This is a genomic window from Clostridium sp. AM49-4BH, assembly GCF_003478335.1.
In the GTDB taxonomy this organism is placed as follows: Bacteria; Bacillota; Clostridia; order Lachnospirales; family Lachnospiraceae; genus Butyribacter.
The window spans coordinates 57,672-112,371 of sequence record NZ_QUFB01000004.1; the positions used below are offsets into that span (position 1 = coordinate 57,672).

General features: G+C 43.7%; 53 protein-coding genes and 2 pseudogenes (1 of these 55 running past the window's edge). 47 read left to right on the forward strand and 8 right to left on the reverse strand.

Features of this window, described 5'->3' with window-relative positions:
* A protein-coding gene (gene cyaB, locus DW981_RS02100) for a class IV adenylate cyclase (protein ID WP_118506607.1) crosses the window boundary here: on the forward strand, window positions 1–421 show its 3' portion. Its footprint begins 227 nt before the window's first position; the window shows 421 of its 648 coding nt (coding positions 228–648); its start codon lies beyond the left edge, outside the window; the stop codon is at window positions 419–421.
* Window positions 414–1,190 (forward strand): GNAT family N-acetyltransferase, encoded by a 777-nt coding sequence (locus DW981_RS02105; protein ID WP_118506608.1) that lies wholly within the window; start codon window positions 414–416, stop codon window positions 1,188–1,190. The genes cyaB and DW981_RS02105 overlap by 8 nt, the downstream gene beginning before the upstream one ends.
* Here the strand turns inward: DW981_RS02105 and DW981_RS02110 are convergent.
* Entirely contained in the window at window positions 1,150–1,824 is a 675-nt protein-coding gene (locus DW981_RS02110; RefSeq protein WP_118506609.1) for a DNA alkylation repair protein, read from the reverse strand. The genes DW981_RS02105 and DW981_RS02110 overlap by 41 nt on opposite strands.
* 215 nt (window positions 1,825–2,039) lie before the next feature.
* Here DW981_RS02110 and DW981_RS02115 point away from each other — a divergent pair, with 215 nt between their 5' ends.
* From DW981_RS02115 to DW981_RS02130, 4 genes are read left to right on the forward strand one after another with little or no spacing between them, the layout of a single operon-like run.
* Window positions 2,040–2,369 carry a PadR family transcriptional regulator gene (locus tag DW981_RS02115; protein WP_118506610.1) on the forward strand — a complete coding sequence of 110 codons (330 nt, stop codon included), beginning with the start codon at window positions 2,040–2,042 and terminating at the stop codon, window positions 2,367–2,369.
* 8 nt (window positions 2,370–2,377) lie between these two features.
* The gene (locus DW981_RS02120; RefSeq protein WP_118506611.1) at window positions 2,378–3,628 is read left to right on the forward strand and encodes a permease prefix domain 1-containing protein; all 1,251 of its coding nucleotides are present in this window, start codon (window positions 2,378–2,380) and stop codon (window positions 3,626–3,628) included.
* Complete coding sequence (locus tag DW981_RS02125; protein WP_243034638.1) at window positions 3,625–4,071, forward strand: DUF4097 family beta strand repeat-containing protein; 447 nt, start codon at window positions 3,625–3,627, stop codon at window positions 4,069–4,071. Before DW981_RS02120 ends, DW981_RS02125 begins: the two co-directional genes overlap by 4 nt.
* A 14-nt stretch (window positions 4,072–4,085) precedes the next feature.
* Window positions 4,086–4,886: a hypothetical protein gene (locus DW981_RS02130; protein ID WP_118506613.1), complete on the forward strand. Its 801-nt coding sequence runs from the start codon at window positions 4,086–4,088 to the stop codon at window positions 4,884–4,886.
* On the opposite strand, the gene DW981_RS02135 is transcribed toward DW981_RS02130, so the two are convergent.
* Both DW981_RS02135 and DW981_RS02140 read right to left on the reverse strand, forming a co-directional pair.
* Window positions 4,855–6,186, reverse strand: a complete 1,332-nt coding sequence (locus tag DW981_RS02135) for an MATE family efflux transporter (RefSeq protein WP_118506614.1) — start codon at window positions 6,184–6,186, stop codon at window positions 4,855–4,857. The genes DW981_RS02130 and DW981_RS02135 overlap by 32 nt on opposite strands.
* Entirely contained in the window at window positions 6,183–7,127 is a 945-nt protein-coding gene (locus DW981_RS02140) for a GTP-binding protein (protein WP_118506615.1), read from the reverse strand. The genes DW981_RS02135 and DW981_RS02140 overlap by 4 nt, the downstream gene beginning before the upstream one ends.
* A 99-nt stretch (window positions 7,128–7,226) precedes the next feature.
* On the opposite strand from DW981_RS02140, the gene DW981_RS02145 reads away from it, so the two are divergent.
* The 6 genes from DW981_RS02145 (at window position 7,227) to DW981_RS02165 (ending at window position 13,322) form a co-directional block, all read left to right on the forward strand.
* Window positions 7,227–8,237 (forward strand): hypothetical protein, encoded by a 1,011-nt coding sequence (locus DW981_RS02145; protein ID WP_022025735.1) that lies wholly within the window; start codon window positions 7,227–7,229, stop codon window positions 8,235–8,237.
* 126 nt (window positions 8,238–8,363) lie between these two features.
* The gene (locus tag DW981_RS02150; protein WP_182434092.1) at window positions 8,364–8,900 is read left to right on the forward strand and encodes a TetR/AcrR family transcriptional regulator; all 537 of its coding nucleotides are present in this window, start codon (window positions 8,364–8,366) and stop codon (window positions 8,898–8,900) included.
* A complete protein-coding gene (locus DW981_RS14970; protein WP_022025737.1) occupies window positions 8,873–9,013 on the forward strand; it encodes a hypothetical protein in 141 nt (46 codons plus the stop codon). Before DW981_RS02150 ends, DW981_RS14970 begins: the two co-directional genes overlap by 28 nt.
* 149 nt (window positions 9,014–9,162) lie before the next feature.
* Window positions 9,163–9,864, forward strand: coding sequence for an ABC transporter ATP-binding protein (locus tag DW981_RS02155; protein WP_022025738.1), 702 nt, complete (start codon window positions 9,163–9,165; stop codon window positions 9,862–9,864).
* A gap of 29 nt (window positions 9,865–9,893) precedes the next feature.
* Window positions 9,894–12,623: an FtsX-like permease family protein gene (locus tag DW981_RS02160; RefSeq protein ID WP_118506617.1), complete on the forward strand. Its 2,730-nt coding sequence runs from the start codon at window positions 9,894–9,896 to the stop codon at window positions 12,621–12,623.
* Window positions 12,624–12,719: 96 nt separating this feature from the next.
* Window positions 12,720–13,322, forward strand: a complete 603-nt coding sequence (locus tag DW981_RS02165; protein ID WP_118506618.1) for an HD domain-containing protein — start codon at window positions 12,720–12,722, stop codon at window positions 13,320–13,322.
* Between the two features lie 80 nt (window positions 13,323–13,402).
* Here the strand turns inward: DW981_RS02165 and DW981_RS02170 are convergent, their stop codons facing one another.
* Window positions 13,403–14,785, reverse strand: coding sequence for a polysaccharide biosynthesis protein (locus DW981_RS02170; protein WP_118506619.1), 1,383 nt, complete (start codon window positions 14,783–14,785; stop codon window positions 13,403–13,405).
* A 118-nt stretch (window positions 14,786–14,903) separates the two neighbouring features.
* Here DW981_RS02170 and DW981_RS02175 point away from each other — a divergent pair, with 118 nt between their 5' ends.
* Window positions 14,904–16,034, forward strand: a complete 1,131-nt coding sequence (locus tag DW981_RS02175) for an aminotransferase class V-fold PLP-dependent enzyme (protein WP_118506620.1) — start codon at window positions 14,904–14,906, stop codon at window positions 16,032–16,034.
* A 7-nt stretch (window positions 16,035–16,041) separates the two neighbouring features.
* Here DW981_RS02175 and DW981_RS02180 read toward each other — a convergent pair whose 3' ends face one another.
* Both DW981_RS02180 and DW981_RS02185 read right to left on the reverse strand, forming a co-directional pair.
* Window positions 16,042–16,887 carry a histidinol-phosphatase HisJ family protein gene (locus DW981_RS02180; protein ID WP_118506621.1) on the reverse strand — a complete coding sequence of 282 codons (846 nt, stop codon included), beginning with the start codon at window positions 16,885–16,887 and terminating at the stop codon, window positions 16,042–16,044.
* 20 nt (window positions 16,888–16,907) lie between these two features.
* Window positions 16,908–18,686, reverse strand: a complete 1,779-nt coding sequence (locus DW981_RS02185) for an NFACT RNA binding domain-containing protein (protein ID WP_118506650.1) — start codon at window positions 18,684–18,686, stop codon at window positions 16,908–16,910.
* A gap of 156 nt (window positions 18,687–18,842) precedes the next feature.
* On the opposite strand from DW981_RS02185, the gene DW981_RS02190 reads away from it, so the two are divergent.
* The gene (locus tag DW981_RS02190; protein WP_243034639.1) at window positions 18,843–19,595 is read left to right on the forward strand and encodes a lysophospholipid acyltransferase family protein; all 753 of its coding nucleotides are present in this window, start codon (window positions 18,843–18,845) and stop codon (window positions 19,593–19,595) included.
* Here DW981_RS02190 and DW981_RS02195 read toward each other — a convergent pair.
* Window positions 19,568–20,317: a D-alanyl-D-alanine carboxypeptidase gene (locus DW981_RS02195; protein ID WP_118506622.1), complete on the reverse strand. Its 750-nt coding sequence runs from the start codon at window positions 20,315–20,317 to the stop codon at window positions 19,568–19,570. The two genes, DW981_RS02190 and DW981_RS02195, sit on opposite strands and share 28 nt — an antisense overlap.
* Window positions 20,314–20,847, reverse strand: coding sequence for a serine hydrolase (locus DW981_RS02200; protein ID WP_118506623.1), 534 nt, complete (start codon window positions 20,845–20,847; stop codon window positions 20,314–20,316). The genes DW981_RS02195 and DW981_RS02200 overlap by 4 nt, the downstream gene beginning before the upstream one ends.
* 179 nt (window positions 20,848–21,026) lie before the next feature.
* Between DW981_RS02200 and DW981_RS02205 the strand changes: the two genes are divergently transcribed.
* The 33 genes and pseudogenes from DW981_RS02205 to DW981_RS02360 all read left to right on the forward strand — a co-directional run bounded on the left by DW981_RS02205 (window position 21,027) and on the right by DW981_RS02360 (window position 54,491).
* Window positions 21,027–22,460 carry a carboxyl transferase domain-containing protein gene (locus DW981_RS02205; protein ID WP_118506624.1) on the forward strand — a complete coding sequence of 478 codons (1,434 nt, stop codon included), beginning with the start codon at window positions 21,027–21,029 and terminating at the stop codon, window positions 22,458–22,460.
* 15 nt (window positions 22,461–22,475) lie between these two features.
* Window positions 22,476–23,267 (forward strand): OadG family protein, encoded by a 792-nt coding sequence (locus DW981_RS02210; RefSeq protein WP_022025748.1) that lies wholly within the window; start codon window positions 22,476–22,478, stop codon window positions 23,265–23,267.
* Between the two features lie 26 nt (window positions 23,268–23,293).
* Window positions 23,294–23,656 carry a biotin/lipoyl-containing protein gene (locus tag DW981_RS02215; RefSeq protein WP_022025749.1) on the forward strand — a complete coding sequence of 121 codons (363 nt, stop codon included), beginning with the start codon at window positions 23,294–23,296 and terminating at the stop codon, window positions 23,654–23,656.
* A gap of 13 nt (window positions 23,657–23,669) precedes the next feature.
* On the forward strand, window positions 23,670–24,818 hold the full coding sequence (locus tag DW981_RS02220; RefSeq protein ID WP_118506625.1) for a sodium ion-translocating decarboxylase subunit beta: 1,149 nt from the start codon (window positions 23,670–23,672) through the stop codon (window positions 24,816–24,818).
* Window positions 24,819–24,907: 89 nt separating this feature from the next.
* Window positions 24,908–26,314, forward strand: coding sequence for an oxaloacetate decarboxylase subunit alpha (locus DW981_RS02225; RefSeq protein WP_022025751.1), 1,407 nt, complete (start codon window positions 24,908–24,910; stop codon window positions 26,312–26,314).
* A gap of 159 nt (window positions 26,315–26,473) precedes the next feature.
* Window positions 26,474–26,830 carry a YlxM family DNA-binding protein gene (gene ylxM / locus DW981_RS02230; RefSeq protein WP_022025752.1) on the forward strand — a complete coding sequence of 119 codons (357 nt, stop codon included), beginning with the start codon at window positions 26,474–26,476 and terminating at the stop codon, window positions 26,828–26,830.
* A gap of 219 nt (window positions 26,831–27,049) precedes the next feature.
* Entirely contained in the window at window positions 27,050–28,084 is a 1,035-nt protein-coding gene (locus DW981_RS02235; RefSeq protein ID WP_118506626.1) for an Ig-like domain-containing protein, read from the forward strand.
* A gap of 131 nt (window positions 28,085–28,215) precedes the next feature.
* Window positions 28,216–29,561, forward strand: a pseudogene (gene ffh / locus DW981_RS02240) (signal recognition particle protein).
* 33 nt (window positions 29,562–29,594) lie between these two features.
* Window positions 29,595–29,840, forward strand: coding sequence for a 30S ribosomal protein S16 (rpsP, locus tag DW981_RS02245; protein WP_022025755.1), 246 nt, complete (start codon window positions 29,595–29,597; stop codon window positions 29,838–29,840).
* A gap of 26 nt (window positions 29,841–29,866) precedes the next feature.
* Window positions 29,867–30,097, forward strand: a complete 231-nt coding sequence (locus tag DW981_RS02250; RefSeq protein ID WP_022025756.1) for a KH domain-containing protein — start codon at window positions 29,867–29,869, stop codon at window positions 30,095–30,097.
* Between the two features lie 147 nt (window positions 30,098–30,244).
* Window positions 30,245–30,748, forward strand: a complete 504-nt coding sequence (rimM, locus tag DW981_RS02255) for a ribosome maturation factor RimM (RefSeq protein ID WP_118506627.1) — start codon at window positions 30,245–30,247, stop codon at window positions 30,746–30,748.
* 9 nt (window positions 30,749–30,757) lie between these two features.
* Window positions 30,758–31,507, forward strand: coding sequence for a tRNA (guanosine(37)-N1)-methyltransferase TrmD (trmD, locus tag DW981_RS02260; protein ID WP_022025758.1), 750 nt, complete (start codon window positions 30,758–30,760; stop codon window positions 31,505–31,507).
* Entirely contained in the window at window positions 31,491–32,684 is a 1,194-nt protein-coding gene (locus tag DW981_RS02265) for an FAD:protein FMN transferase (RefSeq protein ID WP_118506628.1), read from the forward strand. The genes trmD and DW981_RS02265 overlap by 17 nt, the downstream gene beginning before the upstream one ends.
* A 17-nt stretch (window positions 32,685–32,701) precedes the next feature.
* Window positions 32,702–33,058 carry a DUF4190 domain-containing protein gene (locus DW981_RS02270; RefSeq protein WP_118506629.1) on the forward strand — a complete coding sequence of 119 codons (357 nt, stop codon included), beginning with the start codon at window positions 32,702–32,704 and terminating at the stop codon, window positions 33,056–33,058.
* A gap of 194 nt (window positions 33,059–33,252) precedes the next feature.
* Window positions 33,253–34,730, forward strand: a pseudogene (gene spoIVA / locus DW981_RS02275) (stage IV sporulation protein A).
* Between the two features lie 164 nt (window positions 34,731–34,894).
* Window positions 34,895–36,253, forward strand: a complete 1,359-nt coding sequence (locus tag DW981_RS02280; protein WP_182434093.1) for an SH3 domain-containing C40 family peptidase — start codon at window positions 34,895–34,897, stop codon at window positions 36,251–36,253.
* A gap of 136 nt (window positions 36,254–36,389) precedes the next feature.
* Window positions 36,390–38,099 carry a hypothetical protein gene (locus DW981_RS02285; RefSeq protein WP_118506631.1) on the forward strand — a complete coding sequence of 570 codons (1,710 nt, stop codon included), beginning with the start codon at window positions 36,390–36,392 and terminating at the stop codon, window positions 38,097–38,099.
* A 198-nt stretch (window positions 38,100–38,297) separates the two neighbouring features.
* Complete coding sequence (locus DW981_RS02290) at window positions 38,298–38,963, forward strand: BofC C-terminal domain-containing protein (RefSeq protein WP_182434094.1); 666 nt, start codon at window positions 38,298–38,300, stop codon at window positions 38,961–38,963.
* 32 nt (window positions 38,964–38,995) lie between these two features.
* Entirely contained in the window at window positions 38,996–40,276 is a 1,281-nt protein-coding gene (locus DW981_RS02295) for an aminoacetone oxidase family FAD-binding enzyme (protein ID WP_182434095.1), read from the forward strand.
* Window positions 40,273–41,193 (forward strand): FAD-binding protein, encoded by a 921-nt coding sequence (locus tag DW981_RS16045; RefSeq protein ID WP_347474485.1) that lies wholly within the window; start codon window positions 40,273–40,275, stop codon window positions 41,191–41,193. The genes DW981_RS02295 and DW981_RS16045 overlap by 4 nt, the downstream gene beginning before the upstream one ends.
* Before the next feature lie 8 nt (window positions 41,194–41,201).
* Complete coding sequence (locus DW981_RS16050; protein WP_347474486.1) at window positions 41,202–41,924, forward strand: FAD-dependent protein; 723 nt, start codon at window positions 41,202–41,204, stop codon at window positions 41,922–41,924.
* A gap of 90 nt (window positions 41,925–42,014) precedes the next feature.
* Window positions 42,015–42,245: a DUF896 domain-containing protein gene (locus DW981_RS02305; RefSeq protein ID WP_022025813.1), complete on the forward strand. Its 231-nt coding sequence runs from the start codon at window positions 42,015–42,017 to the stop codon at window positions 42,243–42,245.
* Window positions 42,246–42,824 (forward strand): 5-formyltetrahydrofolate cyclo-ligase, encoded by a 579-nt coding sequence (locus tag DW981_RS02310; protein WP_118506634.1) that lies wholly within the window; start codon window positions 42,246–42,248, stop codon window positions 42,822–42,824.
* 121 nt (window positions 42,825–42,945) lie between these two features.
* Complete coding sequence (gene rpsO, locus DW981_RS02315; protein ID WP_022025811.1) at window positions 42,946–43,212, forward strand: 30S ribosomal protein S15; 267 nt, start codon at window positions 42,946–42,948, stop codon at window positions 43,210–43,212.
* Between the two features lie 251 nt (window positions 43,213–43,463).
* Complete coding sequence (locus DW981_RS02320; protein WP_022025810.1) at window positions 43,464–45,560, forward strand: polyribonucleotide nucleotidyltransferase; 2,097 nt, start codon at window positions 43,464–43,466, stop codon at window positions 45,558–45,560.
* A gap of 84 nt (window positions 45,561–45,644) precedes the next feature.
* Window positions 45,645–45,911: a Gx transporter family protein gene (locus DW981_RS16055; RefSeq protein WP_347474487.1), complete on the forward strand. Its 267-nt coding sequence runs from the start codon at window positions 45,645–45,647 to the stop codon at window positions 45,909–45,911.
* Window positions 45,850–46,137 (forward strand): Gx transporter family protein, encoded by a 288-nt coding sequence (locus DW981_RS16060; RefSeq protein WP_347474489.1) that lies wholly within the window; start codon window positions 45,850–45,852, stop codon window positions 46,135–46,137. Before DW981_RS16055 ends, DW981_RS16060 begins: the two co-directional genes overlap by 62 nt.
* Window positions 46,138–46,212: 75 nt before the next feature.
* Window positions 46,213–46,878 (forward strand): ATP-dependent Clp protease proteolytic subunit, encoded by a 666-nt coding sequence (locus DW981_RS02330; protein ID WP_022025808.1) that lies wholly within the window; start codon window positions 46,213–46,215, stop codon window positions 46,876–46,878.
* 123 nt (window positions 46,879–47,001) lie between these two features.
* Window positions 47,002–47,877 carry an undecaprenyl-diphosphate phosphatase gene (locus DW981_RS02335; protein ID WP_118506635.1) on the forward strand — a complete coding sequence of 292 codons (876 nt, stop codon included), beginning with the start codon at window positions 47,002–47,004 and terminating at the stop codon, window positions 47,875–47,877.
* Window positions 47,878–47,890: 13 nt separating this feature from the next.
* Complete coding sequence (locus DW981_RS02340; RefSeq protein ID WP_182434096.1) at window positions 47,891–50,854, forward strand: DNA translocase FtsK; 2,964 nt, start codon at window positions 47,891–47,893, stop codon at window positions 50,852–50,854.
* Window positions 50,851–51,669, forward strand: a complete 819-nt coding sequence (locus DW981_RS02345; protein WP_118506637.1) for a RimK family alpha-L-glutamate ligase — start codon at window positions 50,851–50,853, stop codon at window positions 51,667–51,669. Before DW981_RS02340 ends, DW981_RS02345 begins: the two co-directional genes overlap by 4 nt.
* Window positions 51,670–51,804: 135 nt before the next feature.
* Entirely contained in the window at window positions 51,805–52,746 is a 942-nt protein-coding gene (locus tag DW981_RS02355; RefSeq protein WP_118506639.1) for an ATP-grasp domain-containing protein, read from the forward strand.
* A gap of 74 nt (window positions 52,747–52,820) precedes the next feature.
* A complete protein-coding gene (locus tag DW981_RS02360; protein WP_118506640.1) occupies window positions 52,821–54,491 on the forward strand; it encodes a formate--tetrahydrofolate ligase in 1,671 nt (556 codons plus the stop codon).
* Window positions 54,492–54,700: the final 209 nt, after the last annotated feature.

A 54,700-nucleotide genomic window follows, 5' to 3' on the forward strand; every position in this document is an offset into this window, starting at 1 on the left:
CACAGAACAATCTGTTACAGAAAATGACAGCCAAATTCAGTCGTTTGTTACCTATAAAGGTCCTAAACTCGAAGAGACATCCATGACGAGGAAAGAACTTGAGATACCGATCGAAGATGATGCAGCGATGAGCGGATTATTGGTCGCATTGGGCTATCATCCGGTTCCGTCGGTGATAAAATGTCGCAAATACTACGTATTGGATCACATGACGGCATGCTTGGACAGTGTGGAAGGATTGGGGGAGTATTTGGAGTTAGAGATTTTGGTGGAGCAAGAGGAAGATAGACAGCAGGCGCTGCAGCAGATCGAGGAGCGGCTGCTGTCCTTAGGATATTCCATGCAGGATACGACAAGGATCAGCTATCTTTCAATGTTGGAGAAAATTTGGGAAAAAAATGGAGTGACTTATCATGAGTGAAATTACGATAAGAACAGCAAGGCTGGACGATGCGTCCAAGCTGGTTAGTATATATCGGTATTATGTAGAGAAAACAGCGATCACCTTTGAATATGAAGTGCCAACGGTAGCAGAGTTTCGACGCCGCATGGGAACTACGATGCAGAAGTATCCGTATCTGGTGATTGAGGAAGATGGCGTCATACAGGGGTATGCTTATGCAGGAGCGCTTAATCCAAGAGAGGCATATGATTGGTCGAGTGAACTCACGATTTATATGTCGCATACAGCGAGAAAAGGCGGTTTGGGCCGCAGGTTGTATGAAGCATTGGTAGATCAGTTGCGCAGTATGGGGATTCTTAATGTATACGCCTGTATCGGCTATCCGCAGCAGGAAGATGAATATCTGACAAAAAACAGTGAGCAGTTCCATAGACATCTTGGATTTGAGACGGTAGGAACTTTTCATCATTGTGGTTATAAATTTGGCCGTTGGTATGATATGATCTGGATGGAAAAGATGATTGAATCGCATGATTCGGTACAACAATCCGTGCTTTTTCCAGAGAGAAAAGCGTATACGATCACAGAGATTGTAGAGGATGATTTTGGCTGTGAGGGAAGACCGGAGGGAGCAGAACCGATGGTGACCGTATCTTTGGACGGCGATCATGGAGTCTGGGGCAAAGTACGCATTGCAGATGCTTATTTGTACGAACACCATTTGGATGTCGGCTCTGTTGTTCATACTACCGAAATGTTTTTAGATAGCATTTCCGCTCGTCCGTGATCCGGTAGCTTTCCACTGCCTTTTGGATGGTTTTGTGATGCACCCATGCAGAGAGGATGCGTTTTTCGATATAAGGAATTGTCGCATCCCATTGCTTTGCCAGTGCAGTGGCGAGATACCATGCGATCATCATGTTGACATAGTATTCATCGGATGTGGTATCGGTGACAAGTTTGAGATATTCCGGACGAAAATCTTCGTCCAAGTAAAAACGCATTAACATTTCCATACCATACCGGATGGTGTAAGTATGAGTGGAATGAATCCATTCTTTGATGTGTTCGAGAAGAACTTCTTTATTTTTGGCAAAACATTTGGGCGCAGGCAGATCGCAAGTTGCCCAGTTATCAATATAGGGCAGAAAGCGTTCGATTTCTTTCAAACAATTCTCAAAGTCTTTGATATTTGCTACGAGCATCATATGGAGATTGTTTTCTTCGTAATAATGATGCGGAAGCTCATGAAGAAACTGTGCGGACTCTTCCTGTGCGGCAAAATCTTTTGCAAATTTGCGTAGAATGGGCGTTCGAATCCCGATGATCGTTTCTTTGTCTATACCCGGCAGCAGCTTGGCATGAAAATCCCGATATTTTAAGTCTTGTAAATCAAATAATTGTTGTTGTAAAGCCGTCATAATATGCTGTTGTTCCTTTCTATATATTCCGTAATATTTCGCAATTATATGTCGCTATTGCAATGGAGTGCTTCCGATTGCAGTGTATCAGATAGCAGTTATTTTGTAAAAGGTCTATGTAAAATATTACTTGACCTGTCGTAGTAATTATGATATGCTCTACCTACGACAGACGTACTACGACAGTCGTGGTATGACGGAGAGGAGGCAGGAATTTGATCAGCAGTGATGTCATTCGCGGATACAATGATACGATCATTTTGTATCTCCTTCAGCAGAATCCTTCGTATGGATATGAGATTTCTAAACAGATTCGGACGATTTCCGAGGAAAAGTATATTATCAAAGAGACAACGTTGTATTCGGCATTTACCCGTATGGAGAAAAACGGATACATCGAATCTTTTTCCGGAAATGAGACAAATGGAAAGCAGCGGACCTATTACCGAGTGACGCCAGAGGGAATGGCGTATTACGAAGAAAAATGCAAGGAATGGGAAGTGACGAAGGAAGTCATTGACAAATTTATTGTCAGGAAAGGATGAAGTAGAGCATGGAGGCAATTAGGGAATATTTACATAATATGTTCTTGAATCTACCGGAGACGCCGCAGGTATTGCGTGCGAAAGCGGAATTGATGGAGATGATGGAAGATAAATATGAAGAATTAATGCAGGAAGGAATGTCAGAGAAAGAGGCTGTGGGAACGGTAATCTCGGAATTTGGCAATCTGGATGAACTTGCGGAGGAGTTAGGGATTGACGGTTTTGTGAATCAGGAGCAGACGCAGTCAGAGACAATGGGAAACTCCACTACAGATGACACAAGCAGACAATCCGATTCCCGTTGGGGATTAGAAGAGGTGCGGAGGTATCTTTCGGATGGACGTAGGCATGCTCGAATGATTGCCCTTGGAGTGATGCTTTGTATTTGGAGTCCGCTTTTGTCAAGTGTTAGTGATGGTGCAGTGGAAGAGGGGTACATAACGAATATCCTATCAGACGCTATGGATGGTTCCTTATTCCTGTTCGTGGGAATTGCAGTGCTGTTGTTTATTATGGCCTCCAATTGTCATAAACGCTATGCGAAGATCAAACATTTTACCATTAATCTGGATGAGCAGGCAGGTTCTTATCTAATGATACGGGGAAAAAAGGACGAAAACAAGCGGTTTGTTTTGTTGTGCTTGGGTGTACCGTTGTGTGTGTTCAGTGTGATACCTTCTATGTTTTCTGATTATATAGACAATGCACTGATACAGGAAATAATGGATAGCAGCGTTTTATTCATTGTGGGAATAGCGGTATATTGTTTTGTATATGGTGGTAGTGTGAAAAATCGTTATAAAGACTTGTCCAAAGCTGTAAAAAATCATGCAGGAGCATATCAGACCAGTGGAAAGAATTATTATGGAGCAGGCACACAGCCGCTATTTGAGAAAAAACGTTTTCCTGCCGGAGTCTTTCTTGGCGTACTTCTGATTACAACGGCAATACTTGCTGTGGTTTCTGATTTCTCAAACACTGTGTACCAAAATGCGGACAGACAACAAGAAGATTTTACACAGATATTGAAAAAAATTTCTTCCACAGATAAGATTCGTGCCATTGATGTGGAAGAAAATGCAGGGAAGATTGCTATCGAGGTTGATGATGATATTACAAAGCCCGATATACATTATGATGGCAAAAGCAATAAGCAGCCTCAGATATCTTATAAAGATGGTAAGCTTACCGTAAAAGTAAGTCCACAGGATCGTTTCATTTGTTTTCGCAGCGCACTTGGAAGCGCAGTTATTCTATGACGATCAAGATTCCGGCGGCGATGTATGATCATGGAAAGCTTGCAGTAAATATGTCTGCAGGGGATATTCATTTGACAGGACTTACCGGTGGTGAAGCAAGTGTTAGTGTGGATGCCGGTAATGTCCAAGTGAAGGATTGCAGTTTGGACCACATAGAGGTTGAGGCAGATGCCGGGAATGTTGATATGAAGGGCAGTCATATATATGATGTAAATGTAGACATTGATGCCGGTAATTTTAAGATGGATTTTGACGGACCGCAGGAGGCATATGCATATGACTTAAGTGCTGATCTTGGACTCATTTCGGTCGGTCAAAATAAAAACAGTGGTGTTAGCAATGAATATACGGCGCAAAAGGATCAGCAGATAGAGGGATATGAATCCTATCAGCAGATAAAAGCCGATGTAGATATGGGAAATATTACGATCAAGACAGAGTAGAGGAGGAAGAGACTATGAACAAAGATAATTTATTTTGGGGTGTTGTTTTTTTAATGGCAGCGATTTATATTTTAATGCGGAGTGTTGGGATGGCACCGGATGTTAGTATTGTACGGATCATCATTGGACTGCTTTGTATTACCGGATTTATAAAAGCTGCGATCGATCTGGAATTTGGTGGGATGCTGTTTTCGCTGGCGATTTTATTCATTGTTTTTCGTCGTTATATAGGATTGGAAAGCATGTCTTCATGGTCGATCCTGATGGCGGCATTATTTGGAACGATAGGATTAAATATGCTTTTTGGAGATCATGCCTCTGCATATCGTAACCGCAAAAGAGCAAAACGTTATGGAGAGCAGTTTGAGCGGCAGCAGGAGCAGTATGAGGGACAGATGGGCGAAAATACGGACACTTCCGGAGCGAGCCAAGGCTTTTACGATTCAAATATGCAAGGGGAACATATTGTGCTGAGTGGATTGTTTAATGGAACGAAAAAGAATCTGCAGTCTGCAAATTTCAAAAGTGCGCTTGTGGATTGTACTTTCTGTGGAATGGAAGTGAATATGACAGGAGTGAATATTCCTTCCGGCACAGCGGTGATCACGCTGGATATTCATTTTGCAGGAGTGAATTTCTATATTCCTGCAGATTGGAATATCGTGGATCAAACCGGCTGTACCTTTGGAGGGGTGAAAGAGCAGCAGGCTACAGCGCCAACGGTAGGACCGACCATTATTTTCGAGGCAAGATCACTTTTGGCGGTGTTGAGATCTATCGCGTTTAGGCATAATGATAACGTCCACGCATTGTAAATAATAGCATCAGAGTGACACAGAGTGTGAGTAGTTCAGCTGCATTGATAGACCACCAGATGCCCATGATGCCAAAGAGCAGAGGAAGCAGCAGTACAGCTGCGATCTGAAAGATCAGCGTGCGCAGGAACGAGATCAAGGCGGATAATGGACCGTTATTTAAAGCCGTAAAGAATGAGGAGCCAAAAATATTAAATCCATTGATCAGATAGACGAGGCAGCAGATGCGGAAACCGGTCTGGGTCATTGCGTGAAGTTTGGCGTCATAACCAACAAAAAGTTTGGTGATATAAGGTGCTAATAGTTCTGCCGCACCGACTAATGCAATGCCCCATACGGCGATCAAAGATATGCTTTTTCGAAATATATTTTTAAGCTCTTGGTGATTTGCAGCACCATAATGATAACTGATGATCGGAGCACTTCCAATGGAGTAACCAAGGAACGTGGATACAAAAATGAAATTGACATACATAATTGCGCCATAGGAAGCGACACCATTTTCACCGGCATAATTCATAAGCTGTAAGTTGAACAGAGAGCTTACGATAGAGTTGGATACATTGGTCATCAATTCGGAGGAGCCGTTTAGACAGGTTTGGAGAAGTACTCTGCCATGAAATTTTGTTTTGCCAAGATGCAGTAAGCTTGAATTTTTACGGCTGAAATAAAATATTGGAAAAATACCACCAATAAATTCACCACATACAGTAGCAATGGCGGCTCCGGCAATTCCCCAATGAAATACAGCAATAAACAAAAAGTCAAGAACCATATTTGTGACTCCGGCACTGATGATCACATACAATCCAAGTTTTGGTTTGCCGGCAGTCACAAAAAAGCTTTGAAAAACATTTTGCATCATAAAAGCGGTCATGGAAATAAAAGAGATACGACCATATAAAGTGCAATTCTTAAGTAGCTCACCGTGTGCACCGAGCATGCGTGCGATAGCCGGGGTAAAGATGATACCGAGCAGCGATAAAATAAGGCCACCAATGGCAGTGGCATATACCAGAAGAGAAAAGTATTCGATGGCTTTCTCTTCTTTTTGTTCGCCCAGTGTTTTGGCAACAATGGCACTGCCGCCGGTTCCTATCATAAAGCCTAATGCGGAAATTCCCATAATAAATGGCATGATCAGATTGATAGCGGCTAAGGCTGTTTTACCAACAAAATTAGATACAAACAATCCGTCAACAACGCTGTATATGGACGTAAAGATCATCATTATGATAGATGGAAATACGAATCGCAATAATTTTTTATACGTAAAATGTTCCGATAATGAAATACTCATACATAACTCCTTCCCCAGTAGCGTTCGATGACATCTTGATGGAGATCTTCACCAATAATGATGAGGATTGCCTGACCGTTTGGGACGGGCGTAAGCACCGTCTGATTTTTGGTGGCATTTACCGACAGCCAGCTTCCATCAGGAAGCTGTTGAAATCCTTTAATGCGGAAAATGTTACCACAGTTCGGATCTTGAAATAATTTTGGGCAGGATTCTTCTAGAAATTCTGCTGTAAAGTCCATATTCATGAAATAGAGACTGTCATAGGATTTGTCGGTGTCAAACCATAATTTGGTATACTCGGCATTATGCCAGCCGGAAGTCATGATCGCTTTGTAATCAGAATCGTTTAACTGATCCAGTGGCTTGTCGATGATAACTTGTTTTGGTAATGTTTGTATTTTGATTTCATGATAGGTGTCAAAAAGATAATTCTTCATAGCCATTACCTGTGCGTCATTCGCATCATCCATGTGGCTGAAAATGATGGTTCCGGCTTCGGATGCTTGCGAAGCGAGAAGATAACGTGATGTTTCGGAGAGAGGGAGTGGCTGGGAAACATCCACAATAGTAATAACATTACCAATGGTATACCAGCGTTCCAACGGATCTTCGTGCAATACGTCAAAAAATTCATCCATATCAAAAATGCCGGACGGCTCCACTAAAATGCGGTCATAGCCGCACATTCCCATTGCGATCAATTTTGTTTTGAAACGGCGTTTGTGGCAGTCTGCATCGCAGCCTCCTGCAACCATTTCCAATGTGCAATGTTCTCCTAAAATGTCCTGAAGCAGCATGGCGTCCACATTGACTGCACCATGGTCATTTTCCAATATACCAATATTTAAGCCCTGCTCCATCAGGTGAGTTGCATATTTTCGAATAAACGTAGTCTTGCCTGCACCAAGAAATCCCGTGATTAAATCAATAGTAATCATAGCAGCCTCCTTTTTGCAATATTGTAACATATAGGAGATGGTATTGACAGATGTTTTGAAATATCAGATAATAAATAGAAGAATGGGGGGATGTAGATCGTGGCAAAGAAAAAAAAGTCCAAAAAAGAAAAACAATCAGTGGCAGTAAATAAAGATGCTGCAATTTCAAGATTTCGTAATCGGATTATGAGTGATGAGACAGTGAAATATATTTATTCTGAAAAAGAATCAATACTTCATGACAAGCATTGTTTGTATGCCAAAGAGATCCCAGATAGTGATTTGTTTTATGAAAAGCAGTATTTGCCATCTATGAAACAGTGTCCAAAGTGTGCATTGCGTGCATATATCAGTTCGGGGGCCAAAGACAGTCAGAATATATCCATGTATTTGAAATTATTTAAACAGTTTCAGATCAAACTAAAACAAATACGTCATATGTATATTGATTGTGGAATGCAGACGGAGGCTTTTCCGAATATGATGATGGTATGGGATCGCGAAGATGCTTGGAAGATACAACCGATCCGAGGAAGAGGGCAGGTGTGTCTATATCATAATAATTATCATATCAATGAAGAAGGTAAGCGGGTTTTTGACAAGGGATTTCACATTCAAAGCGAATATTTAAGCAGGACAACCATTGATAAGGCGTTGGAAGCGATAGAAACATATTCTTATTCGAAACACCGTAGTGCAGCAAAAGTAAATAGTAAGCTTACGAATGGATCTGACAAAGAAGCAGCAGGTTTTGCAGCAAATAAACGTGTAAAAGGGCTGTTAGAGAAAGTACGGGGGTGGTTCGCTGCTTGGAACACAAAGGAAACGGAGGAACACTTGGGACTTCGGCTCGACAATTTCAAAATACCGTCCAGGGATGGCTATCCACATGATGGAGAGCGCTGCGTGTATATCTGGGAAGGCAGAGATGGCGAACGGAAGTGGCAAGTGGGTGCGTATGAATGGAGTAACCGTGCATTTACTGTGCAGTTTGGCAACAACCATTTTGTGACAGACAAGAATAAGGTGATCGCTTGGAAACGGATTGACAGTACACAAGGTATTATCGGTGACTGTGGCGAGAATCGGTACATTGGGGTTGACAAATGAGGAAAGTTCTAGTAACATAACAGCGTTATGTTACGGCTGTGTCGGTGAAATAGCATTTTGACTGAGGATATGTGCATGGGGATTTCATGACAGAGCATAGAGTGGTATGAGGAAATGGAGTTTGCGATGGGAACAGAGTCTGCATCACTAGAGACAAAGGTTCGCTTACAGCAGTGTGCAGTATGTGAATTTATGGAGAAAGGTTTTTTGAAAGCTTCTTTGCGGTCTATTTGCCGTGAGGCGGGAGTGACAACGGGGGCGTTGTACTTTTTCTTTCAAGATAAGGATGACCTGTTTGTTTCTTTAGTGGGTGACGTTTTACAGCAGATTCAGGGTATGATGCAGGAACATTTTGATAAAGAGCGTGTTGAGGCAGACGGGGACACCGCTGTTGATCTTGAAACTGGTGATTATTCAGAGGATGAGGCGGTTTCAAAAATGATCATTCATGCACTTTATGAGCAGCGTGACAGTGCATTGCTGTTATTGACAAGATCCCAGGGATCGTCGTTGGAGGGTGCGGTTGACGAATTGATTCGGGTGGTTACGATTCATTATCGTATGCTGGCGGATGCGATGACGGAGAAGTTAGGCATGGACCGTTGGAGGAATCTTTCGTACATTGGATATCCCATATGCAGATCGATACATTTATTTATATGATCACGCATATTGAGAAAGAGGAAGAAGCACTTCGTTATATCCAGCAGGCGACACATTATATGGTGAATGGCTGGTATGGAATGTTCCGCAGTTTGGGCAATGACCGTACCTGATATACGGTCAGAGAATACTGTTGGAAAATGTTGATGAAATAAGGTTACTATAGGAGCTGTTTCAGAGATAGCTCCTTAAAAATAACAGATAACATAACAGCGTTATGTTAAGGCGAGTGCAAGTTGCACGGAGTAGATTGGAGGATGCAATGTATATTGAAGTAAAGGATCTGAAAAAAAGTTATGGCACCGGTGATAGTAAAGTGCAGGTGCTGCGTGGCGTTACAACGGAAGTGGAGCAAGGAAAAATGTGCGTTATTCAAGGAACGAGTGGTTCTGGTAAATCCACGTTATTGAACTGTATTGGGGGACTGGATACGATCGACTCAGGATCTGTTGTTGTCAATGGTACGCAGATTGCAGGCATGACACAGGATGCTTTGGCAGAGTATCGCCGTGCTAATTTAGGATTTATCTTTCAGTTCTATAATCTGGTGCCAAACCTGACGGTTCGTGAGAATATTCAGGTGTGTCAGTACTTGACAAAACAGCCATTAGATATGGATGATCTGCTTGAAACTCTCGGATTATCGGAGCATCAGGATAAATTTCCTTCACAGCTTTCGGGTGGACAGCAGCAACGGTGTGCGATCGCACGTGCTCTGATCAAAAATCCGGCATTGCTGTTATGTGATGAACCAACGGGAGCACTGGACTCGAATACCTCTAGAGATATTTTGGTGTTATTAGAGCAGATCAATCAAAAATATGGAACAACAATGCTTATTGTCACGCATAATAATTCGATCAAAAATATGGTACATCAGGTTATTCGGATTAAAGATGGCATGATCCGAGAGTGTTATGAAAATGAAACACGAGTACCGGCAGCAGAATTGGAAGATCTTTAATATAGCAAAGGAAAGGCAAGGTTATTGTTATGCAGACAATATTACGAAAAAGAGTATTGCGTGATCTGAAAGAGAATTTGTTTCGTTATCTTGCGTTGGGGATATTGATACTTGTCAGTATGTATCTTATTGTAAGTATGTTAGGTGCGGCGGAAACGATCATTCAGGGCAGAGAGTACTTTGAAAAACAACAGAATGTTGAGGCGGGACAGTTTACGGTGTTTGTTCCATTGAATAAGACACAGATTGGAGAATTAAAACGTAAAGGAGTACAGTTAGAAAATACTTTTTATATGGATTTTTCCGTGAAAGATGACAGTACACTTCGTATCTTTAAGGATAGAACATCGATCGATAAAGTATATGTAGAAAAGGGACATAAGGCACACAAATCCAACGAATTGGTGTTGGAAAAAAGATATTGCGAGACGAAAAAACTTCAGGTGGGCGATACGATTCAGATCGCCGATAAATCTTTCACGGTGACAGGAATCGGCTGTGCACCGGATTACAATTCTACGTTGAAAAGTATTAGTGACAGTACGGTAGACAGCAAACAGTTTGGCGTTGCGTTTTTAACATCGGAAGGCTATCAGAGTTTATTAGACAGCGGCAAGAGTGCGAAAACGGAAGAGTATGTATACGCGTATCGTTTGTCGAGGGGGATGACGGATAAAAAACTCAAGGAGATACTCAATGAATATAAGGTAGATGCCTCTGATATTAATGATACGTACTTTCAAGAGTATTGGAAACATACCGGCAAGAAGAAAGATGATCTGCAAGACGGCATTAAGAAGTTAAATGATGGCGCAGTGACACTGCGGAATGGTTTGTCGAAGCTTTCGGATCATAAGGATGATCTGCAAAAGGGAGCATCACACGTATTTGATGCGTATTTACAACAGGCATCGGATGCTCTGCAGGAATATGGACTGCAGGGAACTCTTACGGAAGATAATTACCGTACAAAATTAGAAAACATGTACCAAAAGTCGGACAATGCGTTGTTTCGCCTAGAGTTGTCCTCAGTGAAAGAACAGTTGATCGGTCTTCAGGCGTATAAGGATGGAGTAGATGAATATACAGAGGGGGTGTCAAAAGCCTCCAAGGGAGCTGGAAAGTTACAAAAGGGAACGAACAAATTAAAGAATAAGACGGATGATATTATTGATGAATATTTTTCGTTTGACCTGAGCAATTTGACGCAGTTTTTGAAAGCGGCAGATAATCCGCGTATTGGTGCTGCAGCAGAAGATCAGGTGATCAACAAATATGCCGGTCTGGTTGCCGGAGTCATAATTATTATATTATTTGCCTATGTGATTTCCGTCTTTGTTGTGCATGGTATTGAACGGGAAAGCAGTGTTATTGGAGCATTATATGCACTTGGTGTCAAAAGAAATGATCTCTTGCGTCATTATTTGACACTGCCGGTCTGTGTGACAATGTTATTTAGCGTGCTTGGCACAGTAATTGGCTATTCTCCAATCGGTGTACAGACCCAGATGGCAGATGTTTATGCGTATTTTTCAATTAAGCAGATGTCACCTGTTTATGCGCCATATATTTTGGCCTATGCGCTGGTGATGCCTGGAGTGATGGCAGCGATCGTCAACTGGTTTGTGATCCGTGGAAAGCTTTCCAGACCGGTATTATCCCTGATGCGTAAAGAAGCCAAGGAACCACCGGTGCGAAAGGTGCAGATCCATCGGTTTGGTTTTATTGGGACATTTCGTCTGCGTCAGATGCTGCGTGAATTGAGAACCGGTTTGACGGTTGTTTTTGGTTTGTTTATCTGTATGTTGATCACAATGCTGGCGCTCGATTGCTATGTTATGTGTGAGAATGTAAATGTTGAGAGCAAACGAGATACGAAATTTTCCTATATGTATACCTATAAGTATCCGGATGAAAAAGTTCCGGCACACGGGGCACCGGGATTTGCGAAGAGTCTTAAGCGTGAAATGTATGGTAATAATCTGGATGTTACACTGTTAGGTATTACGAAGGATAATCCATACTTTGATGCGAAGGTCACGAAATCGGCGAATAGGGTGATCTTATCCAGTGCTGCCGCTGAGAAATATCAGCTTGGAAAAGGTGACAAGATTATTCTGACGGATGAAGAGGAAGAAAGAGATTATGCCTTTACGGTAGATGGAGTTACTAATTATTCTGCCGGTTTATATGTGTTTATGAATATAGACAGCATGCGGGAACTATTTGGTCAGGAGGATACCTACTTTAATGTGGTCTTTTCAGATCGCAAATTATCCATTCCTTCCGGCAAGTTGTATTCGATCCTATCCCGCCAAGAGATTGAAAAATCATCGGAGATTTTTGTAAACATGATGATGAACATGATCTATACATTGTTGATCGTTTCGGCGGTAATCTTTTGTGTGGTAATGTATTTGATGATGAAAGTGATGATCGATCGTTCTGCGTTCGGCATCTCGCTTGTCAAAATATTTGGCTATCGCATGAAAGAAATTCGCAAACTGTATCTTAATGGAAACTTTTATGTGATCGCTGTTGGAACGGCAGTCTGCATTCCGTTGGCGAAGGTTGTGATGGATGCGATGTATCCGTTGATGGTAAGCAATGTAGCGAGTGGCTGTAATATACATTTTGGATGGCAGATCTATGTAGGATTATATGTATGCGTAATAGCATTGTATTTTGCCATCAATCATTTTTTGGTAAAACATTTGCAAAAGATCGAGCCGGCAGAAGTCCTCAAAAACCGCGAGTGATCTTTTTGGAAGGTGCGTTGTTGTATTAAGTGCCAAAGTAAGGTAAAATGTAAAGAGGAATTTACAATCGCACTGTGTCTGGAAAGGAGCAGCGGCTTGGACAATAAGAAAATGATGATGGACAAACAGATGGCAGAGGGGATTGCATTGCATCAGGCGATCCTTCTTGCCGGAATGGCACATAAGGGACAATTGCGCAAGGGGACAGCGTTAGATTATCTGGTGCATCCGATGGAAGTGTTAGAAATATTATCTTCCATGCATGCCGATATTAATCTGCGTATTGCAGGGGTGCTGCATGACACATTAGAGGATACAAAGCTATCCGCGATACAGATTAGAGAGCAGTTTGGGGATGATGTAGCAGATCTTGTGGTTGAACATACCGAAAATAAGGAGAGATCATGGAAAGAACGCAAACAGGAACATATTAGAAAGTTGTATCACGGTTCTACGAGACATCGGATGTTGGTGCTTGCGGACAGTTTATCGAATCTGCGCAGTATGGCGGCAGATTATAAAGTGGAGGGGAACGATCTTTGGAAGCGATTTCGTGCACCAAAGGATGAACAGAATTGGTATTATCACGGAATGCGGCGCGGTATGGCTGATCTTGAGTCGCTGCCGGAGACGCAGGGGGCATATTTGGAAATGACGGCGTTGTGCTATCAGGTGTTCGGTGAAGAGATCACACTGTAAAGAAGAGGCGAAACAATTAGGTGTTTAGTGGTGGAATCGCCCGATGCTGCAATTAGGTGTTAAGTGGTGGAATCGTCAGACTATGCGAGCAGGTGCCTTGCGGTAAGATAACAGAGCAGTGCCATAAATGCCTGACTGAGTATTGTGCCATAAATGTATGCCATAATGCCGAAATGCGGAACAAGTGCAATGAGACAAAAAAGTTTCATGCTCTGGCTTACGCAGGTGATCAAAAAAGTATCTTTGGTTTTGCCCAGCCCGTTGATAATGCTTGTAAGCGTTGTTGACAGATAGAGAAATGGGCATAATAGCGAGAACAGGCGTAAGAATTCTCCGGCAGTCTGATCGTGAAAACAAAAATCGCCGAGAAAATTGCCAAAAATCATGAAAAAGGCGGTGCAGGCAGCACCCAGTAACAGACTGTATTTGTTGGAAGTGGAAAAATAGCGGTGTACCTTTGCGTGGTCACCGTCGGAGGAAGAGGTTGCAACAGCAGGAAGCAGCATTAATGCGATGGCATTTGTAATACTGGATGGAAACAGGATAAATGGCATGACCATGCCGGATATGATTCCATAAATACTCAAGGCTTCCTTTGTGGAACAGCCGTATTGACGCAGTGCGGCAGCGATAAAAACAGATTCTGCACTGTGCAGCAAAGCGATGATCAGTTTGGTGCCGGTCAGACTGGTACTTAATGAAAGTAATGGAACTGAATAATGGCGTAAGCCGTGTCGAAAGGAGGACAGAGCATTTGCTTTGTCCTTTTTTGGCTGATGCATATATTTATACACATTATAGACAGCGGAGACAATTTCACCAACGACGATTCCCCATACCGCAATGATGCAGTTATGTTCAGCGCTGCCCGGAAAGATGATGAGCAGCATAAAAACGAATGACAGACGACTGATCTGTTCGACAATCTGCGTTATAGATGGAACGGTGGCGTTTTGTATGCCGTAGTAATATCCATTAATACAGGCACCAACGCCACAAAAGGGAAACAGCATGCACATAATCTGCAAATAAGGTGCACACTCCGGTGCCATAATGAAACGTGCAGCGATCCAATCTGCTTTTGTGTATACCCAAAAAGTGAGGCTGCCGGCAAGCAGAAAGGAGAGGATACACCCAAGCAGTAATATAGCTCGACAATTTTGTTCAATTGTATTTTGGAAAGTTGTCAGACCTTTCGCAGTAGGAGAGTCAGAAGAACAAAGTTTAGAACGTTTGCCTTGTTCTGCAGCAATTAATTGGGAAATAGCTGTTTGAACACCGGCGCCATAGATTGAGGAGCAGATCGCAAATATCGGAAAGATCAGTTGATAACTTCCGAGTACAGCAGCTCCCAATTTGTCGGCAAGAAAAATACGATAAAAAAATCCCAAAATACGGGTTATAAATCCCGCAGCAGTAAGCAATAGTGTCCCTTGGATGATACGGCTTTTCAATAAATTCATGTATTCCTCCGTTGGAAGTTTGCGTTCGCAGCAAAAATATTTCTTTGGGTCGTTATCAATATATGAAATGTTTCATAAAATATTAGTATAATTTACGTGGACAGAAACGGAGATTACAATGATTTATCTGGATCATGGTGCAACAACGGCGGTTCTACCGGAAGTCGTAGAAGCGATGACGCCGTATTTTGTGGAGTATTATGGGAATCCATCAGGACATTATGAATATGGGGAGACAAGCAAGAAAGCAATTGAACAGGTACGAAGAACGATCGCAGACAGTCTTGGAGCACAGCCGGAGGAAATTTATTTTACGGCGGGAGGTACGGAGAGTGATAACTGGGCGCTTCACGGAATGGCAGACCTTCATCCGGGAGGGCATATTATTACTACTCAGATCGAGCATCATGCCATACTTCATACTTGTGAGTATTTGGAGAAAAAGGGAATGCGGGTGACATATCTGCCGGTAGATGAGAAAGGGATGATCTCGTTGGATCAGTTGGAGGATGCGATCTGTGAGGAGACTTGTATGATCTCTGTGATGTTTGCAAACAATGAGATTGGCACAATACAGCCGATTGATGATATTGGAAAGATAGCGACCAAGTATAATATATGTTTTCACACGGACGCAGTACAGGCATATATGCATTTAAGGATCAATGTGCATGACATGGCAATCTCTATGCTCAGTGCAAGCGCACATAAGTTTGGCGGTCCCAAAGGGGTTGGTTTTTTGTATATCAGGAAAGATCAGCCTATTAGAGCGTTTATGCACGGCGGAAGTCAGGAACGGCATATGCGGAGTGGTACGGAGAATGTACCCGGTATTGTAGGGATGGGAAAAGCAGTCGAATTGGGGATGAAACATGGAAAAGAAGAGGCTGCCTATGTAAAAAAACTGCGTAATGATACGATAAAAAAATTGTTTCGGGAAATTCCGTATTTGCGCCTAAATGGGGATTTTCATCATCGTTTGCCGGGTAATATAAATATTAGTTTTCAATTTGTGGAAGCACAGTCTCTTCTCGTTCTTTTAGATATGCAGGGGATCTGTGCTTCGGCAGGATCAGCATGTACTTCGGGGGATAAAGGAATATCCCACGTGCTGCAGGCGATCCATCTTCGTGAGGATCTGGCACGTGGGACATTACGGTTTACGTTAGGGGCAGATAATACGCCCGAAGAAATGGAGGAGTTGGTAAAGCAGTTGAAATTGCTTGTTAATGATCTCCGTTCTTTTTGAAAATTGATCAAGACAGCGGGATCATTCGTGGTTTGCGGTCTTTGAATTCCGTATAATAACGGAAACCGCATTGTGACAAAACTTCCGGAACTTGTTCAAAAGAATATCCTAAATGTTTTGCTTCGTGGGCGTCCGAACCGATCGATAGTATTTCGCCTCCTAACTCCAAATAGCGGGTTAGGATCTTTTCGTGAGGATTCGGATGTCCTAATCCATATTTCCAGCCTGCTGTGTTAATTTCTATGCCACGCCCCTGATCGATCAGGAGCTGCAGTATTTCATCTATAATATCCATAAATTGATCGGTGCATTTTTCAAGATAAAAATCTTTGGCGGCAATATCATCACCGAGCTGTCGCATGGTTGGTGTATAGCGCAAAATATAGTCGAGATGTCCATATACGTCAAAGTCGAATCCGAGCTGCAGATTGTTTAATGTTGTTTCATAGTATTGACGGATTCCGTCAGCCTCTTCGTAGCCCTCCCAAAACGAATCATAATACGGATCCGTGTTGTCGACGAGATGGGTAGAGCCGATCACAAAATCAAAGTCATAGTTGTTGATCAAAGCGGATGCCTGTGGGAGGGCGGAATCTTTCAGCCCCAGCTCAACACCCTGTCTGATTTCCAAATTTGGAAATTTCGGCCGGATCTGCTGTAAGGCCACAATATAAGCCCTAGGATCAAATTCAAAGTTCATCCCATTGCCGAGATCCGGAAAATCATAATCCATATGATCGGTAATGCAGATGGAAGATAAACCGATTTCCACGGCTTGTGTGAGCATCTGTTCCAGAGGTTCCTCCGAATCGGAAGAAAAAACGGTGTGAACATGATTGTCTGATCGTATCATAATTAGTTCTTATACTCCTTTCATACTTCGCGAATACCGGTAATATCCGTTGATATTGTCATGGAATAATTTGTATAATATACCACAAATCCCGGTTTACTGCCGTTGGGTTTTTTGATGTGTTTCTTTTGGATATAATCAACCTCAGCTTTATCCTGACTGCTTGCCTTTGAAAAATGAGCAGCTAAGCGTGCTGCCTCCTCGAAAGTCTGATCAGGCAATTCTTTGCCTTCCGTTTTGACGATGACATGAGAACCGGCACTTGCTTTGGCATGGAACCACCAGTCATTTCCGGTAGCCAAATGGAAAGTCAGCTCATCATTTTGATAATTGTTTTTGCCAACATACATATCAAATCCATCGGAAGAGATAAAGTGCATCGGTTTGCTCTTTTCGCTGTGTTTAGCACCGCGCTTGCCATTGCTGTGCTTGCGGATATAGCCGTATTCCGTTAGTTCGCGCTTTATATCAGCCAGATCGCTTTCCTGTCTGGCAATATCTAAGGCGTTACTGATCGATTCCAAATGTTCAATATCTTCTTTGGTTTCTGCAATCTGTACAGTCAAAGCTTCGTAAGTTCGTTTTTGTTTTGCATAGCGGTCGAAATAGCGCTTGGCATTTTCTAGCGCAGACTTTGTCTCATCGAGTGGGATCGTGACCGGTTCATTCGTATAATAATTGTCGCAGGTTAAAGATTTTTCACCGCCTTGCAGCTCATACCCGTAGGTTGTCAACAACTCACCGTATATTTTGTATTTTTCGCGTTTTTGGGTGTCTTTTAACTGACGGCTTTGTAAGTCGTATTTTTTGGTGGCACGTTCCAATGCTGTCGTGGTGATACGCCTTAAATCCGAGGATTTTTGATGAATGCGGGTCAGTATTTCTTTCGTTTCATAATAGGAACGAAGCATCGTGCTGACATCCGACAGGGCGGTACACTGATAGGATGCATCCTGTTCATAGCCGGTCAAATGGATGCTGGAAAATTCTACCGGCATATCGTTTTTAGTAATGATCGTCGGGGTGAAAGCATTTTCTTTTACCTGGTCAATGATCCGCATAACGTTACGGTACAGATGCAGCTGTTCCATTTCGGAGAGAGAATCTGTGCTTGTGCGGTCTGACAGGCTGGCACGATATAACATTTCCCCGGCAACGACCGGGCTGAGACCGGTAAGTGATGTATACAATGCTTTCACCGGAGTAACCGGCTTTGTCATGACCTGCTCCATAAATTGTTCTTCCGTTAGTGAGAGCGGGTCTAATTTATGCTGCGTATTTGGGATAAAGTAGGTTCGGCCGGGAAGTACTTCTCGGACAGAACTTACTAATAGTGATATATGTTTGATGCTGTCAATGATCGTATTATCTTCTTCACAGAAAATAATATTACTGTGTTTACCCATCAGTTCGACGTAGAGCTGCTTGGTACACAGATCCCCCATTTCGTTGAGGTGTTCTAAACGGAAGCGAAGAACGCGTTCCAATCCAATCTGTTCGATCCCGACAATGCGGCAGTTATTTAAATGCTTGCGCAAAACCATACAAAAGGTGGGCGCCTGCAGTGGAGAAGTTTTATTGTCCTCTGTCAGATATATAAGCGGTAAACTGGGATTGACGGAAATTACGAGCATATGTTTGCTTCGGATCGTTTTACCGTCTGTCCCTTCTTTACTTTGTTTGATCGTGAGCAGAAGTTCATCCTTTTCCGGTTGTGCGATCTTAGTGATCCGGCCGCCGGTTAAGATCTTGTTTAATTCGTTTGTGATATTTGCGATCACGATTCCATCTAAAGCCATAGTCTTTTCCATGCCTTTCTATTATCTTTTTAACTACTGACAGTATATTTAGAAATGGAAGAGAATGCAAGGTGAAAATAGGAATTTGTGATTTTTGTCGAAGTATGGTATACTGCTTGTTTGCGTAATGGATTGCGGAGAAAATGATGAGAAAGAGTGGTAAAAGAATTGATTCGTTTTATATATGTAATTGTCGGTAATCTTCATCGTGCCTGGATGATCCCGTTGATGGGTTATTATTCCAGACATCCGGAGAAGTATTCGGAACGATTTCGTTATGAATATAATAAACATGCGATCCGTTTGATGAATCATACCGGACGGATCTATACGCAAGCCTATGGAGCGGAAAATCTTCCAAAAGACGGGGGATATGTCATGTTCGCCAATCATCAGGGAAAATATGATGCACTTGGTATTATGCTGACGCATGAGGAGCCTTGTTCCGTAGTGATGGATGAAGCACGCAGCAAGATGCCATTAGTAAAACAGTTTATTGATATGGTAGGCGGCAAAAGACTCTGCCTGCATGATCTGAGGCAGGCAGCAAGGGTTATCCGTGAGGTAAGTAAAGAAGTTGGGTACGGACGTAAATATATTATTTTCCCGGCAGGCGGTTACAGCCATCGCAATGGCAATCATGTGGATGCGTTTAAGGCGGGCAGCTTTAAGAGTGCCATGCGTGCGAAAGCACCGATCGTACCGGTTGCACTGGTAGATTCGTGGAAAGTGTTTGATCTGTGGTCTTTGCGTAAAGTGAATACACAGGTATATTATTTGAAACCGATTCCTTACGAGGAATATCGGAATATGAAATCAGTAGAAGTTGCTAAGTTAGTATATGATCGCATTACAGCGGCGATCGCCTATGCGGAAAAATATCATCCGGAAATTGCAGTGATACAGTAAAGCTGATAGAGAAGTCGTGCAACATAAGGTGCATCGGCTTCTTTTATTTTTGAAGAGGATGCGATGGGAATGCTTTGTAGCAGGGTATCGTTTAAGTAGTAATTTTCATATCCGATAATATCTCCGGAGCGGATGGGAGCTTTGAGGGAATGAGGCAGTTCATAGCAGATCCTGAGTGTATCAGCAGAGGTCATGAGTAACTTGGTGTCTCTGGCAGGAACACTTCGCCGTGGCTGCATAATATTAGATCGACCGCCGTGAACCGGGATTTTTTGGAGCATTGGTGTTTCGGTCAGTCTTACAAGTTTATAATTAGTAAAACCATAGTCCATGAGTTTTTTCGTGTCAGTCCATTTATATGTTTTATGAGGTGGCCAGCCACAGGCTAAGACGCTGGAGATTAAGGTGATATCGCCTCTTTTTGCAGCACCACAGAAACAATATCCGGCATTGCCGGTAAATCCGGTCTTGATGCCGATCGCACCTGCATAATTTGTCAGAAAAGCATCGTGATTTGTTACGTGATATTGTTTGGTGTTTGTTCGGTTTGCAAAGGAATGGGCGGGAGTGCGGATGATCTTGCAGAAAGTCTGATTCTGCAGTGCATAGGATGCGATCAGGCACAGTTCTTTGGCGGTCGTATAATGTTCATCAGCATCCAAACCATTAGGGGTTACAAAGTGTGTGGAAGACAGACCGAGTTCTACTGCTTTTTCGTTCATTTTGTCAGCGAAGGCTCGGTGGAACCACTGACATGCTCTGCAATAGCAACTGCAGTGTCGTTATGAGATTCCAACAACAGGGAATACAATAGATCACGCAGCGTGAATTGTTCGCCGGACATGGCATTTAACTGAACATCCGGCATAGAAGCTGCATGTGAAGAAAACGTGATGGTATCTGACAGATCTGAAGATTCCAGTGCGATGAGAGCGGTCATGATCTTGGTAGTACTTGCCATGGGGAGTTTTTCGTCAGCATTTTTGGCAAAAAGAACCATACCGCTGTCAGCATCGATCAGGCAGGCTGCTTTAGCATTGAGCGAGGAAGGAAATTTGGTGGTGGTGTCTGTCACCCCCAGCTCACGTGCGGTATATTGGATGTTTTGCTGAACGATTTGTTTTGACCTGGGAGAATAGGCAGGAAGTGTGACAAGCAGTTTGTTCAGCCCTGCGTCAAAGCATAGAGAAGACAAGCCGATACTTATGAGAAACAGTGAGAAACTGATGATTTTTTGGAGTTTTGCATACATAAAAAACACCTCAGCCGGGTTTGTATTAATCTTATGATATTCCGAAAAAAATATGAGAAAAAGGTTGCCTTTTTATCACAAAAGGGCTAGAATTATCATTGGTGTAAATTTTGTTTATACATGACTTTTTCGCCTTGGCGAAATGAGTCAGATAAATATCAGAATATGGAGGGCTGAACATGAGTAACACAAATGCTTTATCAGCAAAAGACCGCATTGCGGGACTTGTTGATGAGAACAGTTTTGTTGAAATCGGTGCCGGTATCACCAAGAGAAGCACAGATTTTAACATGCAGGAGAAGTCAGTGCCATCTGATGGTGTCATCACAGGATATGGTTTGATCCAGAATAATCCGGTGTATGTATACAGTCAGGATGCATCCGCACTGAATGGAACAATTGGAGAGATGCACGCAAGAAAAATTGCACATATTTATGAGCTTGCCATGAAGACGGGGGTTCCTGTGATCGGCTTGATCGATTGTGCAGGAATGCGTTTACAGGAGGCAACAGATGCACTTGCAGGATTTGGTCAGATTTACCAGATGAAAGCAAAAGCTTCTGGTGTAGTACCGCAGATCAGTGCAATCTTTGGCAATTGCGGTGGTGGTGTTGCAGTGATGGCTGCTATGAGTGATTTCACATTCATGGAGCAGAAAGAAGCCAAACTTTTTGTGAATTCTCCAAACACATTGGAGGGCAACTATACAGACAAGCTGGATACGGCATCTGCTGATTTCCAGAAGACAGCATCTACAGTGGATTTTGTGATCGAGGGTGAGGCTGAGGTCCTTGCAGCAGTGAGAGAGTTAGTTTCCATCCTGCCTGAGAATAACAATTCTGAAGCAGGTTCCGCAGAGTGTATGGACGATCTTAATCGTGATGTACCTGATTTTGCGGCAGAGGCAGCAGACCCTGCGGCAGCACTTGCAGATCTTGGCGATAACAACTTCTTCTTAGAGGTAAAGAGCGGCTATGCACAGGAAATGGTTACCGGTTTCTTATGCTTCGATGGAATGACTGTTGGTGCCGTTGCAAACCGTACTAAGAAATATGATGAAGAGGGTAAGGAAACTGCTTCTTTTGAGGCAAGACTTACAACAGCAGGATGTGAGAAGGCAGCAGCTTTTGTAAAGACTTGTGATGCGTTCAACATTCCGGTACTTACCTTGACGAATGTAGAGGGTTATGCAACTTCTGTTGAAGAGGAGAAGACGATCGCGGCAGCAGCAGCTAAGCTTACGGCAGCATTTGCTGAGTCAGATGTACCAAAGGTAAATATGATCACAGGCAATGCCTATGGCAGTGCTTACATAACAATGAATTCCAAGCACATTGGCGCTGATATGGTATTTGCATTAAATGGAGCAAAGGTCGGTATGATGGACGCGAATGTTGCAGCAAAGATCATGTATGCAGATGATAAGGATGCGGATCTTGCAGAGAAGGCAGCCCAGTTCGCAGCTCAGTCCGGAACAGAGGCAGCAGCAGCCAGAGGTTATGTTGATTCTGTCATTGAGCCGGCAAGTGCCAGAAAGCAGCTATTGTATGCTTTTGAGATGCTTTATAACAAATGTGAGTATCCGATCGGCAAGAAACATGGAACCATCTAAGTAAGGAGAGGCAATATGAAGAAGAAAGTGTCTTTGATTCTCTGCATTCTCACCTGTGCTTTGCTGGTAGCAGGCTGTAACGTCAGCTTGACGAAACAGAACAAAAATTTCAACGAAAAGAAGTTGGAAAAGCAAACAGATAAATATCTGCAGAAGTGGTTTACAACAGACCACAAAGGTCAGGTAGAGCAGTTAGAATCCGCAATTGAGTATTATGATGGAATGAAAGACAGTCTCAGCGAAGACGAATGGAATTCCTATTTAGAGCAGCGCAAGACAGCCCAAGAACAGATCAAAGAGTACAAAGAGGCTGTTAAGCAGAAAAAGAAGTTTGGTGACGAGATGGATAAAAAGATCTCTACAGACTTTACGGTAAGTTCTACTTCCGCAACAGTCAATGAGACCATCCGCACAACAAAAGGTAAGACATTCATCTATTCGGTATCTTATGACAAAGACGGTAATAAGACCGAAGAAAAGATTGATGAATATAAGACAATGGGAGCAAAGATGGTCAAGGCCGGCATAAATACGATCCTTAGTATGGCAATCGTATTTTGCGTATTGATCTTTATATCCCTGATCATTGCCTGCTTCAAGGTGATCGGCTGGGCTCAGAACCGCAAGAATGCTAAGCAGGTTGATAAGGCAAAGGCTCAGCTCGCTTCAGTAGAAACAGCACCGCAGCCGGTAGAGGAGAACCTCGTTGATGATCTGGAACTGGTTGCTGTGATCACTGCAGCCATTGCAGCAAGTGAAAATGCAAGCGCAGATGGATTGGTAGTTCGTTCTATCATTCGTCGCTAACACAAAAATAATTGGAGGACAAATCGATGAAAAATTATACAATTACTGTGAATGGTAACGTTTATGATGTAACAGTGGAAGAGGGTGCAGCAGGTGCAGCAACAAGCGCACCAAAGGCAGCAGCACCAAAAGCTGCAGCTCCGAAAGCAGCACCAAAGGCAGCAGCAGGACAGGGTTCTGTTAAGGTGAATTCCCCGATGCCTGGTAAGATCCTTTCTGTAAAGGCCAGCGTAGGTCAGGCAGTGAAAAAAGGCGAGGTTCTAATGATCCTTGAAGCTATGAAGATGGAGAACGAGGTGGTAGCACCGGAAGATGGAACTGTTGCCAGCATTGATGTAGCTGCGGGTGATTCTGTAGAAGCAGGAGTTGTACTTGCAACATTAAACTAGGAGGGATCTAACATTGGATTACGTAATTAACACGTTAGAGAACTTAGTAGGTCAGACTGCGTTTGCCAACTTAACGCTTGGCAATTATCTTATGATCTTAGTCGGCTGCTTGTTTCTCTATTTGGCGATTAAAAAAGAATATGAGCCATTGCTGTTAGTTCCTATTGCGTTTGGTATGATCCTGGTTAATATTTATCCGGATATCATGGCGAATCCAGAGGATACTTCAAACGGTGTTGGCGGTTTGTTACATTATTTTTACATTTTGGATGAGTGGAGTATCTTACCTTCCCTGATCTTCTTGGGAGTAGGAGCGATGACCGATTTTGGTCCGCTGATCGCAAATCCGATGAGTTTCCTGCTTGGTGCAGCAGCTCAGTTTGGTATTTTCTCCGCTTACCTGATTGCAATCTGGTTTGGCTTTTCTGATAAAGCTGCGGCTGCAATCTCTATCATTGGTGGTGCCGATGGCCCGACATCTATTTTCCTTTGCGGTAAATTGAAACAGACAGAATATATGGGACCGATCGCGGTTGCTGCATATTCTTACATGTCTTTGGTGCCAATTATCCAGCCACCGATCATGAAGTTATTTACTACGGAAAAAGAGCGTAAGATCAAGATGGAACAGCTTCGTCCGGTATCTAAATTGGAGAGAATCCTGTTCCCGATCATCGTTACGATCATTGTATGTTTGCTGCTTCCAACGACAGCACCACTGGTTGGTATGCTGATGCTCGGTAACCTTTTCAAAGAGTCCGGTGTTGTAAAGCAGTTGACAGAGACTGCAAGCAACGCATTGATGTACATCGTTGTTATTCTTCTTGGTACATCGGTAGGCGCATCTACCAGTGCAGAGGCATTCTTAAAAGTTACAACCTTAAAGATTGTTGCTCTTGGTTTGATCGCATTTGCAGTAGGTACTGCAGCAGGTGTATTGTTCGGTAAGTTGATGTGCCTGGTTACAAAGGGCAAGGTAAACCCATTGATCGGTTCTGCAGGTGTATCTGCTGTGCCGATGGCAGCGCGTGTATCGCAGAAGGTCGGTGCTGAAGCGGATCCAACCAACTTCCTGCTTATGCATGCAATGGGACCTAACGTTGCCGGAGTTATCGGTACGGCAGTTGCCGCCGGTGTATTTATGGCGATCTTTGGAATTTAACACTAGAAACATATAATTAGTCGCGAGAAGATCATATACAGCCCTTTGGCTGGCTGTATACATCTTCCGGCGCAGAAAAGAGGAGAACTATGGCAGAGAAGAAACCATTGAAGATTACGGAGACCGTACTTCGTGATGCGCATCAGTCTCTGATTGCTACTCGTATGACAACAGAGCAGATGCTTCCGATTGTTGATAAAATGGATAAGATTGGATACCATGCAGTAGAGTGCTGGGGTGGAGCTACATTTGATGCATCCCTTCGCTTTTTGAAAGAGGATCCATGGGAGAGACTTCGTAAGTTAAGAGACGGCTTTAAGAATACAAAGCTTCAGATGTTATTCCGTGGACAGAATATTCTTGGTTACAATCATTATGCAGATGATGTGGTAGAGTATTTTGTACAGAAATCTATCGCAAACGGTATTGATATTATCCGTATTTTTGACTGCTTGAATGACCTTCGCAACTTGGAGACAGCGGTAAAGGCTGCTAACAAAGAGAATGGTCATGCGCAGATCGCATTGTCTTATACATTGGGTGATGCATATACATTAGATTACTGGAAAGACATGGCTAAACGTATCGAGGATATGGGTGCAAAGTCACTTTGTATCAAAGATATGGCTGGTCTGCTTGTTCCTACAAAGGCTACAGAGCTTGTACAGGCATTGAAAGAGTCTGTAGAGATTCCGATCGACCTGCATACACATTATACTTCCGGTGTGGCTTCTATGACTTATATGAAGGCAGTAGAGGCAGGCTGTGACATCATAGATACGGCGATCAGCCCATTCTCTATGGGAACCAGTCAGCCGGCAACCGAGGTTATGGTTGAGGCATTCAAGGGTACTGAGTATGATACCGGTCTGGATCAGGCAAAACTTGCTGAGATTGCTGATTACTTCCGTCCAATGCGTGAAGATGCATTGAAGAGTGGTTTGATGAATACAAAAGTACTTGGCGTTAATATTCAGACACTTCGTTATCAGGTTCCTGGTGGAATGCTTAGTAACTTGGTATCCCAGTTGAAAGAGATGGGACAGGAAGATAAATATGAGCAGGTATTAGAGGAAGTGCCAAGAGTACGTAAAGATTTTGGTGAGCCTCCTTTGGTTACACCTTCTTCACAGATCGTTGGTACACAGGCAGTGCTTAACGTAGTGTCCGGTGAGCGTTATAAGATGGTAACCAAAGAGTCTAAAAAGCTTCTGTCCGGTCAGTTTGGCCAAACAGTTAAGCCGTTTAATCCGGAAGTACAGAAGAAATGTATTGGCGATGAGAAGCCGATCACATGCCGTCCGGCAGATCTGATCAAGCCACAGCTTGCAGATATTGAGAAGGAAATGGCACAGTACAAGCAGCAGGATGAAGATGTGTTGTCTTATGCATTGTTCCCACAGGTTGCTACTGAGTTCTTCAAATACCGTGAGGCACAGCAGAATAAAGTAGATGCAAGTGCTGCAGACACAGAGACAAAGGCTTATCCGGTATAATTGATTTAAAAGATTAAAGTTGCGCTTGAGGTGATTTCTATCTGTGTAGGATAGAAATTGTCTCAAGCATTTTCTCTATACAGGACTTTTTATTCCTGAAGATCGAGAATATCAAATAATATTCCGTGGGGATGCGGTTGAAAATGGAGGATGGACACAATGGAAAGTAATGCGATAGAAGAGAGAGTTGAATTATCTATGCTGTATGACTTTTATGGTGCCTTGTTGAAAGAAAATCAGCAAAGAATGTTTGAAGCGTGCATCTTGGATGACTATGGTTACACAGAGATAGCGGAGGAAGAGGGGATTTCAAGACAGGGCGTATACGATGCGATCAAGCGTGCTTCGAAGCAATTACGGGAATATGAGCAGAAACTTGGCCTTGTGGCACGTTTTCAACGTCATAAGGCACAGGTAAAACAGGTACAGAAAGAATTGGAAGCCAAAGGTTTATCTGGTGATGAGGAGCAATGGAAGACGTTGTTCACGCTGTTAGAGGAGATCACATCAGAATAGGGATCACATATATCTGGCTGGGATTATATTAGAGCCCGGGATATAGATTTTAGTTATTGTGAGGATACGGTTGCATTAGCTGACATATTTTAGTATAGTTATTACAAAGCAGTTTGGCAGTAGGATTCTGTCAGCCTTTAAGTTTGTATCTGCTTTAGAATATCAGGCAGATACGAAGCGTATGAAAATGATTGTTTTAAAAGAATAGGAGGGTGAAGTATGAAAAAAACATCAAGAGTATTAGCAATACTGTTAGCATTGGCACTTATTGTAGGGATGGTACCATTTAGTACGAAAGACGTTTCGGCGGCAACTGATGAGAGCTATATGTTAGAGGCATCCGGAGCAGCTACGGCAGGAGTGCCGATCGAGGCAACATTTACGATGCAGAGCAGTGGCGTGGCTCAGTTTGCAATTGCTGTAGCAACGCAATGTAATGTAACATATTCATTCCGTAATAGTGCGGGAGAGACAGTATATGGACCAAAGACTTTTTTGGAGTCAGATTCCCAGTGGAGTTCAACAGGAAGTTATCCTGCATTTGCATTTGCAGTGAATGTGCCGCAGGGAACATATACCATTTCTGTAACTTTTGACGTTGATCAGTTGGCTTATGCAGTTCTTGGACAGCCTGATCTGACATCTACGCCGACACCGACGCCGAAGTTGGCTCCAACCATTGACTCTAAGACGTTGACGATCACAAAGGGATTTAAGGATCAAATAAAGATCTTAAATGCAGGTGGTGCTAGGATTACTTATAAGTCCAGCAACGCAAAGGTTGCAGCAGTGAACAGCAAGGGTAAGGTGACAGCTAAGAAGAAAGGTACAGCGACGATCACGGTAAAGACGTCTACCGGTTTTACGATTCCTTGCAAGGTAATTGTAAAAGATAATGTATATACGGTACGGAAAGTTGCTGTGAGTGCATTGCCGGCAGGAAGTTTTGGCGTGAATGTATATAAGATGTCTTATGACAAGAAAGGCAACCTTGTCTTAAAAGCCAGAATGTTAAATAACCGTGGTTACAAGGCAAAATATTTGAAGAATTTTAAGATTACGGTAAAAAACGGCAAAGGAAAGAAAATTGGCGTATATTCAGCTAAGAAATTAACGATCAATTTGAAATCCGGTAAATCTAAGGCATATACCTTTAAGATCAAGAAATCCAAGCTGAAAATTAAAAAAACACAGGATCTGCGTAATGCCTCTTATCCGAAGTCAACCGGAAAGTACTATTATACGTATCGATAATAGCAGTATTTGTGTCGCCGGACAATGATAATAGATTTTAACTTTAGAAAAACTTTGTCAAGAAAAATGCTTGACAAAGTTTTTCTGGTTCGTTATACTATGACTTGTGTTTGACAAAGAGGAGGTTATTTATGGCATTCGATTTGACAGAAAAATTACAAAATGTTTTTAAAAACCTTCGAAGCAAAGGTCGTTTGACCGAGGAGGATGTAAAGGCAGCACTTAAGGAAGTCAAGATGGCTTTGTTAGAAGCTGATGTAACTTCAAGGTTGTTAAGAACTTTGTGAAAAAAGTGCAGGAACGCGCAGTTGGACAAGATGTTCTAAACAGCTTGACACCGGGCCAGATGGTCGTGAAGCTGGTAAATGAGGAGCTTGTCGCATTGATGGGAAGCGAGACGACAGAGATCGCACTCCGACCTTCCAATGAAATAACAGTACTGCTGATGTGTGGTCTGCAAGGTGCCGGTAAGACGACAACAACGGCGAAGATAGCCGGAAAGCTTAAGAAAAAAGGCAGAAAGCCTTTGCTTGTAGCATGTGATGTGTATCGTCCGGCAGCGATCGACCAGTTAAAGATCAATGGTGAGAAACAGGATGTGGAAGTTTTTGCCATGGGGACAAATCATAAACCGGTTGATATTGCGAAAGCAGCGATGGAGCATGCATCTAAGAATGGATTGAATGTGGTGATCTTGGATACAGCGGGTCGACTTCATGTGGATGAAGATATGATGGCTGAGCTGCAGGAGATTCAAGCGGGTGTTGCCGTGGATCAGAAGATTCTGGTCGTTGATGCGATGACCGGTCAGGATGCGGTAAATGTAGCATCTACGTTTAATGAAAAGATCGGTATTGATGGTGTGATCCTGACGAAGTTAGATGGTGACACGCGAGGTGGTGCTGCACTTTCTATCAAGGAAGTTACCGGGTGTCCGATCCTATTTGTTGGTATGGGCGAGAAGCTTTCGGATCTGGAACAGTTTCATCCGGATCGTATGGCATCGCGTATATTGGGAATGGGTGATGTGCTAACCTTGATCGAGAAGGCAGAGGCTGAGATCGATCAGGATAAAGCCAAAGAGATGGAGAAAAAATTCCGTAAAGCGGAATTTGATTTCAATGATTTCCTGGATCAGTTAGCCCAGATGAAGAAGATGGGTGGTATTCAAAGTATTTTGAGTATGCTGCCCGGTATGGGGCTTCCGGCTGATCTGAATATAGATGATGATGTGTTTAAGAGCACAGAGGCGATCATATATTCAATGACTCGCGAAGAGCGTGGTAATCCCGCTATCATCAATCCGTCACGCAAACGTCGTATTGCGAAAGGCGCAGGAGTTGATATTTCAGAAGTTAATAAGCTGATCAAGCAGTTTGAGCAATCCAAAAAGATGATGAAGCAGATGTCCGGTATGATGGGCGGTAAAGGCAAACGTCGTCGTGGAGGCATGCCAAAGTTGCCATTTGGCTTTTAACGATATAAATGTAGATTTAAGGAGGTGAAAATCGTGGCAGTAAAGATTAGATTAAGAAGAATGGGTAAGAAGAAAGCACCTTTCTATAGAGTAGTTGTAGCTGATTCCCGTTCTCCAAGAGATGGAAAGTTCATCGAGGAGATTGGTACTTACGATCCTAATCAGGACCCTAGTGTATTCAAATTTGATGAGGAAGCAGCAAAGAAGTGGTTAGCAAATGGTGCTAAGCCAACTGAGACAGTAGGCAAGCTTTTGAAGCAGGCTGGAATCACAGAGTAATTCTTGTACACGGGGAGGTTTCAGGTATGAGAGAATTGGTAGAGGTTCTTGCACAGTCCCTTGTTGACCACCCTGAAGAGGTCACCGTTCAGGAGACTGAGAAAGATAACGAGATTCTGTTAGAGCTCAAAGTAGCTCAAGAAGATATGGGCAAAGTTATTGGAAAGCAGGGCCGTATTGCTAAGGCAATCCGTGCTGTTGTCAAGGCTGCCGCTTCTAAGACAGACAAAAAGGTTATCGTGGAAATTGGTCAGTAAACTGACTGTTTACGCCTGTAGCTTATGCTATGGGCGTTTATTTCTTTATAGGAAACTGCTCACAATGTGGTGCTATGCCACCAAGAATTGCTTTAGCAATTCTTGCAAAGCAAAATGCTGGCTTTGCTTTTTTATTGGAGGATAAAAATGGAAGATATGTTTCGCGTTGGCGTAATCGCTAATACACATGGTATTCGTGGGGAAGTCAAAGTGTATCCTACGACAGATGATGTGACACGTTACAAAAAATTAAAAGAAGTTTTATTAGATACCGGAAAAGAATATAAGACCTTAGAAATTGCATCGACACGATTTTTTAAGAATCTCGTGATCGTGAAGTTCAAAGGGATTGATAATATTAATGATATTGAACAATACAAAGGCCACGATCTATATGTCACGCGTGAAAATGCAATCCCATTGGAAGAGGGAGAATATTATCTGGCAGACATTATAGACGCCAAGGTTGTTACGGAAGAGGGAGAAGATTTTGGCATTTTGAAAGATGTCCTGGAAACAGGAGCCAATCTTGTATACGTTGTCGAACACGAGGGGAAAGAAGTACTGCTTCCTGTTATACCGGAATGTGTTAAAAACGTCGATGTCTCCGCTAGGATCGTAACGGTACATATTATGAAAGGATTAGTGTAAAAAACAAATATGAATTATCATGTAATGACATTATTTCCGGATATGATCACCAATGCGATGTCAGAGAGCATTACCGGCAGAGCATTAAAAGCAGGCTATTTGGCGCTGGAAGCTGTCAATATTCGAGATTTTGCGGATAATAAACACAACAGGGTAGACGATTATCCATACGGCGGGGGCGCCGGAATGGTTATGCAGGCAGAACCGGTATACCGCTGTTATGAGGATATTATGACAAGGATCCGGGAGCAGGGCGGATCAGCAGCTGCGAAGGTGATCTATCTGACACCGCAGGGAAAGGTCTTTGACCAGCAGATGGCAAAAGAGTATGCCAAAGAGGAAGATCTGATCTTTCTGTGTGGTCATTATGAAGGGATAGACGAACGCGTGTTGGAACGGATCGTTACAGATTATGTTTCCATTGGAGATTACGTATTAACCGGTGGGGAACTTCCGGCATTAGTGATGATGGATACGATCTCCAGATTGGTTCCGGGTGTACTAAACAATGATATGTCGGCAGAAACAGAATCTTTCTCGGAAGGGTTGTTAGAATACCCACAGTATACAAGACCGGCAATATGGAGAGATGAAGCGGTTCCAGAGGTGTTACTGTCGGGCCATCATAAGAAATTGCAGGAATGGTATCGACGTGAGTCGGTCATTCGGACAGCTAAGCGGCGTCCGGATATGTTAATGCAGGCACAGTTATCAGAAGAGGAAAAGGAATTGGCAGAGCAATATGCAGACTTGGAATAAAAGACGCTTGATAAATACGTTAGCTATTTTTATAATAGCCGGAGTTATGGTGTATCTGATCGGGAGTGGTCATTTGCCGCGGAAGCAGCAGAATGAGACCAAGAATATACAAGGATTTGCGTTTGATACGACCTATCAGATCACGATCTATCAAGGCGGCACGAAAAAGACACTGCAAAAGTGTGTGTCGGAATGTAGTTCCTACGAAAATGTGATCAGTCGGACGAAGGAAACCAGTACTGTGTACCGGATCAATGCTTTGTCAAAGAAGTATGAGGAGCTTCTTCCGGGCAAATTGTGTCAGTCTTTGCAAAAAGGACAAACGATCATGTTGTCTAAACAGCAGAGAACAGAGTATGAGACGAAACTGAAGCAGGCATTGCCGGAAGCGTACACAGAGCTTGCTTGCCATGTTAGTTCCGATGGAAGCATATCTTTTCAGGTAAATGATACGCTGCAAAAACTGGTGAATTATTCGTTCAAATATGGTAAACTGTCTAAAGGATGTTTTACGATGGGAATAGAGCCTGTTAGCAGCTTATGGGATTTTTCGACAGATCAGCCAACTGTGCCACAGGACGCGGAGATTCGCAAGGCGCTGACCTATGTGGGAGATGAGCATATTCGTTTGCATAATGATCGATTATCGTTTTTGGTGCCCGGCACCGGCATTGAATTTGGAGGAATCGCCAAAGGATATATAGCAGACCGCTTAAAAGATCTGTTGCGTCAGGATGGTGTGACATCAGCATTGATCGATCTGGGTGGAAATATATTATGTTTGGGCAATAAACCGGATGGAACTGCGTTTCGGATCGGAGTCAGACAACCGTTTTCAGATCGGGATGCAGTAATTGATACCGTAGCAGTGAAGGATCTCTCTGTGGTATCTTCCGGTATTTATGAGAGATGTTTTAAGCAGAACGGAAAATTCTATCATCATATATTGGATCCGTCTACCGGTTACCCGGTGGATAATACGTTGATGGCGGTGACAATACTTTCAAAAGCATCTGTAGATGGAGATGGATTGTCTACCACTTGTTTCGGCTTAGGTTTGGAGAAAGGGATGGAATTGATCGACTCTTTGGACAATGTCGAAGCGGTGTTTGTGACAAAGGATGAAAAAATGCATTATTCCAAGGGCTATGCGAAGTATCGTGCCACGCAGAAATAATGCGGAAAGGGGTCATAATGGAAGAAAATGGTTACACGAAAGCTCCGCAGGAGGGATATTATGTGCCGGAGGAGCCAAACCCGGGAATGGCAGTAGCCGGAATGATCTGTGGTATTTTATCGATCGTGTTATGTTGTTGCTCGCAGTATATCACATTGATTCTGGCCGTTGTAGGATTGGGATTATCCGGTTATGTACTGGCAAAGCAAAAGGCTGGTACCGGGATGGCAATTGCCGGGCTCGTATGCTCGATCTTTGGATTGCTTATTTCGGTTTGTCTGATCATCGTAAGTTTGTTTTTTGTGGCAAATCAGAACACTATTTTGAAGGAGATACAGCGGCTTTCAGCATTGTCTGGTTCTTTGAAGATATAAACATATATGGATAACAGTATGAAAGGCAGTGTATGAATGCACTGTCTTTTTTGGTATAGAAAATTGCTGTTGTATAGCGTGACAAAAGCAAGCGCTGGCTTTGCTTATTTGTGGCATATTCTGTTGTGCCGGTGCATAGATTGTGGTAGAAACCTTAGAGTAGCATGGCATATATTATGGAAGGGGAATGCCTGATGAGTGAATTTCAAGTATATAAAGATCTTGCTGAACGCACAGGAGGAGAGTTTTATCTGGGAATCTGCGGACCGGTGCGAACCGGTAAATCGACCTTTATCAAACGTTTTATGGAATTATTGGTCTTGCCGGAGATGGAACAGGAACACGAAAGACAACGTGCCGTAGATGAACTCCCACAGTCGGCTGCCGGCAAAACGATCATGACAACGGAGCCGAAATTTATTCCCAAAGAGGCGGCAAATGTTAAACTGTTTGGAGAAAATGAAGTTAAGATCCGCTTAATCGATTGCGTCGGTTACATAGTTAAGGGAGCAGAGGGACTTTACGAGGAACAAAATGAAAGAATGGTTATGACTCCTTGGTCAGAAAGTCCAATGCCTTTTACACAGGCTGCCGAATTTGGCACAAGAAAAGTGATTCATGATCATTCAACGATCGGCATTGTTGTGACAACTGACGGCTCTTTTGGGGATTTGCCAAGAGAGGCATTTGAAGATCCGGAGAAACGAACGATCCAGGAGTTGACAGCGATAGGAAAACCATTTGTGGTACTTGTAAATTCGGCAAAACCTTATGGTTCAGAGACCGCAGCATTGGTGGAAAAACTGGAGCAGACATATCATGCGGTCGCTATGGCTGTCAATTGTAACCAGCTTCGCCGGGAGGACGTTCTTGCAATTTTAGAAAAAATCCTGTCTTCTTTTCCGGTACGTCAACTAGCCTTTCATTTGCCAAAATGGGTAGAGATGCTGCCGCAGGATCATTGGCTGAAGCAGGAACTGGTGCAAAAAGTTCGTATGATTTTGGGTGGGATCAGCAGACTGTGTGATGTGACAGCCGCCAATCTGGCGATCACCAGTGATGCGATCAAGGGGTTTCGGATTGGCCGGATCGGTATGGAAAACGGAGAAGTCCGGATCGACACATTATTTGATGATGGAAGATATTATCAGATACTTAGTGAATTGGTCGGGACACAGATAGATGACGAGTATCAACTGATCCATTTGCTGCGAGAATATGCTGACAATCATGCAGAGATCGACAAACTGAAAAATGCGTGGGAGGAAGTACACCGTAAGGGGTACGGCGTTGTGACACCATCGGTAGATGAGATTGAGATTGATCAACCGGAACTGATCAAGCACGGCAGTAAGTATGGTGTGAAACTTCGAGCTGTCAGCCCATCTATTCATTTGATACAGGCCAATATCGAGACAGAGATAGCCCGATCGTTGGTACGCAGGAACAGGCCAATGACTTGATTGCCTACATTGCAGATCAGCATGGGGAGGATGATGAAAAAGGTATATGGGATACCAATATCTTTGGAAAAACCGTCCGTCAATTGGTTGAAGAGGGGATGGATACGAAAGTGGATCGACTGGGAGATGAGAGTCGTATCAAATTGCAGGAAACCATTCAAAAAGTGGTCAATGATGGAAATGGCGGACTGGTGTGCATCATTATTTGACAATTTCTTAACAGTTTGTTATACTTCGTAATATATTTGTAACAATTATACAAAATAAATAACAGAAATACTTTCTACGACCGTCTGCGTTGCAGGCGGTCGATGGAGAAATAAGGATCCTGTGTGTTTGTTGCAGACAGGATCATGAGAATATGGAGGATAACATGGATAAGAATAAATTACATGTAGTGATCGGAATGGCAGTTGCATCCTTGGGTGTCATCTGTCTGGGACATGTTGTTTCAGCGGGTAATGATTGGAGTAAACAGACGGAAAAGCCATTGGCAGGATTAGCGGTATCTTTTGATAAATATTGCGAAGATGCTCTGCAGGATATGGAACTTGAGGAGGCGTCAGAAGTACTTACTAAGGTACCGGAGCAGGACAAGGCTGAGGGTGTGGCACAGACTAACGCTGTTGTACAACAGACCGGCACTTCCGGTCAGTCTGCACAGAGTACGACAGTACAGGCGACGGTGACAGCAACACCTGCACAGAGTACGACAGTACAGGCGACGGTGACAGCAACACCTGCGCCGAAGAAGATCAAGCTGAATCTTGTGTATGATCGTTTGGGCGTGGTACAGGTCAAGAATTATGTGAATGTACGTAAAAGACCAAGTGAGAATGCTAAAATAGTCGGAAAGATGACAAATAATTCCGGTTGTCATGTATACAAGATCAAAAAGGGATGGGCTAAGATCGTATCCGGTGGTGTGAGAGGTTTTGTCAAAGCAAGTTATCTGATCACGGATGAGAAAGCGGAGGCAAAGGCTCAGAAAGTAGCAACATTGCGTGCAACGGTTACAACTGAAACGTTAAATGTACGTTATCTGCCGTCAACGAAGGCAAACGTATTTGACCAGATTTCAGCAGATGAGGATTATAAGATTACCAGAGAGACATTAACCAAAGGCTGGTTGGATGAATATATCCGCAAAAATGTGAAGAAGTCTCAGCTAAAGGGGATTGACAAAGAGAAAATGTATGCTGACCTGAATAATTGGGTTATGATCGCTATTGATGACGACAGAGCATTTGTATCGAAAGATTTTATTAAGATGACTTACAATCTGAATCGTGCCGTTTCGATCAAAGAAGTAGGTCAGAGTAAAAAGTCCGGCAAAAAGGGCGGCAGTCGATCACAGGATAGAGACAGTGGAAGCTCTTCAGGAGCATCTTCCTTGATCTCCTATGCAATGCAGTTCTTGGGCAATCGTTATGTATATGGTGGTACAAGCCTTACGAGCGGAACAGATTGCTCCGGCTTTACGATGCGTGTATTCCAGCGCTTTGGTCATTCACTGCCACGTACGTCCGGTGCACAGGCATCTGCGACTAGAAGCGTATCACAGGGAAGCGAAAGACCGGGAGATCTGTTCTTCTATGGAAGTGGACATGTCAGCCATGTAGCGATCTATATTGGAAACGGTCAGATCATTCATGCAAGTAACCCGAGCGATGGAATTAAGATTTCCAGTGCTTATTATCGTAAGCCGATCAAGATCGGACGTGTTTTATAAAAATGATGTTCCGGCGGAGAGATATCTTATGTATAACGGGTAGCTTAGTGCCTGCATTATACAATAATTCAAATTGGAAAGAGAGAGTTGCAATAAACTCTCTTTTTCTTTCGTAATTACATGTGGAGGTTTCAAAATGGACATAGGAATTAAAATCATTATCGCTGTAGTAGTAATTTTGGTGCTTATCGGGATCAAAATGGTCTGTGATGAAAAGGCGAGAAGGAAGCGGATGAGAGAGTTTTTGATCAACTCATGGGGAAAATCTGCAGATCGTAATTATTCGGAGGAACAGTGGAATGCTATTGTCAGCTATTATAAGGTGTTAGAAAAAAAGGCGGAGGAAAGCCAAAAGCATGAATTTGTGGACGATATTACCTGGAATGATCTGGATATGGATGAAGTGTATCAGGTGTGGAATCATACACGGACTTCGATCGGGGAAGAATATTTGTATGCAGCACTCCGTCGTCCGATTGCTTCAGATACAGAAATGGAAGAACGCGAGCGAGTAATCACATATCTGTTGGAGAATACACAGGAACGCATGTATTTACAGGAGGCGCTTGCAGAGATCGGCAAATTAGAACGAATGTCCGTGTATGATCATTTGGAATTAATACAGGATATGAAACCGATCGGGGCACTGCCTCATATATTGGCAGGTGTCTGTCTGGTCGGCGCTCTTATAGGCTGTGCCTTTGCACCGGAATTTATGGTGATCGCCAGTATTGCGATCATGGGTGGAAATATTATATCGTATTATCAGGCTAAGGCAAAGGTGGACAGTTATATACGGCTGTTTACGTTTATACTGCATATGGTAGAGCAATGCGAGGGCGTTGCGAGGAAGAAGATTCCGGGTCTTGAAAAGTATCAGGATCAGCTAAAAAAGCAGACATCCTGTTTTGGAAAATACAGACGTTTCTGTTTTTTGGTGAATGGTGGAAGCGGGATGTCCGGAGATATTATGGATTCGTTGATGGACTATATAAGAATTTTGTTCCATGTAGATCTGGTCAAAATGTCGACAATGATCCGTGAGGCAAAAAAATACGAGCAGCAGTTGCGAATCATGTATGATACGATAGGATATTTAGATACGATGTTATCGACGGCATCTTGCCGTATTATGTATGGAGAATATTGTGTACCGCAGTTGTCACATCAGGCAAATGGAAAGTTTGCGGTAACTGAAATGTACCATCCGTTGATCCCGGAGGGAGTCAGAAATTCTATTACGGCAGAGCGCAGTGTGTTATTGACGGGATCGAATGCATCGGGAAAATCAACGTTTATCAAGACAGTAGCACTCAATGCGATCTTAGCGCAGACATTGCATACGGTTTTAGCGGAGAATTATCAGGCTTCGTGGTTTTGTATCGCCTCGTCCATGGCGCTGCGAGATGATATATTAAGTCAGGAAAGTTATTATATTGTGGAGATCAGATCGTTAAAACGAATCTTAGATCTGACAAGATTATCGGAATTGCCGGTGCTTTGCTTTATCGATGAGGTACTTCGAGGAACCAATACAGTCGAAAGAATCGCTGCTTCCAGCCGGATCTTGCAGGCAATAGCAGAACAGGGCGGATTATGTTTTGCAGCCACGCATGATATTGAACTGACGTATTTATTAGAGAAAGAATACGATAATTATCACTTTGAAGAACAGGTGGAAGATGATAAAGTGACGTTTGATTATTGCTTGCGCGAAGGTCGTGCCTGCACAAGAAATGCGATCCGGTTGCTAAAAATGCTTGGGTATGATGAGAAGATCGTAGACGATGCCAACGAGCGCGTTGCTTTATTTTTGAAATCTGGTAATTGGGTGTCATCCCATTAAGGTGGCAGGTAACCGGTTGCCATTATATTGAGCAGACAGAAATTTGTGGCAATTTTAACTATAGAGCGTTGAATTGGTAGTTATGTCGGGATAAGGGTATATCTTTCTTGTTTCGTGGGAAAATGGTACTAAGACATCTAATACGGTCCAAACAGGGCAGTGATCTAAGTGTGGATGCTTAGTAAGGAGGAAACAAGAATGAGAAAACGCAGATTTTTATATTGGAGTGCGGCATTTGGAGCATTGACAGTCGTTGTGTTAATGAATTATTATTGTTATCGTGCAGCGATGGGAAAGTATACGCAGCTTAGCCGGTCATATCGTGAGGAGATTGCCGGAGCCGTACAAAAAGAAGTTTCTAAACAGGTCGAGGTCAAATTCGAAGATCTGTCAGAGGGGCTTCCGGTGGCAAACACAGAGGAAATGTTATCGGTTAATACGGTGTATCAGATTGAAAATTACGACAAAGTGAAAGACCAGACCACGACAGAATACGAAACGATTCCGGAGGAATTAGTTGGTTTTAACAGGGAAGAAGCAGATGGCTATTTCAAAAAGTATATGCAGAATCTTCCGGTGGAGGAGTTCTTAAATGGTTTGCAAAGTATAGGGATCACAACATTTTCGAAAGATCGGATCATTGTGCGAAAAATTTATGATCCTTCAAAAGTAAAATATCGTTATTATTTGATCGCAGTAGATGGAGAAGTGGTTGTCTATTATGGTGACCAGAAGACGGTTTATGAATATACCGGAATATCTACGGATACTTTGTCGAAAGAGGAGCAGATGTCATTAAAAAATGGCATTGAAGTAAAAGATGAAGATGCCTTATATGGCTTATTGGAAAATTATTCTTCATAAGAGCAGTAATAAAAGGAACAGGGAGGATGAAGATGCGAAGCATACCTGTACTTGTGGCGGGAGGCGGTGCGTCCGGAATGGTTGCAGCGATTGAGGCTGCAAAGCTGGGCGCTAATGTTACCGTGATCGAAAAGAAAAATAAACCGGGTAAAAAGATTTTAGCGACCGGGAACGGACGCTGCAATTTTACGAATCGAAATCAGGAAATATCCTGTTATCACAGCAGTGATGATACGTTAGTTCAAATGGTGCTACAGCGGTTTGATCACCAAAAAGTCATTGATTATTTTTGGGAAAGCGGTGTGATGTCAAAAGAACGTGATGGTTATTATTATCCGTTATCCGGGCAGGCGGCTTCGGTACGAGCTATGTTAGAGCGCGAGATGGATCGGTATAAGGTGGAGGTTCATTGTGACGAAACGTTGCAGCGGATCATTCCGAGAAAGGATCTGTCCGGTCAGAATATTACCGGTTATGAAGTACAGACGGACCGCGATAAATATCTTGTACGTAAACTGATATTAGCAGTTGGCGGCAGTGCGGCTCCTGCACAGGGTACGACCGGAGATGGTTATCGTATGCTGCAGGAACTTGGAGTGGCGATCGTACCGCCATTGCCGGCATTGACATCGATCGAACTCGATGATGCCTGCTGTAAATTATGGAGTGGTGTCCGAATTATGGGACAGGTCGAACTGTGGTGTGAGGGCAGCAGACTGGCAGAAGATATCGGAGAGATACAGATGGTTGCCAAAGGGATTTCCGGTATTCCGGTATTTCAGATCAGCGGAAGAGTTTCCCGCCTCTTGTACCAAGGAAAAGAACCCTATTTAAAACTTGATGTTATGCCGGATCATACCAAAGAACAGGTTATGGAAGAACTGTTGCGCCGGGTTAATACCTATGGAGTTGGAAGAAGTCTGGGGGATGTTTTGGACGGTATGCTTCCGGATAAATTAGCGAAAGCATTGTTGCAGGCATTGCATAAGAGCCCTGGAGATGGAGCTGAAATATTGCAGGAGGACAGATGGCGAAACGATCTGGCAGATCAGATCAAAGGCAAAAAATTACATATCCGGAAGGTGAGTGATTTCGACAAGGCGCAGGTTACAACCGGAGGCGTGGCTTTAAGCGAACTGCAGGCTGACACTTTGGAACTGATCAAGTATCCGGGAATATATGTTACCGGAGAACTGGCGGATGTTGATGGGATCTGTGGCGGCTACAATCTGCAGTGGGCTTGGTCTAGTGGACATTTGGCAGGGCAGAGTGCGGCGTGTGCATTAAAAACAAAGATAAGGAGTAGATCATGATACAGATCACACAGATAAAAGTACCGTTGGCCAAGGTACAACAGGAGGTGCCTGCCGAAGCACTTCGTCGTGGTATATTGACGGAGTCTGAATATGCATTGGTACGCAAGGCGGCGGCAAAGTTATTGCACCGCAAAGAATCACAATTGCGGGATTTGACGGTGAAACGGCGTTCCATCGATGCGAGGCATAAGGATGCAATCGTGTTCAGTTATACCGTGACGCTTTGTCTGGATGGCGAACATAAGCTGTTGCAGCAGAAAGCATTTCAATCGAAAGTTACTTTGGTGAAAGCATCAAAGCAAAGAAAAGTTGTTACCTTTGCAGATACGATCAGTGCTCCGGTTGTGGTCGGCATGGGACCGGCAGGTTTATTTGCTGCATTAGAGTTGGCGAGAGCCGGGTTAAAACCGGTTATTTTGGAGCGGGGAAGCGATGTCGATGTGCGAAGGCGCAAGGTGGATCATTTTTGGCAGACAGGAGAGCTGGATCCGGAATGTAATGTGCAGTTTGGGGAAGGCGGAGCCGGAACCTTTTCAGACGGCAAACTCAATACGATGGTAAAGGATCCTTCCGGCAGAAACCGAAAAGTGCTGGAATGTTTTGTGGCGCATGGAGCACCGGAAGAGATTTTGTATATGCAGAAACCGCATATCGGAACCGATAAACTTCGAGAGGTAGTACGGTCGATCCGGGAAGAGATCTTAGCGCTGGGCGCAACGGTGCATTTTGACACGCGTTTTGTGAGGTTTCTCTTGCAGGGGGACCGCATTTGTGGCGTGGAATATGAACAGGCGGGCAGAATTTCGCAGATGGCGTGTGAGACCGTGATACTTGCCACAGGACATAGTGCAAGAGATACGTTTATAGAGCTTAAAGAACAGGGCGTTGTTATGCAGCTAAGGCATTTGCTGTAGGCGTGCGGATGGAACATCCACAGGAGATGATCGGTTTATCGCAGTATGGAGAGGCGGCTAAGATTCTTCCACCGGCTTCATATAAACTGACCAATACAACATCGGATGGCAGAGGCGTGTATTCTTTTTGCATGTGTCCGGGAGGACAGGTTGTCAATGCCTCTTCGGAGTGTGGAAGGCTGGTAGTCAATGGTATGAGTGAATATGCCAGAGACGGAGCCAATGCGAACAGCGCCATTGTCGTAACGGTGGGACCGGAAGATTTTGGCGAGGGGCTGTTTGACGGTATGCAGTTTCAACGTCGGTTGGAACAGGCCGCCTATGAGCAGGGGCAAGGAAGGATTCCGGTACAGCTATTAGGGGATTTTCTACAGAACCGGGAAAGTACAGCACTTGGCGAAGTGACGCCGTGTCTGTGTGGGGAATATACGCTTACCAATGTGCGAAGTATTTTACCAAAAGAGATTGGCGATGCCATTGCGGAGAGCATTCCGCAGTTTGAAAGACGTATCCATGGATTTGGAAGAGCGGATGCGATCGTATCCGGCGTGGAGACGAGAACGTCATCTCCAATCCGCATTATACGGGATGATACGCTGCAGGCAAATTATGAAGGGGTTTACCCATGCGGTGAGGGTGCCGGTTATGCGGGAGGAATTACTTCGGCGGCGATGGATGGGCTGAAAGTGGCAGAACAGCTTCTGTTGCAATTGGGAGAAAAGAAGAAGTAACGGAAATTTCTCATACCGGAAGTTACTGTTTGAACAACATATGTGCAGCATATTTAGAGCAAAAGATCATAGAAAGGAATGTAGGAAAATATGGATGATAAGAAAATTGCAAGAATTAACGAATTGTATCACAAATCAAAATCAGAAGGATTGACGGCAGAAGAAAAGGCAGAACAGCAGAAATTGCGCAAAGAGTATATCGACTCCGTCAAAAATAATCTGCGTGCGCAATTAAACAATGTAACGATTGTCAATCCGGACGGAACGACAAGAGATCTTGGTAAGGAAATGGCAGCGAAAGAGAGAAAGAAGGGACATTAATTGACCAAGGAAGAGCTTCGTGGACAAATGCGTGCCATGCGTGCCGAACTAACAGGGGATAAGAGAGAGGCAGCAGAGCAGCAGGCAGTAGATCATATGATGGCTTTCTTACGTCAGAAGAGACCTCGCCGGTTCTATCCATTTGTGTCCTGCCGTACAGAGATCGATACACTTCAGTTATTGCAGAGAGTGTGGAAAGAACTGCCGGAAATAGCAGTGGCAGTGCCTCGCGTGGAAGGAAATCGGATGCAGTTTTATGAAGCAAGGGCAATGAACGATCTGCACAGAGGCGCCATGGGGATATTAGAGCCGGCTGGTGCGGAGCCGGTTCGGGCAGAAGATGGAGTTATGCTGGTGCCGGGGCTTGCTTATGATGAAAGAGGTTACCGGGTCGGGTATGGTGCCGGATTTTATGACCGCTACTTTGCGGAATATGGATTGTGTCAACCGAATGCCGGAGGAGTACTCAAGATCGGTTATGCATTTTCGTTTCAACTTGTGCAGCGGATGGAAGCACAGGAGCATGATGTTGCATTGGATGCGCTTATGACAGAAAAGGGAATAAATTTTTTCGGATAACACTTTACAGGCAATCGGTTTTGTGTTAATATGTGAAAGTTGTTAATACCGTCACTCAGAAAGTGGTCACTCCGTCCATTTCTTAGTGATTGGAGAAAATAATTGATAGGAGGATTTTATTATGATCAGTAAAGAGAAGAAAGCAGAAATCATCAAGACTTATGGACGTACTCCAGAGGATACAGGTTCACCGGAAGTACAGATTGCTATCTTAACAGAGCGTATCCGTGAGTTGACAGAGCACTTAAAGGTTAATAAGAAAGATCATCATTCCAGACGTGGTATGTTGAAGATGATCGGTCAGAGACGTAACCTTCTTGCATATCTTCAGAAGAAAGATCTTGAAGGATATCGTGCATTGATCGAGAAGCTTGGTCTTAGAAAATAATCAAAGTAATGGCTTGTATCGGCCGGTTGTGTATAGATTGCACAACCGGTTTTTTGCTGTTGCATATCATATGGTTCCATGATATAATTATACAGATAGTGTGCAGGCGGTTTCCGAGACTTCTGAAAAGATAATCTGAGCAGGTCGTTTTTTCAGTTGTTTCGGCTATGCCTGCATCCGGACGAGACAGGGAGTGTGCTGTGCCTGCCTTGTGCCGAGTATATTTTACAGCACGGAAATGAGGTTAATATATGTCATACAAGACTTATTCAATGGAGCTTGCAGGCAGAACTTTATCAATTGATATTGGACGAGTTGCTAAGCAGGCAAACGGTGCAGCATTGATGCACTATGGAGACACAACTGTATTATGTACGGCTACAGCATCCGATAAGCCACGCGAGGGAATCGATTTTTTCCCATTGTCTGTAGAGTTTGAAGAGAAGATGTATTCCGTTGGAAAGATTCCGGGAGGATTTAATAAACGTGAAGGTAAGGCTTCTGAGAATGCAGTACTTACAGCACGTGTTATCGATAGACCAATGCGTCCGTTGTTCCCGAAGGATTACCGCAATGACTGTTCTTTGAACAATCTGGTACTTTCCGTAGATCCGGAGTGTCGTCCGGAGTTAGTTGCTATGATCGGTTCTGCAGTGGCAACAAGTATTTCTGATATTCCTTTTGCAGGTCCTTGTGCTACAACACAGATGGGACTTGTGGATGGTGAGTTTATCGTCAATCCAAATCAGGAGCAGTGGGATAACGGAGATCTGCGTTTGACCGTAGCTTCTACCCGTGAAAAAGTTATTATGATCGAAGCTGGTGCGAATGAGCTCCCGGAGGACAAGATGATCGAAGCGATCTATAAATGTCACGAAGTAAACCAGACGATTATTCAGTTTGTTGATCAGATCGTTGCTGAGGTCGGCAAGCCAAAACATGAGTATACAAGCTGTGCGATCCCTGAGGAGATGTTTGCAGCGATCAAAGAGATCGTTCCTCCGGCAGAGATGGAAGAGGCAGTATTTTCTGACGATAAGCAGACAAGAGAAGAAAATGTTCGTCTTGTAACTGAGAAGTTAGCAGAGGCATTTGCGGATAAAGAGGATTGGTTAGAGATCCTTGATGAGGCTGTATATCAGTATCAGAAGAAGACAGTTCGTAAGATGATCTTAGTAGATCACAAACGTCCGGATGGACGTGCGATCGATCAGATCCGTCCGCTTGCAGCAGAGGTTGATCTTGTACCGAGAGTACATGGCTCTGCGATGTTTACACGTGGACAGACACAGATCTGTACGATCACAACGCTTGCACCGCTTTCTGAGTGCCAGCGTGTTGATGGATTAGATCCAAATAAGACAAGCAAGCGTTATATGCATCATTATAACTTCCCGTCTTATTCTGTTGGTGAGACAAAACCTAGCCGCGGACCTGGACGTCGTGAGATCGGACATGGTGCATTGGCAGAGAGAGCTCTTGTTCCGGTACTTCCAAGTGAGGAAGAGTTCCCATATGCAATCCGTACTGTTTCTGAGACTTTTGAATCCAACGGATCAACTTCTCAGGCAAGTATTTGTGCATCTACAATGTCATTGATGGCAGCAGGTGTACCGATCAAGAAACCGGTTGCAGGTATTTCCTGTGGATTGGTAACCGGTGATACAGACGATGAATATCTGGTATTGACAGATATTCAGGGCTTAGAGGATTTCTTCGGTGACATGGACTTTAAGGTGGCAGGTACCAAAGATGGTATTACAGCGATCCAGATGGATATTAAGATTCATGGACTTACAAGACCGATCGTTGAGGAGGCAATTCGCCGCACACGTGAGGCAAGAATGTACATTTTGAATGAGGTTATGCTTCCGGCAATCGGTGCACCTCGTGAGAAAGTGGGCACATATGCTCCGAAGATCGTTCAGATTCAGATCGATCCGCAGAAGATTGGCGATGTTGTTGGTCAGCGTGGTAAGACGATCAATACATTGATCGAGCGTACCGGTGTGAAGATCGATATTACAGATGACGGTTCCGTTTCTGTTTGTGGCGAAGATGAAGCGATGATGCAGGAGGCAATTCGCTTGATCCAGATCATCACAACAGATTATTATGAGGGACAGATCTTAGAGGGTGATGTTGTCAGCATCAAGGAGTTCGGTGCATTTGTTGAGTTCGCTCCGGGCAAAGAAGGAATGGTTCACATTTCTAAGATTGCAAATGAGCGTATCAATCATGTTGAGGATGTTCTTACCCTTGGAGATCATGTAAAAGTGGTATGCTTAGGTAAGGATAAGATGGGACGTACCAGCTTCAGCATTAAAGATGTAAAAGATCAGTTATAATCTTTTATTTATGCAGTAGATTGTAAGGATTGTCATAGGATGTTCGTATGGCAATCCTTTTTCTATAGTTGAGGAGAAACGAAGATGGATACAAAATCTCATAAAATTGCAGGCGTAGGAGTGTTAGTGGCTCTTGCTATGGTCCTTAGCTATTTGGAATCATTGATACCTATATCATTAGGTATTCCCGGAATTAAGCTTGGATTATCGAATGTGGTAACACTATTTGCGTTGTATCAGTTCGGTGGTGGGATAGCATTCGGAGTGGCTGTCTGCCGTATTGTACTATGTGGGGTCACTTTTGGCAGTTTGTCTACGATGCTGTATAGCTTTGCGGGGGGGGGTACTTAGTTTTGCAGTTATGTTTGTTTTGAAAAAAACAGAAAAGTTTTCGATATATGGGATCAGCATTGCCGGCGGCGTGATGCACAATGTCGGGCAGCTTTTGGTTGCGGCATACGTGATGCAGACTGCAAAAATTATTTATTATATGCCGGTTCTTCTTGTTGCCGGGACTCTGGCAGGTGCGGCAATTGGCATATTAGGAGCGAGGATCTATCGCAGGATCGATACATAAACACAAGAACCGTATAATAGAAATCTGTTTGGCGCATACTACAAGAGACGAAACAGAAAAGTGAGGTGTGTGCAGATGGACGAGGTACTAAAAGAATATGGAATGCGTTTGCTGGTGAATGAAGAGACGGGGGTGAGAATGCAGCTGGTCTCGATCATTGGAGAGATTGAAGGACATGAATCGGCTTCCAGCCAGACCAAAACGACAAAATATGAGCATATGCTCCCGATCTTGGCGTCGTTAGAGCAGAGTGACAAATTGGATGGCATATTATTTTTGATCAATACGGTAGGTGGAGATGTGTCCTGTGGACTTGCGTTGGCAGAGATGATCGCCGGTTTATCCAAGCCAACAGTAGCGCTTGTTGTGGGAGACAGCCATTCGATCGGAGTGCCATTGTCAGTTGCGGCAGATTACACAGTGATCGCCCCATCGGCGACAGTGATCATTCATCCGGTACGCATGAGCGGAATGGTGCTTGGAGCACCGCAGACATATGAGTATTTTCGTTTGATACAGGAACGGATCACCGGATTCATTGCCGCCCATTCTAACGTGAGTGAGGATACGATCGAACAGTGGATGATCACTCCGGGTATATTGAGCAGAGATCTGGGCACAATCTTGGTCGGCAGGCAGGCGGTAGAGGCAGGCTTGTATCAATGTGTGGGCGGTATTCATGAAGCACTGCAGGAATTGCAGCAGCGCATTGCCAAAAACAGAACAGACATTTGCAGTTGATATGAGGGTATGCTATAATGAGCTATAAGACGGCTCATTATAGTAGTTTACATAACCCGTTGTGTTCAGGTGCGCAGAGCGCGGGGGAAGCTGTAAAGATTGCGTACAGAAATGAGGATGGATATGCCAGTTTGGAAGGGGATTATATTAGGTATTGTTCAGGGACTTGCAGAGTTTTTACCAATAAGCAGTTCCGGGCATTTGGTTATTTTGAAAGAGATCATGCACATAGACTTAGAGGGCGGTGGCCTTTTCTTTGATGTTATGCTGCATTTTGGAACATTATTTGCTATTTTTGTAGCATTCCGACATGATATTTTGAAGATGATCGTGGAAGGATTACATATTGTAGGAGACGTATTTGCAAATATCGGAATTTGGTTCTCAGGATTTCGTGGGAATGAGCGTCATTATCACAAAATTGTTCGGACAGCTTATCGAAAGTTTGTTATGTTAGTGATCGTGTCTACGATTCCGACAGGCGTGATCGGCATCTTATTTAAGGATACGGTGGAACTTGCAGGAACTATGTTGATCGTTCCGGGCATCTGTCTGTTGATCACTTCTGTATTTTTGGTTATTGCAGATTATGCAGATGAAGGAACAAAACGACCAAGAGAGGCGTCGTATGTCAATGCAGGATTGATCGGTGTTGCACAGGGAATCGCAACAATGCCGGGGCTGTCGCGTTCCGGAACGACGATCACAGCTTGTCTGCTTTGCGGTTTTGAAAAGAAGTTTGCTGTGAAATATTCTTTTATTATGTCGATCCCGGCTGTTTTAGGCGCGGTCGTGTTGGAGTTAAAAGATGTTGCTAAGGCTCCACTGCAGGCGTCAGCAGTACCGGCATGTGCAGTGGCGACAGTTATTTCCGCAATAGTAGGATATTTGTCAATCTGCATTATGATGCGTTTGATACAGGGAAAGAAATATAAAATATTTGCAGTTTATTGTGCGATCGTAGGACTGATCACGGTCGGCTATGGAATATTCAGATAATTGGAGGAGTGTCATGGCAGCAAAGACATCTGCGGCAAAGAAAAAGGCAGGCAGCGGAGGGCGAAGTGCCAAAAAAACGCCAAGCGGAGTAAAGGCAGTACATAGTACCAAGCCGTCTGGCAGGACAACGTCTAAAACGACGGCTCACAAGAAGAATGGAAGCGGCAGTACATCGAAAGCGAGTCGCACCGGGACGAATACATATCGTCGACGCACGATTGAAGAAATGAACGAGTATCAGGACCATATCGCATTTGAGCAGGGAATGACGATTTTGCTCAATTGTGCTGTGTTAGTGCTATGCTATGTGAGTTTCTTTGGGCTTGCCGGACAATTTGGAGCGGTAATAAAAAACATCTTTATGAAATTATTTGGCTGGACGGCATGGATGATTCCGATGGCAATCGTTCTTGCTGTTATTTTTTCGATCGTAAATCCGGGAGACAAACGCGTACCGCGCAGAATTGCCAGTGGTACGGTAATCGTGTTGGCGTTAATGGGATTGACGGGCAGTGGTATTGTTGGCAAATACATCGACTTAGGAGTATTCCGTGTACTGGGTGAAGTGGGTGGTTATTGCGTATTAGGCGCATTATTATTAGTTAGCATTTACATATTTTATGGAATTGAATGGATGGCAATGCTGCGCAAGCGAAATGCCTATTATCAGGAGATGGGAGAAGCCTATGAGGTGATCCGTCAAGAAGAAGATTACACGGAGCCATCTTACAAGGTTCGTCCACCGAAACGACGTAAGATATACTCGGATCATCAAATGCAGTCTGTCAATTTGCAGCAGATGAATGAGCAGATAGACCGAATGCAGGAAAAAGAACAGGAAAATCGCAAAAATACAAATACAACCAAAGAAAAAGCCGGAAAGCTGGAAGAGATATTACCGAGTGGGAAAAGTGTGCGTACGCAGGCGCAGGAACAGGAGTCGATAGAGCATCAAAAAGAGCAGCAGGAAGAACAGCATATGTCGGTGGAGCCATCTTCGGAGATTCCGATCTATCGTGAGGAACTGCGACGCAAGTTTGATAAACCGTTGTCGGAAACGATCACATCACCGTTACACGAGCAGCCTTCGACGCAGTCACTTGAGAGTTACATTGCGGAAACGAAGGAGAATATGACACAGGCAATGGCGATGACAGAGAAGGTTTCTGAAGAGCCGAAGAAACCGGCAAAGACAAGTCGGACAAACCGTAATAGTCAGAATAAAGCAGAACGTTCAACGACAAAATCAGAGAGCAGTACGGTGCGAGGAGGAAGTGGCGCTGTTTCTACCTATAACGCTGCGGAGATTGCAGATGCTTTTGCGTCCGGTAAGGAAAAAATGACTGCAAAGCAGAGTGAAGAACAGCATAAACCATATGAATTTCCTCCGGTGGAATTGCTTAGTGTTCCAAAGGAGATACCGGGAAGGGTCAGCGACAGTGAGCTTCGTGAGACAGCAGCCAGACTGCAGGATACGCTGCGCAGCTTTAATGTGAACGTGACGATGGGACCGGTCACCTGTGGACCAACCGTTACCCGCTTTGAAGTGCTCCCGGAACAGGGTGTCCGAGTAAATAAGATCACTAATCTTACCGACGATCTTAAGTTGAGTTTAGCGGCACCGAGTGTTCGTATTGAAGCACCGATCCCGGGAAAATCAGCGGTTGGAATTGAAGTGCCAAATCCGGAGCCAAGTCCGGTGTATTTTCGAGAATTATTGGAGGGCGATGATTTCCGTAAGGCAAAATCGCCGGTTACGTTTGCGGTTGGTAAAGATATTGCCGGTAAACGCATTATGACGGATATTGCCAAGATGCCGCATTTATTGATCGCCGGAGCGACCGGTTCCGGTAAATCAGTATGTATCAATACGCTGATCATGAGCATTTTGTATAAGGCAGATCCATCTGATGTCAAGCTGATCATGATTGACCCGAAAGTGGTAGAGCTTAGTGTATATAATGGAATCCCGCATTTGTTCTGTCCGGTTGTGACGGATCCACGCGAAGCGGCATCTGCGCTTAATTGGGCGGTGCGGGAGATGATGGAACGATACAATTTATTCAAAGAACTGGGAGTACGTAATATTTCCGGTTACAATCAAAAGATCAAGACAGTAGAGGATCCGGAAAAAGCAGGATATTCCAAAATGCCATCGTTAGTTATCATTGTTGACGAGTTTGCTGATCTGATGATGGTTGCTTCTAAAGAAGTGGAGGATGCGGTGTGCAGACTGGCTCAGTTGGCACGTGCAGCGGGAATCCACTTAGTATTGGCAACACAGCGACCATCGGTAAATGTCATCACCGGTGTTATCAAAGCGAATATTCCATCGAGAATTGCATTCTCGGTATCATCAGCCATTGACTCCAGAACGATACTGGACAAAGGTGGAGCAGAGAAACTGCTTGGTAAAGGTGATATGTTATTTTTCCCATCGGGAGAATCGGAGCCGGTACGTGTGCAGGGCGCATTTGTTTCGGATAAAGAAGTCAGCGATGTGGTTGAATTTCTATGTGAGGCAAATGAAGAGCCGGAATACAATCATGAGGTGACAGCAATTACGGAAGAGTCGGATGGCACAGTGACAGAAGCCGTATCCGAAAAACCGGATGTTGATGAGTATTTTGCCGATGCAGGACGTTTTGTTATTGAATCAGAGCGTGCGGCAGCAGGACAATTACAGCGTCGTTTTTCAATAGGATTTAATCGTGCAGGACGCATTATTGACCAATTGCATCAAGCAGGAGTAGTCGGTCCGGCAGAGGGCACTAAGCCTAGAAAGGTATTGATGACGATGGAGCAGTTTGAGGCATATCTGTCAGGAGGCGATGCAGCAACAGAAGCAGATGAGCTGGAAGCTTATGCACAGGAACTTTCTGCAAGTGATATGTTAGAAAATCCGGAGCATGTGATCTCGGAAGAGCAAGATCCATTACAAGGGATGGTAGATGATCTGGAGGAGCATGGAGTATGATAGCGACAAAAAATATCCGGGGATTGTTGGTGACAAATGCGTTTCTAAAAAACGGTAAATTTGTCGAGCATTATGAGTGGCTGCGGGAAGCTGCAAGGCAGCAGGAAATACGGCTGGATCTGTGCGATAATGCTATGCTTCATGCAATCTATGGAATGGAATCTGATGAGGCAAAGTTAGCGTCATATTCGTTTATTATTTTTTGGGACAAAGACATACGTTTGGCAAAATGGATGGAGCGTTATTGTCAAAAACGGGGGATCCCGATCTTTAACACGCCTGAGGCGGTTGCGGCTTGTGACGATAAGAGTGAAACTTTTCGGTTGCTAACAGAGGCATCGGAGGAGGCGTTTTCCTTGATACCATCTGTTGTTGCTCCCTTAACGTTTGCTGCTGTGGGTTATACAGATGTGGATTTTTTGTCTTCGATCGAGAAGCAGATAGGCTATCCGATGGTGATCAAAGAGTGCTTTGGGTCGTTTGGCTGGCAGGTTTATTTGGCAAAGGACCGGGAAGAGGCACTTAGGTATACGAAAAAATTGGCGGGCACCCCATTTTTATATCAAAAGTTTATTGCTGCGAGTGCAGGTGTGGACGTGCGTTTGCAGGTTGTAGGAACAGAAGTGGTAGCAGCAATGAAGCGTCGGTCAAAAACGGATTTCCGTGCAAATTTATCGAATGGCGGGCAGATGGAAGCTTATGAGCTTCGCAGGAAGAATGTGATCTTGCTGTTCGCGCAGTGCTTGCATTGGGGCTTGATTTTGCGGGCGTTGATCTGTTATTTGCAAGTGGTGAAAATAAAACGGCAAATATGATCTGTGAGGTGAATTCCAATGCACATTTTCGAAATATTGCAGAATGTACCGGGGTAAATACAGCAGACAAGATCATGCAGTATATTAAGCGTGTGTTGGAAGGAAAACAGGAGAGAAATCATAGAGGATGAATAAATGCAGCGCATAGGTTATATGATTTATGAAACAGCAGAAGGGGAGAAAAACCGTGGCTTTGTGTCTATGTTTGCACAGGCAGGAAAAGCCTATGGTCTGAGATTTTGCTTGGTGACAAAGGATCAGTACAAAACGTCCCCCTTGCCGGATTTTGTGATCAATCGGACCAGAGATCCTGAAGTCAGTCTGTTCTATGAATGTCATGGAGTTTTGGTATTTCATTCTAGTGATATCGTTCATACCGGGAATGATAAAGCGGTGACTTTGCAAAAACTCAAACAAAAGTGGTCAGCAAAGATCCCACTACAGATACCAAAAAGCACTGTGATCGATCTGACACAGTATGCGGTCGGACTGGCAGATATGACACAGGTATCCATTGAGGATGGGAAGAAGAATGCTTTTATCAAGCTGAAAAGGGAAGTATTGAAATGGCAGGACAAATGCGGTCTGATGGGACATAATGTAGTGCTTAAATCGGTTGGTGGACATGGCGGCAGCGAAGTATTTCTGGTATCTATGGAAGAATGGGATGAAGAAGAGAAAACACAGGAGAAACTGCAACCGCTTCTTAACCGAAAGTTGTTGTGCCAGGAATGGATAGACAGTGACAGCCGTGATATACGCATCTATGTTATAGGAGGACAGCCTTATGCAGCGGTACTTCGTCAGGGTTCCGGTGATTTTCGCTCGAACTATTCCCTGGGTGGGTCTGTGCGAGAGTATCCTCTGGACAATATGACAAAAGAGTTAGTCAGACAGTATATTATGGCGTTAGGAGGCAGTGCCTTAGCGTTTGTCGGAGTGGATTTTTTGTTAGAGAAGAATGGATGCATGGTATTTAATGAGTTAGAAGAAATGGTGGGATGCCGTATGTTGTACGCCTGCAGTGATCACGATATTGTGTCGGATTATGTAGGGTGGCTTGCCAAAAAACTATAAAAATGATAGGATAAAGATTAGTCACTTTTAGGGGACTATGAGGAGCAGGAGAAAGAGAATGGAGGATTTTGTACATGAAATCAGATATTGAAATCGCGCAGGCAGCCAATATGATTCCAATTTGGGAAGTGGCAGAACAGCTGAATATCCCGAAGGATGAATTAGAAATGTATGGTAAATACAAAGCAAAGCTTGGAGATGAGCTTTGGGATAGAGTAAAAGATAACCCGGATGGAAAGCTGATCCTAGTGACAGCGATCAATCCTACCCCGGCAGGAGAGGGCAAGACAACAACTTCCGTTGGTCTTGGACAGGCTATGGGTAAGCTTGGCAAAAAGGCAGTGATCGCACTTCGCGAGCCATCTCTTGGACCATGCTTTGGTATCAAAGGTGGAGCGGCAGGAGGCGGTAACGCCCAGGTAGTTCCGATGGAGGACTTAAATCTTCATTTTACCGGTGATTTTCATGCAATTACATCTGCCAATAACTTGTTGGCAGCCATGTTGGATAACCATATTAAGCAAGGCAATGCATTGCAGATCGATACGAATCAGATCGTGTGGAAACGCTGTATGGATATGAATGATCGTGTGCTTCGTAATATTGTGGTTGGTCTTGGACGTCCGGTAGATGGAGTTGTACGCGAGGATCATTTTATTATTTCTGTTGCCTCAGAAATCATGGCAATCTTATGTCTTGCGGATAATATGAAAGATCTGAAGGAACGTTTGTCTCGTATTATCGTAGCTTATAATTATGCCGGTGAACCGGTAACGGCAGGACAGTTAAATGCAGTAGGAGCAATGGCAGCGTTATTAAAGGATGCCATCAAGCCTAATATGGTGCAGACACTTGAAAATACACCGGCGTTAGTACATGGTGGCCCGTTTGCTAATATTGCACATGGCTGTAATAGTGTCCGTGCAACAAAGACAGGACTTAAATTAGCGGATTACGTCATTACAGAGGCTGGTTTTGGTGCAGATCTTGGTGCAGAGAAGTTTTTTGATATTAAGTGTCGTATGGCAGGCATGAAACCGGATGCAGTTGTATTGGTTGCTACGGTCCGTGCCCTGAAATATAATGGCGGCGTTGCCAAAGAAAAACTTGGTGAAGAGAATCTGGAAGCGTTAAAAGCAGGTATCGTAAACTTAGAGAAACATATTGAGAATGTTGCAAAGTTCAAGGTACCATGTGTAGTAACTTTGAACCGTTTTGTAACGGATACCGATGCAGAACTTCAGTACATTGAGCAGTTCTGTAAAGAAAGAGGCTGTGATTTTGCACTTTCCGAAGTATGGGAAAAAGGTGGAGAAGGCGGCATTGCTTTGGCAAAAGAGGTAATTCATACGCTGGAAACCAAAGAGAGCGATTTTACACCGTTATATGATACTGAGTTATCTATTCGGGAAAAGATCGAGAAGATTGCGAAAGAAATTTATGGCGCCGGCAAGGTTAATTATGCACCTGCAGCAGCGAAAGCAATTGACCGTTTAGAGAGTCTTGGGTATGGCGATACACCGATCTGTATGGCAAAGAATCAGTATTCGCTGTCTGATGATCCTAAGAAGTTAGGTCGTCCGGAAGGATTTGAGATTACGATACGTGAAGTGTATGTGTCCGCAGGAGCAGGATTTGTCGTTGCAATCACCGGTACGGTCATGACAATGCCGGGATTGCCACTTCATCCGGCGGCTGAGCGCATTGATGTAAACGAGGATGGTGTGATCACTGGTCTTTCCTAAAAGAAATGTAGTGGAATATATCGCACAACCGTAGTTTTTGATGATGTTACAAACATAATAGCAGCTAAAAAGGCTGTCCCTTTACCGAACATCTTGTGGAAAGGGGCAGCCTTTTTTGCTTTATAGGAAACTTCTCGTTTCCTATAAAGCAAAAAACGCTCCGCGAGGATGCGCATCTCGCGGAGAAGAAGTTAGCTGCAAACAGCACC

What these genes read in the sequence shown, in the direction of transcription:
- DW981_RS02140 (WP_118506615.1), bottom strand. Translation starts at nt 7,127, where the DNA reads ATGATTACTATTGATTTAATCACGGGATTTCTTGGTGCAGGCAAGACT.
- DW981_RS02225 (WP_022025751.1), top strand. Translation starts at nt 24,908, where the DNA reads ATGGCAGAGAAGAAACCATTGAAGATTACGGAGACCGTACTTCGTGAT.
- DW981_RS02235 (WP_118506626.1), top strand. Translation starts at nt 27,050, where the DNA reads ATGAAAAAAACATCAAGAGTATTAGCAATACTGTTAGCATTGGCACTT.
- DW981_RS02200 (WP_118506623.1), bottom strand. Translation starts at nt 20,847, where the DNA reads ATGTATGCAAAACTCCAAAAAATCATCAGTTTCTCACTGTTTCTCATA.
- rimM (WP_118506627.1), top strand. Translation starts at nt 30,245, where the DNA reads ATGGAAGATATGTTTCGCGTTGGCGTAATCGCTAATACACATGGTATT.
- DW981_RS02290 (WP_182434094.1), top strand. Translation starts at nt 38,298, where the DNA reads ATGAGAAAACGCAGATTTTTATATTGGAGTGCGGCATTTGGAGCATTG.
- DW981_RS02120 (WP_118506611.1), top strand. Translation starts at nt 2,378, where the DNA reads ATGGAGGCAATTAGGGAATATTTACATAATATGTTCTTGAATCTACCG.
- DW981_RS02340 (WP_182434096.1), top strand. Translation starts at nt 47,891, where the DNA reads ATGGCAGCAAAGACATCTGCGGCAAAGAAAAAGGCAGGCAGCGGAGGG.
- DW981_RS02125 (WP_243034638.1), top strand. Translation starts at nt 3,625, where the DNA reads ATGACGATCAAGATTCCGGCGGCGATGTATGATCATGGAAAGCTTGCA.
- DW981_RS02250 (WP_022025756.1), top strand. Translation starts at nt 29,867, where the DNA reads ATGAGAGAATTGGTAGAGGTTCTTGCACAGTCCCTTGTTGACCACCCT.
- DW981_RS02110 (WP_118506609.1), bottom strand. Translation starts at nt 1,824, where the DNA reads ATGACGGCTTTACAACAACAATTATTTGATTTACAAGACTTAAAATAT.
- DW981_RS02195 (WP_118506622.1), bottom strand. Translation starts at nt 20,317, where the DNA reads ATGAACGAAAAAGCAGTAGAACTCGGTCTGTCTTCCACACACTTTGTA.
- ylxM (WP_022025752.1), top strand. Translation starts at nt 26,474, where the DNA reads ATGGAAAGTAATGCGATAGAAGAGAGAGTTGAATTATCTATGCTGTAT.
- DW981_RS02210 (WP_022025748.1), top strand. Translation starts at nt 22,476, where the DNA reads ATGAAGAAGAAAGTGTCTTTGATTCTCTGCATTCTCACCTGTGCTTTG.
- DW981_RS02150 (WP_182434092.1), top strand. Translation starts at nt 8,364, where the DNA reads ATGGGAACAGAGTCTGCATCACTAGAGACAAAGGTTCGCTTACAGCAG.
- DW981_RS02160 (WP_118506617.1), top strand. Translation starts at nt 9,894, where the DNA reads ATGCAGACAATATTACGAAAAAGAGTATTGCGTGATCTGAAAGAGAAT.
- DW981_RS02320 (WP_022025810.1), top strand. Translation starts at nt 43,464, where the DNA reads ATGTCATACAAGACTTATTCAATGGAGCTTGCAGGCAGAACTTTATCA.
- DW981_RS02345 (WP_118506637.1), top strand. Translation starts at nt 50,851, where the DNA reads ATGATAGCGACAAAAAATATCCGGGGATTGTTGGTGACAAATGCGTTT.
- DW981_RS02355 (WP_118506639.1), top strand. Translation starts at nt 51,805, where the DNA reads ATGCAGCGCATAGGTTATATGATTTATGAAACAGCAGAAGGGGAGAAA.
- DW981_RS02280 (WP_182434093.1), top strand. Translation starts at nt 34,895, where the DNA reads ATGGATAAGAATAAATTACATGTAGTGATCGGAATGGCAGTTGCATCC.
- DW981_RS02170 (WP_118506619.1), bottom strand. Translation starts at nt 14,785, where the DNA reads ATGAATTTATTGAAAAGCCGTATCATCCAAGGGACACTATTGCTTACT.
- DW981_RS02135 (WP_118506614.1), bottom strand. Translation starts at nt 6,186, where the DNA reads ATGAGTATTTCATTATCGGAACATTTTACGTATAAAAAATTATTGCGA.
- DW981_RS16055 (WP_347474487.1), top strand. Translation starts at nt 45,645, where the DNA reads ATGGATACAAAATCTCATAAAATTGCAGGCGTAGGAGTGTTAGTGGCT.
- DW981_RS02180 (WP_118506621.1), bottom strand. Translation starts at nt 16,887, where the DNA reads ATGATACGATCAGACAATCATGTTCACACCGTTTTTTCTTCCGATTCG.
- DW981_RS14970 (WP_022025737.1), top strand. Translation starts at nt 8,873, where the DNA reads ATGCAGATCGATACATTTATTTATATGATCACGCATATTGAGAAAGAG.
- DW981_RS02130 (WP_118506613.1), top strand. Translation starts at nt 4,086, where the DNA reads ATGAACAAAGATAATTTATTTTGGGGTGTTGTTTTTTTAATGGCAGCG.
- DW981_RS02270 (WP_118506629.1), top strand. Translation starts at nt 32,702, where the DNA reads ATGGAAGAAAATGGTTACACGAAAGCTCCGCAGGAGGGATATTATGTG.
- DW981_RS02285 (WP_118506631.1), top strand. Translation starts at nt 36,390, where the DNA reads ATGGACATAGGAATTAAAATCATTATCGCTGTAGTAGTAATTTTGGTG.
- DW981_RS02330 (WP_022025808.1), top strand. Translation starts at nt 46,213, where the DNA reads ATGGACGAGGTACTAAAAGAATATGGAATGCGTTTGCTGGTGAATGAA.
- DW981_RS02205 (WP_118506624.1), top strand. Translation starts at nt 21,027, where the DNA reads ATGAGTAACACAAATGCTTTATCAGCAAAAGACCGCATTGCGGGACTT.
- DW981_RS02265 (WP_118506628.1), top strand. Translation starts at nt 31,491, where the DNA reads ATGCAGACTTGGAATAAAAGACGCTTGATAAATACGTTAGCTATTTTT.
- DW981_RS02215 (WP_022025749.1), top strand. Translation starts at nt 23,294, where the DNA reads ATGAAAAATTATACAATTACTGTGAATGGTAACGTTTATGATGTAACA.
- trmD (WP_022025758.1), top strand. Translation starts at nt 30,758, where the DNA reads ATGAATTATCATGTAATGACATTATTTCCGGATATGATCACCAATGCG.
- DW981_RS02305 (WP_022025813.1), top strand. Translation starts at nt 42,015, where the DNA reads ATGGATGATAAGAAAATTGCAAGAATTAACGAATTGTATCACAAATCA.
- DW981_RS02335 (WP_118506635.1), top strand. Translation starts at nt 47,002, where the DNA reads ATGCCAGTTTGGAAGGGGATTATATTAGGTATTGTTCAGGGACTTGCA.
- DW981_RS16050 (WP_347474486.1), top strand. Translation starts at nt 41,202, where the DNA reads ATGGAACATCCACAGGAGATGATCGGTTTATCGCAGTATGGAGAGGCG.
- DW981_RS02105 (WP_118506608.1), top strand. Translation starts at nt 414, where the DNA reads ATGAGTGAAATTACGATAAGAACAGCAAGGCTGGACGATGCGTCCAAG.
- DW981_RS02360 (WP_118506640.1), top strand. Translation starts at nt 52,821, where the DNA reads ATGAAATCAGATATTGAAATCGCGCAGGCAGCCAATATGATTCCAATT.
- DW981_RS16045 (WP_347474485.1), top strand. Translation starts at nt 40,273, where the DNA reads ATGATACAGATCACACAGATAAAAGTACCGTTGGCCAAGGTACAACAG.
- DW981_RS02175 (WP_118506620.1), top strand. Translation starts at nt 14,904, where the DNA reads ATGATTTATCTGGATCATGGTGCAACAACGGCGGTTCTACCGGAAGTC.
- DW981_RS02295 (WP_182434095.1), top strand. Translation starts at nt 38,996, where the DNA reads ATGCGAAGCATACCTGTACTTGTGGCGGGAGGCGGTGCGTCCGGAATG.
- DW981_RS02155 (WP_022025738.1), top strand. Translation starts at nt 9,163, where the DNA reads ATGTATATTGAAGTAAAGGATCTGAAAAAAAGTTATGGCACCGGTGAT.
- DW981_RS02185 (WP_118506650.1), bottom strand. Translation starts at nt 18,686, where the DNA reads ATGGCTTTAGATGGAATCGTGATCGCAAATATCACAAACGAATTAAAC.
- rpsO (WP_022025811.1), top strand. Translation starts at nt 42,946, where the DNA reads ATGATCAGTAAAGAGAAGAAAGCAGAAATCATCAAGACTTATGGACGT.